Genomic DNA, 57,671 nt, shown 5'->3' with positions numbered 1-57,671 from the left:
GGCCATGCCCTCGAAGAGTTGCAGCCGGCTGCCCGGGTCCGGCCCGGTGCCGGTGCCGCTGCCGAGGAGGCGGTCCACGGCCGGGTGCGCCGCGAAGGCGGGGGCGAACCGGTCGTCGGCGGCCAGGACGCCGAGGATCTCCGTGAACGGCAGGTACGGCAGGCCCACGTCGCCCAGGTCCACACAGTGGCCGGTGAGGACCGTCATGCCGGTGGCCGCGGCCTGGGTGGCGGCCTCCGCCAGCGTGCGGGTCTTGCCGACGCCGGCGTCGCCCCCGACCAGGACGGCGCGGGGGTCGCCGGCCCGGGCCCGCTCCAGCACGCCGGTGAGCCGGGCGAGTTCGTCCTCCCGGCCGATGAACGGCGTACCGAATATCTGTGCCACGGGGCCATCCTGGCATGCGGGACTGACCGGGTGGGCTTGTCCGTTGGCTGCGGGTGGGTGGGGGCTGGTCCAAAAGATTGCGCAGTTCCCCGCGCCCCTGAAAGGGGCGCGGGGAACTGCGCAATCTTTTAGCGGGGTTCTGGGGGCGCAGCCCCCCTCAGACGAGGGACTCCGCGCCTTCCGGGGCCTCGGCCTCGTGGACGTGCACCTTGCGGAGCGTCGCCGTGGCCAGGGCCGCCGCGCCCAGCAACAGAATCACGCCCGCGACGGCCGCGGCCTGCATGCCGCTGGTGAACGCCTCCCGCGCGGCCGTCGCCAGCGCCTGACCCGCGTCGCCCGGCAGCTGCTGCGCGACGGCCAGGGCGCCGCCGAGGGTCTCGTGGGCCGCGGCCGGGGCGCCGGACGGGATGTCGTGGCGGTAGACCGCGGTGCCGATGGAGCCGAGGACGGCCATGCCCAGGGCGCCGCCGAACTCCGCGCCCGTCTCCAGCAGGGAGGAGGCGGCGCCCGCGTTGCCGACGGGAACGGTGCCCAGCGCCAGGTCCATCATCTGGGACATCACGGTGACGATTCCCGAGGCGAGGACGCCCGCGCCGGCCAGGACGAGCCATATCGAGTCGGTGCCGGCGAGCGCCAGCAGCCCGTAGCCGCACGCGGCGGTGACGAAGCCGCCGGAGACCACGTGGGCGCGGTGCACGCCCTTCTGTACGAGCTGCGCGGCGACGGGAGCGGCCACGCCGACCAGCACGGTGGGGAGCAGCGCCCACAGCGCGGCCTCCATGGAGCTCTTGCCGAGCACGGACTGGAGGTACTGGGTGGTGAAGTACGCCGAACCCAGCATCCCGAAGGAAGCGATGAGGTTGAGGACGACGGCAGGGGCGAAGCCGTGGCCGCGGAACAGGGCCGGGGAGATCAGCGGGGACTTCGCGGTGCGCTGGCGGTGGACGAAGAGGACGGCGAAGACCAGGCCGACGGTGATCGAGACGACGTACCGGACGTTCCAGCCCTCGGAGGGGATCTCCTTGATGCCGTAGATGACGGGCAGGACCGCGGCCATCGACAGCGGAACGCTCAGCAGGTCGAAGCGGCCGGGCTCCGGGTTCTTGGACTCGGGCAGCAGGATCGGGCCGAGGACCAGCAGCAGCACCATCGCGGGCAGGTTGACCAGGAAGACCGAGCCCCACCAGAAGTACTCGACGAGGACACCGCTCATCACCGAACCGAGCGCGATACCACCGGTCATGACGCCGGACCACATACCGATCGCCTTCGCGCGCTGACCGGGGTCCGTGAACATCGTCCGGATGATCGCCATCGTCGACGGCATCAGGGTCGCGCCGCCGATGCCGAGGAGCGCGCGGGCCGCGATGAGTGTCTCGGCGCTGTTGGCGTACGCCGCTATCACCGAGGCGGTGCCGAAGGCGGCGGCGCCGAAGAGGAGGAGCTTGCGGCGGCCGATGCGGTCGCCGAGCGAACCCATCGTCATCAGCAGACCGGCGAGCACGAACGCGTAGATGTCGAAGATCCAGAGCTGCTGGGTGCCGCTCGGCTCCAGGTCCGCGCTGATCGCGGGGATCGCGAAGTAGAGGACCGAGACGTCCATCGAGACCAGGAGCAGCGGAAGCATCAGGACGCCGAGGGCGGTCCATTCGCGGCGGCCGGCGAGGGTGCCGGGGGCGGGGGTGGAGCTCGTCGGGTTCGTCGAGTTCTTCGTCATGGCAGGGACTGTACGGGCGTCTTAAACGCTTGTCTAGTACGGATGTGTAAGACAGTTGATTAGGACGTGGGTCTGGGACGGTTGTATGGATCGAGGGGTACGCTGGCTCGCATGGGACACCGTGAGGATCTGCTCGAAGGCGCCAAGCGCTGCCTGCTGGAAAAGGGGTTCGTGCGCACGACGGCGCGCGACATCGTGAAGGAGTCCAAGACGAACCTGGCGTCCATCGGCTACCACTACGGATCGAAGGACGCGCTGCTCGCGGAGGCGTACGTCGATCTGATCTCGAACGTCGGCGACACGTTCGACGGCTTCGGCGGGGGCGCGGCGGCAGGGGAGCCGGGCTCTCTCGAACGCTTCCAGGAGGTCTGGCAGAACGTCACCAAGTCCTTCGTGGAGGCTCGCCCGATCTGGATGCTCACCTTCGAGGTGATCACCAATGCCGACCGCCTGCCCACGGTCCGCGAGCACCTGGTGAAGGCCTCGGACGAGGGGCGCCGGGGCATCATCCCCCTGCTCATGGGCGGATCCGAGGCCGACGTCGACGACGAGACGCTGCGCTCGCTCGGCGGCTTCTACCAGACGCTGCTCAACGGGCTCTGCGTGCAATGGCTCTTCGACGCGGAGTCGGCGACGAACGCGGACCAGTTGACCGAGGGGCTGCGGCGAGTGATCGACGCGGCGGCGAAGCCGGGCGGCTGAGGCGTCAGGCCGGTACGAGTCCGCCCTCGCGCGTCTCGATCGCGCGGTCCCCGAAGTGGCGTACGGCGGTCAATGATTCTCCCTCGGGCTGCCCGCCCGCCGGTCCCGGCAGGCCGGGACCAGTGCCACCAGCATCAGTACGGCCGTGACGGCGAACGCCGACGGATAGCCCGTCCACCCGGCGAGCGCGCCGAAGCCGACCGCGCCGACGCCCATGCCGCCGTCGTACGCGAGGTTCCACAGGGCGCTGACGGTGCCGTATCCGGAGGCCGGGACCCGTGCGTACATCAGGGTCAGCGTGGCGTTCTGGGCGGTGCCGAAGCCGATGCCGAAGACGGTCACTCCGGCGAGGACGGCGACCGGGCTGGAGGTCAGCGCCGTGATCAGCATGCCGAGGGAGGAGAGGACCAGGGCGGGCAGCACGAGACGCGCGGAGCCGTGCCGGTCGCTGTGACGGCCCGCCAGCCAGCGGGCCGCGGTCGACGCGGCGGGCTGGACGAAGAGGGCCACGGCGACGACTCCCGTGTGCGCGGCGGGGACGGCGAGCGGCAGGAAGGTGACGACGATCCCGGTCGCGAGCGCGGTGGTCGCGAAGACGACGGCAGGGCGGACCAGACCTCCGGTGCGCAGGCCGGCCACCACGCCCACCGGCTTGCCCGACGTCGACTCCCGGTCCGGCAGGCCCGGTACGGAGACGATCGCGGCCAGCGCGGCGACGCCCGCGGTCACGGCGACGGCCGTGTACCCCACGTGCGCGGCGAGCCACACGCCCAGCGGCAGGGCGATCAGCGACGGCACGCCGGAGACGACGCCCACCAGTGCCAGGCCCTCGCCGCGGCGCTCGGCCGGGATCAGCGACGCGGTGAGCGCGCCGCCCGCCACGAGCGTGAGCGCGAAGCCCAGGCCGCGGACCAGACAGACCGCCGCGACCCACACCAGGTCGTGGGAGACGGTCAGGACGAGCGCGGGTGCGCCGAGCAGGGAGAGCCCGGCGACCAGCGCGACGCGGTAGCCATAGCGGGCGACGAAGCGGGGAGCGGCCAGTTCGCCGAGGACCGTGGAGAGCATCAGGGTGCCGGTGGCCAGGCCCGCGCCCGACCCCGTCGCGTAGCGGGGGACGACCGACAGGAGCAGGAAGAAGCTCACCAAGGAGCCGACCATGCTCACGAAACGGAGCATCAACGGGCGGGTGAGGAGCGGCGGTCGGGCGGCGGGTGCCGGCGCGGTCGGCGCGGTCCCTGGGGGCGTCGGAGGTGTCGGGGGCTGCGGCGGAGTCGTCATGGGAACGACGCTAGGCAGTGGGCGGACCGCCGGTAAGCTCCAATTCCATGCCTCCGCAGTGGGCCGGTCTGTCGCCCGAACTGCTCCTGTCCGTCGACCGGGGCAGCGGTGAGCAGCTGCGCGCGCAGCTCGAACGGCAGGTGCGCGACGCGATCCGCACCGGTCGGCTGGGCGCCGGCGAACGTCTCCCGTCCTCCCGTGAACTCGCCCGCGAGCTCGGCCTGTCGAGGGGCCTGGTCCAGGACTGCTACGCCCAACTCCAGGCGGAGGGCTACCTCGTGACGCGCGTCGGCTCCGCCACCCGGGTCGCGGCAGGCGCCCATGTGCCTCCCGCGCCCCCCTCCGCGCACCCGGCGGCCCCGCGCCTGATCGCCGACTTCCGGCACGGCGTACCGGACTTGGGCGGCTTCCCGCTCGCCGACTGGCTCTGGGCGCTGCGCGAGGCGGGCCGCGCCATGCCGACGACAGAGCTCGACTACGGCGATCCGCGCGGCAGTTCGGCCCTGCGCGAGGTCATCGCCGGGTATCTGCGCCGGGTGCGTGCCGCCGCGGCCGACCCCGAGCGGATCGTGGTCTGTTCCGGCTACGCGCAGGGCCTCGGGCTCGCGTTGCGCAGCCTGGCGCGGAGCGGTGTGCGGGTCGTGGCGTACGAGGACCCCGGCGGGCCCGCCACCGCGACGGCCGCCGCGGAGGCTGTCGGACTCACGGCGGTGCCCGTCCCGGTCGACGACGACGGCATCGACGTACGGGCGCTCGACGCGACCGGAGCACGGGCCGTGATCGTCACGCCCGCGCACCAATGGCCCACCGGAGTCGTCCTCGCCCCCGACCGCCGGCTCGCTCTCATCGAGTGGGCCATGCGACGGGACGCGTACGTCATCGAGGACGACTACGACGCCGAGTTCCGCTACGACCGCGAGCCCGTGGGCGCGCTCCAGGGGCTCGCCGCGGACCGGGTCATCTCCCTCGGCACCGTCAGCAAGTCCCTCGCCCCGGCCCTGCGCATCGGCTGGGTGCTCTGCCCGCCCGTGCTCACCGCCCCGCTCACGGAGGCCAAGCGCCTCACCGACCGCGGCTCCCCGGCCCTCGACCAGCTCGCCCTCGCGCAGCTGATCGAGTCCGGCCGCTACGACCGCCATCTGCGCCGCATGCGCACGCGCTACGCGACCCGGCGTACGGCTCTGGTCTCCGCCCTCGCCGCCCACGCCCCCGAGGTCCGGCTCACCGGCCTCGCCGCGGGGTTCCACGCCGTCGCCCACCTCGCGGCCTCCGCCGACGAACAGGCCGTTGTCATCGCGGCACGGGAACGGTCCGTCGGCCTCTACGGCATGAGCCCGTGCCGCTCCACGCACGCGACCACACCGGTCCAACTCGTGCTGGGCTTCGGCGACGTGGGGGAGCGGGCGATCGCGGAGGGCATCGCGGCGATCGGCGATCTGCTCGGCGGACCCGGAACTCCGGCGGTGCGCCGCGCGTCGTGAAGACCGTGAGGGTGATCGAGATGGACGGCACGCCGCTGGACGATCTCGTCCGGTCCTGGGACGAGATCAGGGTGAGCTACCGGCTCTCCCGCAACAGCGCGTACGACCGGGCGGTCCTCGACTGTGCCGCCCGGCTCGCCGCCGACCCGGGCGGCGAGTCCGCGTACGTATGGACGTTCGGGCTGGCGGTGATGGCGCCCTATGCCGCCTGGCGGCCGGGCGACGGCGTCGTGCGGGAGGCCGTGGCGGCACTGGAGGCAGCCGACCGGGCGCTGCGTGAGCGGCCCTGCGACCACGACTCCCACCCGTACGAGAACCACCGCGCCGAAGAGGACAAGTACCTCGCCCGGCAACTGCCCCCACTCGCCGACGAGACGGCCGAGTGGGCCTACGGCGACCGGCCCCGCGACGAGTGGCGCTGCCCGCGCAACGCGGCCGGATTCGCCCGGATCGCCATGGACGTCGTCGATCCGGGCTCGGTCCCGGACATCCCGCCGCGCCTGTCGGTCAGGGACCGGGCCGCCCTCGACGAGCTGGCGGCGCTGCTGCACGGCTACCCGAAGCCGTGGACCGACGTCGAGGACGAGATCAGCTCGCAGGCCTGGAACCTCTCCGACGCGGATCCCGCGGACCGCGCCGGACGCCTCCAGGCCGTCAGGGCGGTGACCTGGTACGCCGTCTCCGGCCTGGTGACGAGGAAGTCGGTCCTCGACGAACTGGTCGAGGCCCTGGAGGAGACCCTGCCGCACTTCGCCGGCGCCTCCTGCACCCACGACCGGCACGCGCCCCTGCCCGACAACGGCCCGGACGCCGCCGAACTCGGCGTCATGCTCAGCAGCTCCGCGGGGCGCCGCGTCCACGAGAAGAACCGCGTCGCGTGGGGGCAGGGCGATCCGCTGGAGAACGTGGCGTGCCCGGTGCTCATGGCGGAGATCGCCGCGGAGTCACTGACGCTGCTGCGCGAGGGACGCGCACGGCTCTTCGGCCCTCGCGACACCTCCCACGCCGACGCCGCATACCTGCGCCCGGACGGCCGGCTGGAGATCGAGAAGATCGCGGAGCGGCTCGACGACCAGAGCCGGAACGAGCCGTACGCCGACGATCTCGGCCTGTGGGCCGCACGCCGCCACACCCGCTCCGACGCCCGCGAACGGGCCGTGCTGCTGCTCACCGCCCACCAGGCCATGCGGATCTCGTACCCGTGCCCGCCGCGCCCGGTCGTCGAGGGCGTCCTCGCGACGATGCGCGCCGTCGCCGACGCGCCCCGGCCCGAGGCATGCGCACACGACGACAGCCATCCGACGCTGGAGCGGGCCGAGTTCCGGCACGGCCTGCCCCACTTCTACGCCCCGGAGGAGTTCCCGCCGGCCGAGGAGTACCGCAGCCCGGAGTCGTGGACCTGCCCACGGTTCGCCGGAGAGGTCGCCGAGGCGTGCGTCAGTGAACTGGAGGACCTGTACGAGGACGACGAGGAGGACGAGGGCGACTAGAGCGAGGAGGGCGATGAGGGCGACGACGAGGGCTGACGTCCTTAGAGCCGCGCCCCCTTCAACGCCATGTGCAGCAGCAGCCGGTCCTCCCCGTCGTCCAGGTCCAGGCCGGTGAGCTGTTCGACGCGGGAGAGGCGGTAGTAGAGCGTCTGGCGGTGGATGCCCAACTCGGCTGCCGTGCGCCCCGCTTGGCCCGCGCGGTCGAGGAACACCTCGGCGGTGCGGGCGAGTTCGCGGTGGGCGGGGGTCAACAGGGTCCGTACGGCGGGGTCGTGGGCGGCCTCCGGGGGCAGGGACGTCAGGAGCCGGAAGGGCCCGATGGACGCCCACTCGGCGACCGGACCGAGGCGCGGCTCGGCCAGCACCGCGCGCGCGGCGGCGGACGCCTCCTGCCAGGCGGCGCCCAGCTCGGCCAGGCCGACGCGGGCCTCGGCGACCCCGGCCGCCGGCTTCGTTCCCGCGCCGGCCCCTTCCGCCTCCCGTACAAACCGCGAAGCCGCCGTCAGCGCCGGAGTCAGTACGTCCGCCGAGCGGAGCCGTACGAGCAGCGCGAGGCTCTGCCCGGCGGCACCCCACGGCACCGTGCACAGCGCCGTCGCCCCCGGCACCGTACGGGCGGAAGGGGCGTCGTCCGGGTCGGCCGAGGGCCAGGGGGCGACGCAGACGACGGTGTGCAGGCCGTCGCCGCGCGGGCCGAGCGCCGTGCGCAGTTCGGCGACCGCCATCTCGCGCTGCCAGCCACGCTCGGCGGTGAGGACGGCGCGCAGCTCGCGGGTGAGGTCCGCGCCGGCCTGGGCCTCGTCGGCGAGCAGGGCGCCGATGCGGGAGGCGACCTCCATGGCGGCGGTCAGCTGGGTGTCGGTGGGCCCGGGGTCGTCGTCGAGCAGCCAGACGTAGCCGAGGACGACACCCCGATGGCGTACGGGGAGACAGATCCGTCCCCGGTACACCCCCGCCTCCGGGGTCGGCGGGATACGGACCGGGCCGGAGGCGCGGGTGATGCCGAAGCCCTCGAACCAGGTGCGGACCGCCGTGGTGGAGCGGCGGGTGAGGATCGAGCGGGTGCGCACGGGGTCGAGGTCCGAGGGGTCGAGCTCCCCCTCGCTGTCGTACGCGCCGAAGGCGATGAGCTCGAAGTCCCGGTTCTCCAGGGTCGCGGGCGCGCCGAGCAGCGCCGAGATCTCATCGACCAGCTCTTGGTAGTCGCCTCTGTATTCGCCGCTCACCCGGGCATTCTCCCTCATTTCCGCAAGGCCTTCATACATATGTCTGAGATCCAGGGCACGGATGCGTGACAGCTGTCGATGGCCGAGGATCGGAGGGATCCTTAGGTTTCACGGTGGTTCTCCGTGCCGTACCCGAATCGTCGGGATTCGGCCTCCTACTGGCTTTGTTGTGGAGGTGCCCCGTGCTGGGTCCCGTGATTCTCGCCGCGTCGCGCAGCGACAGGATGCGCCGCTTTGTGTCGGCGGCCCCCGGCACCAAGCAGGTGGTCGCCCGCTTCATCGCCGGTGAGACCGTCGACCAGGTCATCCCGATCGTCCAGGACGCCGTCGACAAGGGGCTCGAAGTCACCCTCGACGTCGTCGGCGAGGACATCACCACCCGCGAGCAGGCCTTCGCCGCCCGGGACGCCTACCTGGAGCTCATCGAGCACCTCAAGGAGCTGGACCTCGGCACGAAGGCCGAGATGTCCATCAAGCTGTCCATGTTCGGACAGGCGCTGGAGGGCGGCCACGAGCTCGCCCTCGCCAATGTCCGCCCGGTCGTCGAGGCCGCCGCCGCCATCGGTACGACGGTCACGCTGGACGCCGAGGACCACACCACCCTCGACTCGATGTTCGCCATCCACGAGGAGCTGCGGAAGGACTTCCCGCAGACCGGCTGCGTCATCCAGGCCTACCTGTTCCGCACCGAGGCCGACGCCCGCCGCCTCGCCGACAGCGGCAGCCGCGTACGCCTGGTGAAGGGCGCCTACAAGGAGCCCGCCGAGGTCGCCTACCAGCAGAAGGCCGAGACCGACAAGGCGTACGTCCGCATCCTGAAGATCCTGATGGAGGGCGAGGGCTACCCGATGATCGGGTCCCACGACCCGCGCCTCATCTCCATCGCACAGGAGCTCGCCCGCAAGGCCGGGCGCAAGCTGGACGAGTACGAGTTCCAGATGCTCTACGGCATCCGCGGCGAGGAGCACCTGCGGCTCGCCGCCGAGGGCCACCGCATGCGCGTGTACACCGCGTACGGCACCGACTGGTACGGCTACTTCATGCGCCGCCTCGCGGAGAAGCCGGCCAACCTCCTCTTCTTCGCCCGCTCGATCCTCACCAAGGGCTGAGTCCGAACCACCCGCTCATAAAGGAGTACGGATCCCATGGACGCTGTGACCCAGGTCCCCACCCCCGTCAACGAGCCGGTGCACGGCTACGCCCCCGGCTCTCCCGAGCGCGCCCGTCTGGAGGCCAAGCTCAGGGAGCTGGCCGAGAACCCGATCGACCTGCCGATGACCATCGGCGGCGAGCGGCGGATGGGCGGCGGCGAGCGTGTCGACGTCGTGCAGCCGCACAACCACAAGGCGCGCATCGGCACGTACGCGAACGCCACGCAGGCCGACGCCCAGGACGCCGTCGACGCCGCCCTGGCCGCCGCCCCGGCCTGGCGCGCGATGGCGTTCGACGACCGCGCCGCGATCATCCTGCGCGCCGCCGAGCTGCTGGCCGGACCCTGGCGCGAGACCCTCGCCGCGTCCACCATGCTCGGCCAGTCGAAGACCGCCCAGCAGGCCGAGATCGACACCCCGTGCGAGCTCGTCGACTTCTGGCGCTTCAACGTCAAGTACGCCCGTGACCTGCTCGCCGAGCAGCCCCCGGCCAACTCGCCGGGCGTCTGGAACCGCCTCGACCACCGCCCGCTCGAAGGCTTCGTCTACGCGATCACCCCGTTCAACTTCACGGCGATCGCGGGCAACCTGCCGACCGCGCCCGCGCTGATGGGCAACGTCGTCGTGTGGAAGCCGTCCCCGACGCAGACCCACGCCGCCGTGCTGCTGATGCAGCTCCTGGAGGAGGCGGGGCTGCCCAAGGGCGTCATCAACCTCGTCACCGGTGACGGCATCGAGGTGTCCAAGGTGGCCCTGGAGCACCGGGACCTCGCGGGCATCCACTTCACCGGTTCGACCAAGACCTTCCAGTACCTGTGGAAGACGGTCGGCACCAACATCGAGAAGTACCGCTCGTACCCGCGCCTGGTGGGCGAGACCGGCGGCAAGGACTTCCTGGTGGCCCACCCGTCGGCCGACCGCGCGGTCCTGAAGACGGCGCTCACCCGCGGTTCCTTCGAGTACCAGGGCCAGAAGTGCTCCGCGACCTCGCGCGCGTACATCCCGGCCTCCATCTGGAACTCCGGTTTCAAGGAGGAGTTCGCGGCCGAGGTCGACTACCTGACCATGGGTGACGTCACCGACCTGTCGAACTTCGTCGGCGCGGTCATCGACGAGCGCGCGTTCGCCAAGAACAAGGCGGCCATCGACCGCGCCAAGGCGGACGAGACCTGCACGATCGTCGCGGGCGGCTCGTACGACGACTCCGTCGGCTACTTCGTGCGCCCGACCGTCGTCGAGTGCTCGGACCCGGAGAACGAGATCTTCAAGACCGAGTACTTCGGTCCGTTCCTCGCCGTGCACGTCTACGAGGACGACCAGTACGACGAGATGCTGACCCAGATGGAGTCGGCCTCGGACTACGCGCTGACGGGCGCGGTCATCTCGAACGACCGCGCGGCGGCGGCGTACACGATGGACAAGCTCCGCTACGCGGCCGGCAACTTCTACATCAACGACAAGTCGACCGGCGCCGTCGTCGGCCAGCAGCCCTTCGGCGGCGGCCGTGCCTCGGGCACCAACGACAAGGCGGGCGCCCCGCAGAACCTGATGCGCTGGACGCTGACCCGCGCCATCAAGGAGACGCTGGTCCCGCCGACCGACTACGGCTACCCGCACATGGGCTGACACGCCCCCGCACACCCGGGCCGGGAAGCCTGACCCCCCGAGCAGGCTTCCCGGCCCGTTTCCATGCCGACGTCACTGGTACGTCACTGGTACGGGGACGTGGCGTCACCCGGGGAACTCCGTCCGCTCCCACCACTCGTACACGAGCAGCCTGCCCGCGCGCGTGTCCGCGTGGCGTGGGGTCGCCCTGAAGTGTTCGTATCCGCCGCGAAACTCGATCTTCACATCCGTTCCGGAGGGCGGGATCGGGACGATCCGTTCGGGCAGATCACCCGGGCCGCCTTCGAGGAATGCCTTGGTCCTGTCGCTCATGACCTCCTCGTTCCCCCTGCCGGAGCCCGATGCCGCATACCGCGCGGATGATCAGTCGTGTGGGCGATCCGCCGCTCAGCCGTGGTCCGTCGTCAGGTGCCGGTCGAGGAAGTCCCGCATGAGCCGTGCGATCTGGTCGGCGTGTGTCTCCAGGGCGAAGTGGCCCGTGGGCAGGAGATGGATCTCCGCCCCCGGGAGGTCGCGCCGGAAGGCGAGCGCGCCCGCCGGGACGAAGATCTCGTCGTGGCCGCCCCAGACCGCCAGCAGCGGGACCTGACTGGTGCGGAAGTACTCCTGGAAGGCCGGGTAGAGGGCGAAGTTGGAGCCGTAGTCGGAGATCAGGTCGAGCTGGATCTCGGGCTGGCCGGGGCGGGCCATCAGGGCCGCGTCGTGCTCGTACGCGTCGGGGCTGACGAGCGTCGGGTCCGCGACGCCGTGCAGGTACTGCCACTTGATGCCGTCGGGGCTGCTGATCTCGCGGACGGGTGCCTCGGTCTCGGGCGTGCGCCCGGCGATCAGCGCGAGGACCGGTGCCCAGGCCTCGGCGCCCAGCCCCTCCTCGTACGCGTTGCCGTTCTGTGTGATGACCGCCGTCACCCGCTCCGGGTGCGCGAGCGCGAGGCGCAGGCCGATCGGGGCGCCGTAGTCCTGGATGTAGAGCGCGTACTCCTTCAGGCCGAGCAGCTCGGTGAACTCGCCGGTGATCTCGGCCAGTTGGTCGAAGGTGTACGGGAACGCGGTGGCCGCGGGGGCCGCCGAGCGGCCGAATCCCAGGTGGTCGGGGGCGATCAGGCGGATGGGGGTCCCCCCGCTCGAGCGAAGCCGAGAGTGGGGGAGGTCGGAGAGCAGGGGGATCAGGTCGCGGAACATGTGCGAGCTGGTGGGGAAGCCGTGCAGCAGGAGCAGTACGGGGGCGTCCGCGGGGCCCGCCTCCCGGTAGTGGATCTCGTGGCCGCGGACGGTGGTGGTGCGGTGGTGGATCCCGTGGGTGGTCATGAGCGGCTCCCCTAACCTCTTAAAATCTTTTTAGTGGTTAGGTTCAGTTCAGCATGTCTGCCTGTAACCGGTCAAGTGGCATTGAAGGGTTAGTGGTGCCAGTTTGGGGTGGGGGCTGTTGCCGCCGCGAGCCGTGTGAATACTGGGCCGATGGCCATCCGACTGCGTACAGCCCACACGGCGGACCTCGCCCCCGCCGACCTTCGTGCCGTCCGCGACCTCCTGGACGACGCCTTCGACGGGGGCTTCAGTGACGAGGACTGGGACCACGGGCTCGGCGGCATCCATGTGCTCGTGCATGACGAGCGGGGTCTCGCGGCCCACGGTTCGGTGATCCAGCGGCGTGTCCTGCATCGCGGCCGCTCGTTGCGCGTCGGATACGTGGAGGCCGTCGGGGTACGTGCCGACGCGCGCCGTACGGGGCTCGGCGGGCGCGTGCTGGCAGAGCTGGAGCGGATCGTCGAGGAGGCGTACGCGTTCGGGGCGCTCTCCGCGAGCGAGGACGGGGCCGGCCTGTACGCGGCTCGGGGCTGGCAGGTCTGGCCGGGCCGGATCTGCGCGCTCGGCCCCGACGGCGTCGTGCGGCTGGCGGAGGAGGAGGGCACCACGTTCGTGCGCCCCGCCTCGGCCGGTCACCTCGACCCGGCGCACGAACTGGTCTTCGACTGGCGCGACGGTGATGTGCTCTGACCGGTCAGCCCGAGGGACGGCCGGTAGCTCCTGAGGATGGCCGGTCGGCTAGAGGGACGCGTTCCTGACGATCATCTTGCCGGTGTTGCCGCCGCGCAGCATCGACAGGAACGCGTCCACGATCCGCTCGAACCCGTCGACGACCGTCTCGTCGAGCGCGAGCCGGCCACTGAGCAGATGCGGTACGGCGAACGCGTCCAACTCCTCTTGTACGTCACGGTAGTCGCGCACCAGGAACCCCTCGATCCGCAGGCTCTTCTCCACGACGTCGGCATGGTTGAAGAGGACCGGCGGCGCGTCCGGGATGTTGTACTGGCCGACCGTGCCGACCCGCACCACCCGCCCGCGCTCACGCAACGCGCCGATGGCTGCGCCGAGCTGGCCGCCGCCGACATTGTCGACGAAGACGTCGATGCCGTCCGGGGCGGCCTTGGCCAGCAGGTCGGCCACGGGCCCCGAGCGATAGTCGAAGGCCTCGTCGTAACCGACGTGTTCCTTCAGATACGCCGCCTTCGCCGGGCTGCCCGCGCTGCCGACCAGCCGTCCGGCACCCAGCAGCCGCGCGAACCGTCCGGTCGCCGTACCGACCCCGCCCGCGGCCCCCGAGACGAACAGGTCGTCCCCTTCCCGCAGTCGGGCGATCCGCGTGAGACCGACGTACGCGGTCAGACCGGTGCCGCCGAGCACGCTCAGATACGCGGACAGCGGTACGCCGTCGTAGTGCGGGAGGCGTCTGGTCTCCGCCGGGCGTACGACGGAGTGGGTACGCCAGCCCGCGCGGTGGAAGACGATCTCCCCCTCGGGGAGCGCCGAGTCCCGGGACTCGATCACGCGGCCGAGGGTGCGGCCCTCCAGCGGGGCGTTCAACTCGAAGTCGCCGTCCATCATTTCGCGGTGGTAGGGGTCGACGGACCAGTAGAGGTTCTCGACGAGAGCCGTGCCGGGGACGGGCTCGGGCACGGGTGACTCGGCGAAACGGAAGTGGTCCGGGGCCGGGAAGCCGGACGGGCGGGCGGTCTGCTGGACGGTGAGCGCGATGGCGTTCGGGGAACTCATGGAACGGGACCGTAGGAAGGAATGCGGCGGTCGGGGAGAGGGTTGGGCTCATGGAACGGCCGCTTCCATGAGCCGTGTTCATAGCAGCAGGTGGGGAGCCCTTCATGGCGACAGCCGGCCTTGCCCCGCGGGAGCCCTGATGACCGCGGCCGACCTCTCCCCGCGAGAGTCCCGATGACCGCGGCCGACCTCTCCCCGCAGGAGCTGCGGACCCTGGTGGCCGTCGCCCGCGAGGGCGGCTTCTCCGCGGCGGCCGTCACGCTCGGCATGACACAGTCCGCGGTCTCGCACGCGGTGCGCGGCATCGAACGCAAGGTGGGCGTCGTGCTGTTCGCACGCGGGCGGCAAGGGGCGCGCCCCACGGCAGCGGGGGAGCGGGCGGTGGCGCACGCACGGCGGGTGCTGCGGATGCTGGACACACTCGTCGCGGAGGCGCGTGGTGCGGGCGCGGGCCCGGACGGCGGCGACACCGTCGCCGGCCCGCTGCGCATCGCCGCCTTCCGCAGCGCGGCGCTGCATCTGCTGCCGCCCGCGCTGGAACGACTGGCGGCCCGGCACCCCGGGATCGAGCCGACCGTGCGCGTCGTACGGGAGGTCGGGCCCGGCACGGCGGGGGAGGTGGCCGAGGGCCGGGCGGACGTAGGGATCGCCACCCTCGGCACGAGCTCGCCGGTGCCGCCGGAACTGATCGGCGACGTACTCCTGGAGGAGCCGTACGCCCTGGTGCACCCGGCCGGCCACCCGGACCCGCGCTCCCTCCCCCTGGTCGACTGGACCGAGAACTGCTCGTCCTACACCCGGACTTGGTGGGCGGCGCAGGACTGGATCCCCTGCGCCACGGTCCGCGCCGAGGACGACGGAGCGGTGCTCTCGATGGTGAGCAGTGGTCTCGGAATGGCCATCATGCCCGCGCTGTCCCTCACGAGCGCACCGCTCACCACCGAGATCACCGATCTCGGTCCGGACCGCCCGACCCGCTCCATCGGCTACGTGACCACGCCGGAACTCGCCACGACGGTCGCGGTGCGGGCGCTGATCAGGGAGTTGCGGGCGCTGCATCCGCGGGTGAAGTGAGCGGCGCTCAACCTTTAGGGTGCTGATGTTTGGTCAGCTCATCAGATCAGGGGATCTGGAGATCAGGCGATCAGTCGATCAGGGGGACGGGGACCGGTGGACAACGCGACTGAGGTGTTCCAGCCACTGCAGGCAGACGATCCGCCCGTGGTGGCCGGCTACCGCCTCGCCGCCCGGCTCGGCGCGGGAGGCATGGGCCGGGTCTACTTGTCGCACATGCAGGGTGGCAGACCGGTGGCCATCAAGGTGGTGCGGCCGGAGCTGGCCGACGACCCGGCCTTCCGGCGGCGGTTCAGCCGGGAGATCAAGGCGGCCCAGCGCGTCCGGGGCGCGTACACCGCCGAGTTGCTCGACGCCGACGCGGACGGCATACCGCCCTGGCTGGCCACGCTGTACGTGCCCGGGCCCTCCCTGGCGGAGGCCGTCGCCCGGCGCGGGCCGCTGCCGGTTCCGGCGGTGCTGTGGCTGATGGCGGGGGTGGCCGAGGCGCTCCAGGCCATCCATGGTGCGGGAATCGTGCACCGGGACCTGAAGCCGTCGAACGTGCTGCTCGCCGCCGACGGACCGCGGGTGATCGACTTCGGCATCTCGCTGGCCTCCGACCTCACCTCGAACACCGCCACGGGCACCGCTGTCGGCACGCCGCAGTTCATGGCTCCCGAGCAGGCGACCGCGGGCGAGGTCACGGCGGCGACCGACGTCTTCGCGCTCGGCCAGACCGCGGCGTACGCGGCGCTGGGCGAGCCGCTGTACGGGGACGGCCCTTCGCCCACCGTGCTGTACCGGATCGTGCACTCGACGCCCGACCTGTCCGTTCTGCCCGCGCAGCTCCGTCCGCTGATCGCCCGGTGCCTCGCCGCCGATCCGGAGGAGCGGGCCACCCCGGCGGAGATCGTCGAGTGGTGCCGGCAGCGGCTGGGCCGGGACGCCGACGCGGGCGCGGGGCCGGCCGTCTGGCGGGAGGTCACCGGGCCGGAGGTGAGGGTTCCGTCTCCGGTCCCCGATCCCACGCAGGTGGCTCCGGGCGCCGATCCCACCCGGGCGCACACGCTGCCGTTGCTCGCGCCGCCGTCGCAGCCGACCCGGCCGGACGAGCCGCGGGCCCGCAGGCGACGCACCGCGCTGATCGCCACCGCCGGTGTGACGGCGGGTGCGCTGCTGCTGACGGGCATGGCGTGGAGGTTCATGGACGCGACGGACCGGCTCCGCCACCGGAACGCTGCCGGCGCCTCGACGCCCGGTCGGACAGGGGCCGCAGGGCCCTCGGCGTCCTCATCGGCCTCCGCGCCGGCCTCTGGGAGCGGTGGCCGGACATCGGCGACATCGAGCCCCTCCCCGACCGCGTCCGAGTCGCCGCGGCCCGTCGCGTACGCCGGACAGTTGCTGGACGCGAAGAACTCACTGTCCTTCGGGGAGCCGACCCAGCGCGAGGACCGCAAGGGGGACATCCGCTTCGACTGCAAGGACGTCGGCTGCGCGCTGGACAGCGACACCAGCGTGTTCGTCCAGATCTTCGGCGATACGGGTACCACGCTCGATATGTGCAGCCTCCTCCTCGCCCACGCCAAGAGCCACCGCCTCCCGCTGGCCGCGGCGGCGGCGGGCACCGAGATCTGCGTCAAGCACTCCTCCGGAGACATCGCCCTGCTCGTGGTCCAGGTGAAGTCGACCGCGGTGCCGAAGCTCGCCTTCACAACCATGGACATGACGGTCTGGCGGGCAGCCTAGCCAGTCACAGGACAGCCTCCCCGGCCCCTCTCACACGTGAGCGTCGCTCACCCCCCGCCGACCCCTTCAGCCACCCGCGCCAAAGCCCCCCGCAGCCACCGATGCGCAGGGTCCGTGTCCAGCCGTACATGCCACGCCTGGCCCGACGCGACCGTCGGCAGGTCGAGCGGGATCTCCAGGACGGCGAGCGGCATCACGCGGGACGCCTCTGTCGCGACCTCCGACGGGACCAGGGCCAGCGCGTCCGTGCGGAGGGCGAAGAAGCAGGCGGCGGCGTAGGTCGGGGCGGTGGCCAGGATGTCGCGGTGCAGGCCGAGTTCGGCGAGGCGTTCGTCGACCACGCTGTGCGTGCGGCCGCGCCGGGTCACCGTGATGTGCGGCAGCCTGGCGAACCGTGCCGCGGTCAGCGGTCCGCGCGCGAACTCGGCGTCGGCCCGCGCGATGGCCACATAGCGGTGCTCGTGCAGCGCGCTGCTGCGCACGTCGTGCGGCAGCGGGTCCGGCAACTCGCCCACATCCAGGTCGACATGGGTGCGCAGGTCCGCCGGGTCCTCATCGCCCTCCGGCAGCAGCCGCAGCCGTACCCCAGGAGCTTCCCGGGCCGCCAGCGCCAGCAGCGGGGCGCCGAGGGACAGGGCGACTCCGTCGTTGGTGCGGATCCTGAACTCCCTTCTCAGGGTGGCGAGTTCCACCTCGCGAGGCGGTCGTAGCGCCGCCACCGCGGCCGCGAGCGCCGCCTGCACCCGGGGCTGCATCTCGTGCGCGCGCGGGGTGAGGGTCAGGCCGCGCCCCGACGGTACGAGGAGGGGGTCGCCGACCACCCGGCGCAGCCGGCCCAGGGTGCGGCTCATCGCCGAGGGGGACACGTTCAGCTCGGCCGCCGCGCCCGCGACACCGCCCGCGCGGAGCAGGGCGTCGAGGGCGGGCAGGAGGTTCATGTCGGGGAGTGGGGGTGCCCCATCGGGCGACTGAGGCGACTGCTGCATGAGACGCAATCCTCCATGAATCAATCGGACCTTGTGTGCAGCAATGATCCACCCCGAACCTGGACCCATGTTGGATTCGCGCCAGCGCGGTACCGCGCTCCTGGTCGCGGGCTGCTTCTTCATGGAGATGCTGGACGGCACGATCGTGTCCACCGCCGCTCCGCGGATAGCCGCAGACCTGCACACGACCCCCGCCTCCGTGGGCCTGATCATCACGGCCTACCTCGTCACCCTCGCCGTCCTCATCCCCCTCTCCGGCTGGCTCACCGCCCGCTTCGGCCCGCGCCGGGTCTTTCTGGCCGCGATCACGGTCTTCACCGTCGCCTCCCTGGCCTGCGCCTTCGTGCCCAACCTCGGCGTGCTGGTCGCGATGCGTGTCGTCCAGGGCGCGGGCGGCGCGATGATGGTGCCGGTCGGCCGGCTCGTCGTCCTCGCCGGCACCGCCAAGCAGGATCTGCCGCGCGCGGTCGCGTACATCGTGTGGCCCGGGCTCGCCGCCCCGGTGCTCGCGCCGCTGCTCGGCGGCGTGATCACCACGTACGCCTCCTGGCACTGGATCTTCCTCCTGAACGTGCCCCTCGGCGCCCTGGCCTTCCTCGTCGCACGCCGCCTGATCACGCCGGGCGCGCCGGGGGAGACACCGCCGCTCGACATCGCCGGCGTCCTGCTCACCTGCACCGGCCTGGCGGCTCTGACCTGGACCGCGCACCTGGTCTCCGAGGCGCGGAGCACTCCGGTGGAGGCGGCGGTGACCGGGGTGATCGCCGTCGTCGTCCTCGCGGTGGCGGTACGGCATCTGCTGCGCACCGAGCACCCGCTGGTGAACCTCCGCACCCTGGACGTCCCGTCCTTCCGGGCCTCGGCGCTCGACGGCTCGCTCTACATGGCGGTCGTCAGCGCCGTCCCCTTCCTTCTGCCCCTGCTCTTCCAGGAGGTCTTCGGGTGGAGCGCGGTGAAGTCGGGCGCGGTCGTGCTCTTCGTCTTCGTGGGCAACATCGGGATCAAGCCCGCGACGACGTATCTGATCAACCGGTTCGGTTTCCGGCCGCTGCTGATCGTCTCCACGCTGGGACTGGCCGTGGCGACCGCGGGCTGCGCGCTGTTCACCGCGGCGACGCCGGTCGCGGTGATCGCGGTCGTCGCGGCGCTCGGCGGTGTCGCCCGCTCGGTCGGCCTCACCGGCTACTCGACGATCGCCTTCAGCGAGACACGGCCGGAGCGGCTGCGCGACGCCAACGCCCTCTTCGCGACCTCCCATCAACTGGCCGCGGGCCTGGGTGTCGCCATCGCCGCGGTCGCACTGCGCGGGGGCGCGGAGCTGACGGACGGCCCGCGCTCGGCGTACGCCGTCGCGTTTGTGGTGCTCGGCGCGCTCTGCCTGCTGCCGACGGCGGGCGCCCTGCGGCTGCATCCCGCGGCGGGTGACGCCGTACGAACTGTCGTCCCAGGTCAGAGGGGTGTGACCCAATCCACCGTCTCAGATAGTAGGAAGTCCGAGTAATTGTGGAGACAGATGCTCGCTCCTCCCTTAGCTTTGTAGGAGCCGAACGTCTCGCTCGACCAAGCGAATGGCGGTCGTGAGTCGGAGCCCCTTGGCAGGTAACCCCTGCGGCACCGCTCCCCGCCCCTTCCGGCGTCTCGTAAATCTCACCCCACTTCCGGCTGCCCTTCCCGGGCTTCTCCGGAGGCAAGGAGTCGATTCATCATGGCCGAGACGACCGTCCGCCGAGTCCGTCACATCTCCCGTTCGAGCGAGTCCGACCGCAAGAACGCCGCTGCCGCGCTCCAGCGCGCCCTCGACCGCAGGGACAACGGCGGCGCGACGGGCCACTGAGGCCCATGGGTCCGCTGACGGGCCCACCCCGTACCGGGAGCCGCACCCGCACGGGGTGCGGCGCGAGGTTCCTGCCCCGCGCCGCACCTCGGAATGCTCACGCCCCGCGCCGCACCTCGAAGTAGTCGATGCGCTTGCCGCTCTGCGCGAGCGCCGACACCTTGAGCCGCGGTGACGTGCCGGCCTCCGCCTCCACCGAGAGGAAGGAGAAGCCGGTGTACCGCACCCGCGACCACTCCACGGTGTCCTTGTTCTGCTGCTGCGACTTCGTCCAGTGGTAGGTGTCCACGGACTCGTGGCGGGTGACCTTCCCCTCGTAGCTGTCCTTGACCCCGGCGGGGAACCTGTACAGGCTCTTGCCCGCGCCGCCCGCCGTGACGTACACGATCCCGTCCCGCGTGGGATCGGTCGACGCGCCGACCGGCACCGGCTTGCCCACCGTGCCGCCCTTGATGGCGTCGGTCCGCTCGTACACGTGGTTGTGCCCGTTGATCACCAGGTCCACCTGGTGCTTGGCGAACAGCGGCAGCCAGGCGTCCCGCACACCCCCGTCGGAGGCGTGCGTCGACGTCGAGTAGGCGCAGTGGTGGAAGAACACCACGACGAAGTCGACCTGCTTACGCAGTTCACCGAGCCGCTTGTCGAGCCAGGCCGTCTGCTTGCCGTCCGTGTAGCCCTTGTTGGCGGGGATCTCGTACGACACGTCGTTCGCGTCCAGCGCCACGATCCCGACATTGCCGTACGTGAACGAGTAGACGCCCGGCGCGTTGCGCGCGTCGAAGCCGTTGTCCGGGAGTGACCAGCGGGCCGACTGGCCGCCGTACCCGTTCGGCGAGTACCAGGCCTCCATGTCGTGGTTGCCGGTCGTCACCATCCACGGAACCGACTTCGCCACCGACTCGGTCTGCTTGAGGAACAGGTCCCAGGCGCCGGGGTCGTAGACGTCCGAGTCCTTGCCCAGGCCGACCACGTCCGCGTAGCAGATGTCGCCCGCGTGCAGATGGAAGGACGGCTGCCGGCCGAGGAGCACCTTGTCGTTGGCGAGCGCGTCCGGGGTGACGCCCTGGTCGCCGAAGGCGGTGAACACGAACTTCTCGGAGCTCGCGGGCGCCGTGCGGAAGGAGCCGACCGTGGAGTGCCGATCCCGGGACGCGGGATCGAATCCCTCGTGGCCGACGCCGTAGTAGTACGTCGTCCCGGGGCGCAGACCGTCGAGCGCCGCGTGGAGGTAGTACTGGTCCAGCGCGAGCCGCTGCCCCGCCAGCCCCGGCGTGTGCAGATCGCGGACCTCGGCCTCGATCTTCCGGCTCAGCCCCCAGGGCTTCAACCCCACCCGTACGTACGGCTTCCTGACCGCGAACGGCACCTGCCAGGAGATCCGCATCTGCGTCTTCGGGTCCGCGCCGAAGGCGAGGTGACGGCCGAAGGGCGTGACGACGGAACCGGGTACGCGGCTCGTGGCGGGGCTCGGCGTCGTGGTGGACGAGGGGGAGGGGCTCTTGGTGCCCGTGGCGCAGCCGGCCAGCAGCCCGCCGCCCGCGAACGCGCCCGCCGTGACCAGCGCGCGCCGCCGCGTGAGCTTCGTCCGCAGATACTCGTACTGCTCCGCCATGCTCATCCGGCGCGCGAGCTGCGGGGGAATGCCGACGTCGGGTGTGTCCATGGTGGTGAACTTCCCAGCACGCCCCAACAGCCGCCATACGTACGGGTGAACGGACGTCGACGGGTAGGCGTGCTCCGATGCCGACGTGTCCGTATGGCGGACATAGCGTGTCATCCCATGGGACAAGGAGTACGGTGCCGTCATGTCTCGCAGCATCAATCTCGCAGTGATCCCCGGTGATGGCATCGGCCAGGAGGTCGTGGCCCAGGGACTCAAGGTCCTCTCCGCCGTCCTCCCGCAGGATGTGAAGCTGGAGACCAAGGAGTTCGACTTCGGCGCCAAGCGGTACCACGCCACCGGTGAGACCCTCACCGAGGCGGACCTGGACGCCCTGAAGCAGCACGACGCGATCCTGCTCGGCGCGATCGGCGACCCCTCGGTTCCGTCCGGCGTCCTGGAGCGCGGCTTCCTGCTGAAACTGCGCTTCGCCTTCGACCACCACGTCAACCTGCGGCCGTCGAAGCTCCTCCCGGGTGTCGCCACCCCGCTGGCAGGGCAGCCCGAGATCGACTTCGTCGTGGTCCGCGAGGGCACCGAGGGCCCGTACACCGGCAACGGCGGCACCATCCGCAAGGGCACCCCGCACGAGGTCGCCACCGAGGTCTCCGTCAACACGGCGTTCGGTGTCGAGCGTGTCGTCCGGGACGCCTTCGCCCGTGCCCAGGCCCGTCCGCGCAAGAAGCTGACGCTGGTTCACAAGAACAACGTGCTGACCTTCGCGGGCCACCTCTGGACGAACATCTTCAACCAGGTGGCCAAGGAGTTCCCCGAGGTCACCACGGACTACATCCACGTGGACGCCGCGACGATCTACCTCGTCACGGACCCCGCGCGCTTCGACGTGATCGTCACCGACAACCTCTTCGGCGACATCATCACCGACCTCGCCGCGGCCGTCTCCGGCGGCATCGGCGTCGCCGCCTCCGGCAACATCAACCCGAGCGGCGAGTTCCCCTCGATGTTCGAGCCCGTCCACGGCTCGGCGCCCGACATCGCGGGCCAGGGCAAGGCCGACCCCAGCGCCACCGTCCTGTCCGTCGCCCTCCTGCTGCGCCACCTCGGCTACGAGCCCGAGGCCGCCCGCATCGAGGACGCCGTCGCCGCCGACCTCGCCGAGCGCGTGGGGCAGCCCGCCCGCTCCACCCAGGAAATCGGCGACGCCCTGGCCGTACGAGTAGCTGGCTGACCCGCCGCCTCCACACATCTGCGTAGAAGCCGCCGGGTCGCTGCCGCACCCGGCGGCTTTTCCTATGCCCTCGCCGGGTGCCACCATCAACCCGTGGGCAATCCCATGGGCCGTAAACACACCGTTTTCGTCCGCAGCCCCATACGCGCGATAATCGAACGCGGAGCCGCGGAATGAGGGAATGCTCGGACGTCCTAGCACTGGGCCTCCCTTGCAGTACCGAGTGCAGTACCGAGCAATGCGGCCCGTCACATACAACCGGTGAAGGACAACCACTCATGACGCAGCCCACGATCGAGCTCAAGCCCTCCGCCAGTCCGCTCTCCGACGCGGAGCGCGAGGCGATCCTGGCCAACCCCGGGTTCGGCCGCCACTTCACCGACCACATGGTGACGATCAAGTGGACGGAGGGCCGTGGCTGGCACGACGGCCAGCTCGTTCCGTACGGTCCGCTCTCCCTCGACCCGGCGAACATGACCCTGCACTACGCGCAGGAGATCTTCGAGGGCCTCAAGGCGTACCGCCAGGCCGACGGCTCCGTCGCCACCTTCCGCCCCGACAAGAACGCCAAGCGCTTTCAGGCCTCCGCCCGCCGCCTCGGCATGCCGGAGCTTCCGGTGGAGACGTTCATCGAGGCGTGCGACGTGCTGGTCCAGCAGGACCGCGACTGGGTCCCGGCGCACGGCGGCGAGGAGTCCCTGTACCTGCGCCCGTTCATGATCGCGACCGAGGTCGGCCTGGGCGTGAAGCCCGCCAACGAGTACCTCTTCCTCGTCATCGCCTCGCCGGCCGGCGCCTACTTCCCGGGCGGCGTCAAGCCCGTCTCCATCTGGGTCTCCGAGGACCACGTCCGCGCCGTGCCCGGCGGCATGGGCGACGCCAAGACCGGCGGCAACTACGCCGCGTCCCTGCTCGCCCAGGCCGAGGCGGCCGCCGAGGGCTGCGCCCAGGTCTGCTACCTGGACGCCGTCGAGCGCAAGTGGATCGAGGAACTCGGCGGTATGAACCTGTACTTCGTGTACGGCGACAAGATCGTCACGCCGACCCTCACCGGCTCCATCCTGGAGGGCGTCACCCGTGACTCCCTCCTCACCCTCGCCCGCGACCTCGGTTACGAGGCCGAGGAGGGGCGCGTCTCCATCGACCAGTGGCAGCGCGACGCGGAGAACGGCACGCTGGCGGAGGTCTTCGCCTGCGGCACCGCCGCCGTCATCACCCCCGTCGGCACCGTCAAGCGCACCGGCGCCGAGTGGCAGCAGGCCGGCGGGGAGCCCGGCAAGGTCACGCTGCGGCTGCGCGAGGCGCTCCTCGACATCCAGCGCGGGGTCAGCGAGGACAAGCACGGCTGGATGCACCCGCTGGCCTGACCGACCTGGACGGATTGCGCAGTTCCCCGCGCCCCTTAAGGGGCGCGGGGAACTGCGCGAGCAACCCCCACCGGCCCGCGGTCAAACAAACAACCTCCACCCACCCGCCGCCGCCGGCCTACCGCCCGCTTTCGGCGGGAGCGAGTTCCTCCCGGGCCTGGAGACCGGCTGACGCCTGCCGGGGCGTGAGCGCGAGGTACACCAGACCGCCGACCACGCCCGACAGCAGGAAGCTGCAGTCCACCCCGCCCGTCACCGACAGCAGCGGACCCTCGTACGAGGGGAGGGACACCGCGAGGAGACCGGTGAACGCGCCGAGGGCCCACGCCACCACGGCCTGGATGTTCCAGCCGCCCCGGTACCAGTAGATGCCGCCCCGCGAGCGGCGGTTGAAGACCTGGAGGGCGTCCGGGTCGTAGACGCCGCGGCAGCGGGCGAAGCCGATGAGGGTGATGACGGCCCAGGGGGTGCCGATCGCCGTGAGCAGGAGCACGAAGGACGTCATCGCGGACTGCGCGTTCCACGCGTAGTGGCCGACGAAGACGCAGACGGTGGCGACGACGGCGACGGTACAGGTGGCCCGGGCACGCGAGGCGCGGGGCAGGATCGCGTCGAGGTCGAGGCCCATGGAGTAGAGCATGAGTCCCGCGTTGCCGACCGAGCCCGCGGAGGCGGCCAGCAGCAGCGGGATCAGGTACCAGGTGGGGGACGCGGCGACCAGCGGGCCGGCGTAGTCGAGGGCCGCGCGGGCCGCGTACGCCGTGAAGGTGCCGAAGAGCTGCGGGACCAGGAGACCGGCGATCAGGCCCAGCCAGGTGGCGTGCAGGACCGTGCGGGAGGAGTGGCGCTTCGGGGAGATGTAGCGGGTGTAGTCGCCGAGCAGGGTGATGAAGGCGATGGGGCCCGACAGGCCCGCCGCCACCGCCGCCAGCAGCCACGTCGGCCAGAAGGAGCCGAGCAGATAGCCGCCGGTCTCCGGGAGCGCTCCGGTGGTGAAGTGCGGGGCGTACGCGATCACGCCGACGACCAGCAGGGCCGTCATGCCGATCGCCAGGACGCGGGACATGGCCAGCAGCACCCGGTAGCCGTACACCGCGCCCGCCACTGTCGCCGCCGCCAGCAGCCCGTAGACGACGGCGTACGACAGTCCGTTGTCCGGCAGCCCGAAGAGCCGGCCGAGCACGCTCACCATCACATCGCCGCCGATCCACACGGTCAGCGCGGTGTAGCCGAGCGCGAGGAGCAGGCCGACGACCGAGCCGACCAGCCGTCCCCGTACGCCGAACTGGGCGCCGGAGGAGGTGGAGAGGTTCGTCGCGGTACGGAGTGACACCAGGGCGAGCGGCGCCGTCAGTGCCGTGCCGATCACCGTGCCCGCCACGATCGAGCTCACCGACGACCACCAGTCGAGCCCGAAGGACGGCGGCAGCCAGCCGAAGATGATCACGCCCAGGCAGAGGTTGGAGCCCAGCAGGATCGACATCAGATCCCGTGGCCCGCTGGTGCGCTCCTCGTCCGGGATGGTGTCGACTCCGCGCTGTTCGATCGGCATGGCTGGTCTCCTTCGACGGCCGCCTGAGAGTGTGAGCGACGCTCTGGGTGTGAGAGCGATGCTCTGAAAGTTAGAGCGACGTTCAATGTGACGTCTTCGAAGGTCGCCCGTCAATGTTTCCGTTTCATGAATCCTCCGTTTAGAGTGATGCTCTAAAGCGAGGAAGGCAAGGAGGTGTCGGGACGTGAGACTGACCCCCACGGAACGTGACCGGCTGCTGCTGTTCTCGGCCGCCGAACTGGCCCGGGCCCGCAAGGCGCGCGGCCTCAGGCTCAATGTGCCGGAGGCGACCGCGCTCATCGCGGACACCGTGTGCGAGGCCGCCCGCGACGGGCGCCGGCTCGCCGAGGCCATCGAGGCGGCCCGCTCCGTGCTCGGCCCCGACGACGTCCTGCCGGGCGTCGCGGACGTCGTCACCGAGGTGCATGTCGAGGCCGTCTTCGACGACGGTTCCCGGCTCGCGGTGGTGAGCGATCCCATCGGCGCGGGCGGCCTGGGGGAGCGGGGCCCGGGTGCGCTGCTGCCGGGGCCGGTGCACACCGAGCCCGGGGCGGTCGTCCGCCTGACGGTGACGAACACCGCGACCGTGCCCGTCTCCGTGACCTCCCACTTCCACTTCTTCGAAGCCAATCCGCGCCTCGACTTCGTACGGGAGACGGCTTACGGGAGGCGGCTCGCCGTGCCCGCCGGGTCGTCCGTGCGCTTCGGGCCGGGGGAGAGCGTCGAGGTCGGGCTCGTGCCGATCGGCGGCGAGCGGATCGCCATCGGGTTCGCCGGTCTGGTCGACGGGCCGCTGGACGCGCCCGGAGCGAAGGAAGAAGCCCTGCGCAGGGCCGCCGCCTGCGGATATCTCGGAGCCGAGCCTCTGGGAGCCGAGCCTCAGGGGGCGGATTCTCAGGGAGCCGATTCTCAGGGAGCAGACCGATGAGCAGCGTCGAACCGATGAGCGGCGGCGTCGATCCCTACGCCTACGCCGCCACCCACGGACCCCGCGCCGGTGACCGCGTCCGCCTCGGCGACTCGGGGCTGACCATCCGCGTCGAGTCCGACGCCCAGAAGTACGGCGACGAGTTCCTCGCCGGCTTCGGCAAGACCGCCCGCGACGGGCTGCACCTCAAGGCCGCCGCCGTCCGCGAGACCTGCGACGTCGTCATCAGCAATGTCGTGGTGATCGACGCGGTCCAGGGGATCCGCAAGGTCTCCATCGGCATTCGCGAGGGGCGGATCTGCGCGATCGGGCGGGCCGGAAACCCCGACACCCTCGACGGGGTGGACGTGGTGGTCGGTACGGGGACCTCGATCGTCTCGGGCGAGGGGCTGATCGCCACCGCCGGAGCCGTCGACACCCACGTCCACCTGCTGTCACCGCGCATCATGGAGGCCTCGCTCGCCTCCGGCGTGACCACGATCATCGGCCAGGAGTTCGGGCCGGTGTGGGGCGTCGGCGTCAACTCCCCCTGGGCACTGCGCCACGCCTTCAGCGCCTTCGACGCCTGGCCGGTCAACATCGGCTTCCTGGGCCGGGGTTCGTCGTCCTCCGACGCACCCTTGGTCGAGGCCCTCGCCGAAGGCGGCGCGAGCGGCTTCAAGGTCCACGAGGACATGGGCGCCCACACCCGCGCGCTCGACACCGCGTTGCGTGTCGCCGAGGAGCACGACGTCCAAGTCGCCCTGCACAGTGACGGGTTGAATGAGTGCCTGTCGGTCGAGGACACGCTGCGGGTCCTCGAAGGGCGGACGATTCACGCCTTCCACATCGAGGGCTGCGGCGGTGGACACGTGCCGAACGTCCTGAAAATGGCGGGCGTTCCGAACGTCATCGGCTCCTCCACCAACCCCACCCTGCCCTTCGGCCGCGACGCGGTCGCCGAGCACTACGGGATGATCGTCTCCGTCCACGACCTGAAGACCGACCTGCCCGGCGACGCGGCCATGGCCCGCGACCGGATCCGGGCCGGCACGATGGGCGCCGAGGACGTGCTGCACGACCTGGGCGCGATCGGCATCACCTCGTCGGACGCGCAGGGCATGGGCCGCGCGGGCGAGACCGTACGCCGCACCTTCGCGATGGCCGGAAAGATGAAGGCCGAGCTCGGCGCCCCCGAGGACCACGACAACGAACGCGTCCTGCGCTACATGGCCAAGCTCACCATCAACCCCGCCATCGCGCACGGCCTGGCCCACGAGGTCGGCTCCATCGAGGTCGGCAAGCTCGCCGACATCGTGCTCTGGCGGCCCGAGTACTTCGGCGCCAAGCCGCAGCTCGTGCTGAAGTCCGGCTTCCCGGCGTACGGAGTCGTCGGCGACCCCAACGCGGCGACCGACACCTGCGAACCTCTCGTCCTGGGACCGCAGTTCGGGGCGCACGGCGCGACACCCGCCGAGATCTCGGTGGCCTTCGTCGCGCAGGCCGCGCTCGACCAGGGCAACGACCGCATGCCGACGCGCCGCCGACGGGTCGCCGTGCGCGGCACCCGCGGGATCGGCCCCGCCGACCTGCGGCTCAACTCCCGTACCGGAGCCGTCGACGTGGACCAGCGCACCGGGCTGGTCACCCTCGACGGCGACCCGTTGCGCTCCGAGCCCGCCGACTCCGTATCCCTCAACCGCCTCTACTTCCTCTGATGTTCACCGCCCCTAAGGACCCCCCGATGTCTGCTGCCGCCGACGGCTTCCGTATGCCCGCCGAGTGGACCCCGCACGAGCGCACCTGGATGGCGTGGCCGGGCCCCAACCCCACCTTCGACAACCCGGACGACCTCGCCGAGTCGCGGGCGGCCTGGGCGGCGGTGGCCCGGACGATCCGCCGCTTCGAACCGGTCACGGTCGTGGTCGGGCCGGGGCAGTCGGCCGACGCGCGGGCGCTGCTCGGCCCGGACATCGACACCGTCGAACGCGAACTCGACGACGCCTGGATGCGCGACATAGGCCCCACCTTCCTCACCAACGGGAAGGGCGAACTCGCCGCCGTGGACTGGACGTTCAACGGCTGGGGCGCCCAGGACTGGGCCCGCTGGGAGCACGACTCCAAGATCGGTGCGTACGTCGCCGACCTCGCCGGAGCGCGTACGTACGCCTCGAAGCTGGTCAACGAGGGCGGCGCGATCCACGTCGACGGCGAGGGCGCGGTGCTGCTCACCGAGACCGTGCAGCTCGGCCCCGAGCGCAACCCCGACTGGACCCGCGAACAGGTCGAGGCGGAGATCCACGCCCAGCTCGGCACCCGCAAGGCGATCTGGCTGCCGCGCGGACTGACCGGCGACTATCCTCCGTACGGCTTCGGCACGCTCGGCCATGTCGACATCGTGGCCGCCTTCGCGCGCCCCGGCGTGGTCGTCGCGCACTCCCAGCAGGACCCGGCGCACCCCGACCACGAGGTCAGCAAGGAGATCATCGGCCTGCTGAAGGCGCAGACCGACGCGCGCGGCCGCCGTCTGGAGGTCGTCGAGGTCCCGGCCCCGACCGTCCTGGAGGCCGACGGCCACTGGGCGGACTACTCCTACATCAACCACTACCTCTGCAACGGCGGCGTCGTGCTCTGCGGCTTCGACGACCCGCGCGACGAGATCGCGGCCGGGATCTTCCGCCGGCTGTTCCCGGAGCGCACGGTGACACTCGTGGACGCACGTACGATCTTCGCGGGCGGCGGAGGCATCCACTGCATCACCCAGCAGCAGCCGAAGATCTAGGGAGTCGGGCGATGGCCGGTGCGCGAAAGAACGCGCCCCCGCGGGAGGACGTGCTCGCCGCCGCCATGGACATGATCGCGGAGCGCGGTCTGGAGAAGCTCACCATGGCGGGGCTCGGCCGCGAGGTCGGCATGAGCAGCGGCCATCTCCTCTACTACTTCCGCTCCAAGGACGAGCTGCTGCTGCAGACCCTGGAGTGGAGCGAGGGCCGCCTCGGCGGGGAGCGCGGCCGACTGCTGGCCGCACGGGGAACCGCCCGCGAACGCCTCGACGCGTACGTCGACCTGTACGTCCCCGACGGCCACCGCGACCCGCACTGGACGCTCTGGCTGGAGGTCTGGAACCGCTCGCAGAACGCCGACGACGACGCCCGCGAGCGACAGGTCGCCATCGAGGGCGCCTGGCACCGCGACCTGGTGGCGCTGATCGCGGAGGGTGTCTCGCGCGGCGAGTTCCGGGCCGTCGACCCGGACCGGTTCGCCGCCCGGCTGCGCGCCCTGCTCGACGGCTTCTCCATCCATGTGGCGATCGGTCTGCGCGGCACCGACCGTGCCCAGATCCTGTCCCACGTAAGGGAGTTCCTGGACGAGTCGCTCGGCTGACAGTGGTGGCTTCCGGGGCTCGCGGACGGTCGATCAGTCGCCCGGGTTGTACGTAATCGAACGCATTGACCCGGGGTGCGTGGTGCGGTTGCATCCGGATGAGCCCCCGGTGCGGGACCGGGGGACGACAGGATTCCCGGGGGAAATCATGTCCACTGCCGCACGTGTGTCCTTAGGTGCCGCCATGGTGCTCGGGCTCGTCGGAGCCGCCGTCCCGACCACCATGGCGGCCCCGCACGCACCACGCGTCGAGCGGATCAGTACCGCCACCGGCGGACTTGAGGGCGACGGCGCGTCCGCCGCGCCCGCGATCAGTGCCAACGGCCGCTATGTGGCGTTCACTTCGGCCGCAGGCAACCTCGTGCCCGGGGACACGAACGGTGTCGCGGACGTGTTCGTACGCGACCTGCGGACCGGCCGCACCCAGCGCGTCGCCGAGGGCCCGGCCGACCACCCCGCGATCAGTGCGGACGGCCGCTACGTCGTCTTCGCCACCACCGCCGCACTCGCGAAGGGCGACGACAACGGCCTCGACGACATCTACCTCCACGACCGCAGAACACACCGAACCCAGCGCATCAGCACCGGCCACCCGGACGCACCGCCCCGCTACAGGCTCAACTACTCGCCCGTGATCAGCGCGAACGGCCGGTTCGTGTCGTACACCACCGCGACCCCGGACGCCGCGCCCGGCGACACCAACGGCCGGGACGACGCGATCGTCCTCGACCGCAGGACCGGCCGCACCGAGCTGATCCAGTACCGCACCGACGGCACCCTCGGCGAAAGCGACTCCGGGGCGACCTCGTTCAGTGCGGACGGCCGGTTCGTCGTCTTCGACACGGCGGACCAGCTGGACCCCTCGCACGACTACACCCACGCCCTGAACGTGTATGTGCGCGACCGCGTGAAGGGCACGACGGAACAGGTGAGCCTGCCCACCCGCTACGTCTACAAGCAGAGTTCGTGGGACGGATCCATCAGCGCGAACGGCCGGCTGGTCGCCTTCAACTCCAATGTGAGCTCCCTTGTCCCCGACGACAAAAACTTCTACACCGACGTGTTCCTCTTCGACCGCAAGCGGCAGAAGACCGTGCGCGTGAGCACCGCCACCGACGGCACCCAGCCCGACGGCCCGAGCCAGGGCGCGGTTCTGAGCGCGGACGGCCACCGCGTCGCCTTCGTCTCCAGCGCCACCAACCTCGTCCCCGGTGACACCAACGGCGTCGCCGACGTCTTCGTCAAGGACCTGCGGACGGGCGCCGTCGAGCGCGTGAGCGTCGCCGCCGACGGCACCCAGGCGGACGGCGCCGCGGGCACGGTATCGCTCAGTCAGAGCCGGGCCGCCTTCTCCTCGGCGGCCACGAACCTCGTCCCCGGCGACGGCAACGGGGTCGACGACATCTTCGTACGGGAACCGGAGGGGCGCCGATGAGACCGTCGCTGTGGAGCGCCGCCGCCTTGGCCGCCGCGCTCACCCTGACCGTGACCCCCGCCCACGCCGCGCCGGCGGGAACCGAGCGGGTGAGCACCGGCACCGGCGGTGTCCAGCTCACGGCCGCGTCGTCCGGCAGCACGGTCAGCTCCGACGGCCGGTACGCCGTCTTCGTCTCGGCGGACCCCACGGGCGGCTACGACACCCGCGTGTACGTGAAGGACCTGCGCACCGGGACGTTGGCCCAGGTGCCCGAGGACATGCTCTACACCACGCACGCGGTGCTCAGCGCGAACGGCCGCCGCGTCGCGTATTCCAACGGCAACCGCTACCCGAAGCCGTACGTCTACGACCGTGTGACCGGGGAGACACAGCAGCTGTGGCCGGCCCAGCTGCCCGACACCGCCTCCTACGAGCTGGGCGAGGCCGCCGCGATCAGCGCCGATGGCCGGCAGGCGGCGTACACGATCGGTAATCGGGCCGGTGACCAGTACGCCCGCGTGCTGTACGTCCGCGACCTGGCCACCGGCACCGACGAGCAGATCTCGCCGCTGCCGCCCGAGGGCATGATCATGGGCGCCTCGCTCAGCGCGGACGGCCGCACCGTCGCGTACGGCCTGCTCGTCCGCACCAGCCAGGGCGCCGTCGTCCAGCTCTACGTCAAGGACCGCGACACGGGCGAGACGCGCCGGGTGGACACGGGGACCGCGGCCGGTCTCGTCCAGCTCTCCTCCGACGGCAGCCGGGTCCTCTTCAACTCCCGGGCACAGGACGGGACGTCGGCTACGTACGTACGCGACCTGCGCACCGACCTTGTCCAGCGGATCGCCGACGGGGTCGCCGACGCGGCCGACAGCACCCTGCGGCACGTCCTGCTGACCGAGGACGACGGGCTGGTGCTGCTCGACCGGCGCACCGGCGAACGCCACACCGTCGGCCCGGCGGGCGCGACCGCCCTTCCGGGCGCGGTCACCCGGCACGGCCGTGCCGTCGTCTTCAGCTCCACGGCCGACGACCTGGTGCCGGGGGACACCAACGGGGCCTCGGACGTGTTCCTCACCGTGCGCTGAACCAACGCGCTGTTCGCATCCTGAGACACCCCGTGAGCACGGGGGCGGTATGTGCCAGACTGCCCCCGTGCTCTCGTTCGCCATGATTATTGGCAGCAGGCGCGCCGGTCCGCAGTGACCGCCACGTACCACCACGTACGGGCGGACACCGTCGTCCTCGACCCGCGCGCAGACCTCTCGCACCCGCGAGAGGTTTTTCGTTTTCCTGGCCCACCTCAAGCCGGGAAGAGAGCGCGAGGGAGTATTGGGGGACGGTGGAGCCGGTCATTCCGGTACAGACCGAGATCCGACATCAGGAGCCGAACACCATGACCGAAACCAGCGAGCTCGACGATTCGTTCCACGTCTTCGACACGACCCTGCGCGACGGCGCGCAGCGTGAGGGCATCAACCTCACCGTGGCGGACAAGCTGGCCATCGCACGGCACCTGGACGACTTCGGGGTGGGCTTCATCGAGGGCGGCTGGCCCGGCGCCAACCCGCGCGACACCGAGTTCTTCGCCCGCGCCCAGCAGGAGATCGACTTCAAGCACGCCCAGCTGGTGGCGTTCGGCTCCACCCGCCGCGCGGGAGCCAAGGCGAGCGAGGACCCGCAGGTCAAGGGGCTGCTGGAGTCCGGAGCCCCGGTGATCACGTTGGTGGCGAAGTCCCATGACCGCCATGTGGAACTCGCCCTGCGGACCACCCTCGAAGAGAACCTGGAGATGGTCCGCGACACGGTCTCCTACCTCCGCTCCCACGGCCGCCGGGTCTTCGTCGACTGCGAGCACTTCTTCGACGGCTACCGCGCGAACCCGGAGTACGCGAAGGCCGTGGTCCGCGCCGCCTCGGAGGCGGGCGCCGACGTGGTCGTACTCTGCGACACCAACGGCGGCATGCTCCCGGCCCAGGTCCAGGCGGTCGTCGCCACGGTCCTCGCGGACACCGGCGCCCGGCTCGGCATCCACGCCCAGGACGACACGGGCTGCGCGGTCGCGAACACCCTGGCCGCGGTGGACGCGGGCGCGACCCACGTGCAGTGCACGGCCAACGGCTACGGCGAGCGGGTCGGCAACTCGAACCTGTTCCCCGTGGTGGCGGCCCTGGAGCTGAAGTACGGCAAGAAGGTGCTCCCCGAAGGCGCCCTGCGCGAGATGACGAGGATCTCGCACGCGATCGCCGAGGTCGTCAACCTCACCCCCGCCACGCACCAGCCGTACGTGGGCGTCTCCGCCTTCGCCCACAAGGGGGGCCTGCACGCCTCCGCGATCAAGGTCGATCCGGCCCTGTACCAGCACATCGAACCCGAGCAGGTCGGCAACACCATGCGGATGCTGGTCTCCGACATGGCGGGCCGCGCCTCCGTCGAGCTCAAGGGCAAAGAGCTCGGCATCGACATCAGCGGCGACCGCGAGCTGGTGGGCCGGGTCGTCGACCGCGTCAAGGAGCGCGAGCTCCAGGGCTACACGTACGAGGCGGCCGACGCGTCCTTCGAGCTCCTGCTCCGCGCGGAGGCCGAGGGCAAGGCCCGGAAGTACTTCGAGGTGGAGTCCTGGCGGGCCATCGTCGAGGACCGCCCCGACGGCACCCACGCCAACGAGGCCACGGTCAAGCTCTTCGCCAAGGGTGAGCGCATCGTCGCCACCGCCGAGGGCAACGGCCCGGTCAACGCCCTCGACCGCGCCCTCCGGGTCGCCCTGGAGAAGATCTACCCCCAGCTCGCCAAGCTGGAGCTCGTCGACTACAAGGTCCGCATCCTCGAGGGCAAGCACGGCACCCAGTCCACGACGCGCGTCCTGATCTCCACCTCGGACGGCACCGGCGAGTGGTCCACGGTGGGCGTCGCCGAGAACGTCATCGCCGCGTCCTGGCAGGCCCTGGAGGACGCGTACACGTACGGGCTGCTGCGGGCCGGGGTGGAGCCCGCGGCCTAGGCCCTGACCTAGCGGCCCCGGCGACGCGTCAGCACGAGTCCTCGGCGAGTCTCTCGAACTCGCCGAGGCTCATGGCACGGTCGTCGGCCCAGACCTGGCCAGGCTTGAGCCGGTTCAGGTCGGCGGGCCGGAAGGTGACCGTGCCGGTGTACTCGTAGTTGTACTCGGCCTTCCCGAAGGCGAGTTCGTACGTGTACGCCGGCACCAGCCGCTGCTCCCCGGCCGCGCGGCTGTGCCACTGCCGTGGCGGCGAGAAGAGCGGGAAGTCGGCGTCGGAGCCGTGCCGCTTGCCGGGGACCTTCCAGCCGGAGCGGTTGCGGACGGAATCGGAGCCGGAGTCCGCCGTGTCCGGCACGCCGGTGAGGCCGAGCCCCTGGACGAGGTCGTCGCCGCACGGCCGCAGCAGCGCCCGTGGGGCGCCGGACGCGTCCAGGTAGACCGCGGCCAAGGGGCGCAGCTCGGCCCCGCACCCGCTCAACAGCGCCAGCGCACCCACGGCACTCGCCAATCCGGCCACGCGTCGCCGTATCCGGGTCGTCGGATCGGCCACCGCCGCCTCGCGTCGTCGCATCCATGTCACCGCGCGCCCCCTCAGCACTTGTCGTCGACAAGGTCCTCGAAGGCGTGCCGGCTCATGGCACGGCCGTCGGCCCAGACCTGGCCGGGCTTCAGCCGGTTCAGATCCTCGGTGGTGAAGTAGACCCAGACGTCGTACGGGGACCAGCCGGAGCGGGGGCCGGTGACATCGAGGGCGTAGGTGCGACCGGGCCGCAGCCGCTGAGGCCCGGTCGCCTCCGTCTGCCAGGCGGTGGGTGGCGAGAAGAGAGGGAACGTCGCCGTGGAGACCTCGACCTGCTCGCCGAACTCCGGCTGCCAGCCGGTGTCCTGGGCGTCCGTTTCAGTGGCGCCCGCGTGGCTGGTGGGCCAACTGTGCAGTTCGGCCCGGCTGCCGTGGTCCCCGTCGCACAGCCGCACGGTGGCGACCGGCGTGCCGTCCCCGTTCAGCCAGACGGCCACGAGCGGCAGCTGTGCCGGGCTGCACCCGCCCAGCAGCAGACACCCCGCGACCGCACCCACAACGGCCACCCCCGTACGCCTCATGCCCCCACCCCTCCGCCGACGCGGCTACTGCAAGTGCCACTTCTGGTTGGCGGCCCCGGTGCACGACCAGATCTGTGCCCGTGCCCCGTTCGCCGACGAGTTGTCGGTCACGTCGAGGCACTTGTTCGCCGCTGTGTTCACCACATCACCGGCGGCGGAGTTGTACGACCACTGCTGTGCACCGGTTCCATTGCAGTCGTACAACTGGACCTTCGCGCCGTCGGCGGTCGAAGCCGACGTCACGTCAAGGCACTTGCCGAGCGCCCGCACCGTCCCGTCGGTCTGCACCGTCCACTGCTGCGCGGTCGACCCGTTGCAGTCGTAGAGCTGCACGGCCGTCCCGTTGGTGCTCGAACCCCCAGCCACATCAAGGCACTTGCCGGCGAGCCCCACGAACGCCCCGGTCTGGTTGCCGCCCCCGGCCTGTGTCCCCGACCAGGTGAAGGTGGCGGACGTCTTGCCGGGCAGGGAGTAAGTCGCGTGCTGCCCACCCCAGTTGACGGTGACCGTCTTCGCGGTCGAAGCGTCGTTGTACGCGATGAGCGCTTTGCTGCCGTCAGGGTTGCGCCACGCCACGTTCGGCACGGCGGTGGACGCCGTGGAGGCGATCCGCTGGGCACCCGGCCGTACGAACTTCGTCAGATGCCCCATCGTGTAGTACTCGATCGTGTAGTCGACGGTCCCGCTCGCGCCGTCCCCGTTGTGCACGGTGATCAGCCCGGTGCAGGTGCCGCAACCGCCGTTGTGCGGGCCCATGTTCTGGTCCACAGCCAGCGACCACTTCGTGACCGACTTCGCCCAGTTCCGGGTGTAGTCGATGATGTTGTTCATGTCCTCGCGCTGCTGGTTGGCGATCCAGGTGCCGCCCGAGTGCTCGGTGCCGAAGGCGTCCAGCGTGGGGTACTGGTTGTGGACGGTGGTCTGCTTGGTGACGTCACCGCCGTAGCCGTGCCAGGCGATCCCGCCGAAGTTCGGGTGCGAGCGGACCGCCGCGTCGTCGACGGTCGAGGCCGCGTAGGAGTCGTACACGTCCCAGTTCCAGTCGTGGGCAAGGACCTTGGTGGACAGCCCCGCCGCCTGGAGCTTCGGCAGCAGCTCGCTCTTCGTGAAGTACGCCAGTCCCGAGGCGTTCCAGCTCATCGACGGATAGCCGGAGCAGCACGTCGGCTCGTTCTGGACGGTCACGTACGACACCGGAACGCCCTGATCCTTGTACGCCTGAAGGTACTTGACGAAGTAGGTGGCGTACGCCCCGTAGTCCTCGGACTTCAGCCAGCCCCCGTTGAGCGACCCGCTGTCCTTCATCCAGGCCGGCGCGGTCCAGGGCGAGGCCATCACGGTCAGGGAGGGGTTCAGCTGGAGCGCCTGCTTGGTCAGCGGCACCACGTCGGCCAGGTCGTGCGCGATCGAGAACGACGTCAGGTTCGGGTCCGTCTGCCCGGCCGCTACGTCGTCGTACGAGTACCCGTACCGCGCCAGGTCCGACGCGCCCATCGGATTGCGCAGGAACGACAGCCCGATCCCGTCCGTCGGCGAGAACAGCTTCTGCATGGTCGCGTTCCGGGTCGCCGCCGACAGTGCTCCGCTGCTGTTCATCAGCCAGGCCGCGGTGTCCGTGAAGGACGCGCCGCCGCCGGTGAAGGTCTGATAGCGGGTGTTCTCGTCGACGGTGATGTTCTCGCCGCTGCCGCCGCTGCCGGACTGGAAGGCGAACGGTGTCTGGGCCTGGAGCCCGCGGACGACATGCCGTCCGCCGGTGTCGTCGGTGGTGGTGAGCCAGGCGGTCACCTGTTCACCGGCCGCGTGCGCGGGGGGTACGGCCGCGGTGAGGCCGGCCACGGAGAGCAGTCCGGCCAGTAACAGCCGGGCCGTGCGGGGGGTTCTCCTGGACATGAAAGCGTCGCCCTTCCTGACGAGACGTCTTGACGGGTCTGCGGGCCGTTAGTTAACTCACGGCGTGATCTAAGTCATGAGTGAACTGTGCGAACCAGAGTGAACCAGAGCCCCAGAGCCGAGGGAAGGTCCATGCCAAGAACCGCCCTGCTCGTCTCCACCGCCCTGTTGGCCGCGCTGCTGTCACCGGCCGTGTCACAGGCGGCCGATGACCCCGCCCCTGTCCCCGTCGACCGTTTCGAAGGCGAGGTGCCCTTCGCGAGCCAGCCCGCCGAGGGCATCTTCACCTGGGGCAGCGACAACGACGACCCGCCCCAACTCGCCCTGACCGCACGGTCGGACGCCCCCGAGGGCGCCAATGTCCTCACCGGCACCTACGACATCAGCGGCTACGGCGGCTTCACCCACGACTTCGCCGCCGGCCAGCCCGCCCACGACTGGTCCGCGCACAAGGGCATCCGGTTCTGGTGGGACGGCCAGAACACCGGCAAGAAGACCGCGTTCGAGATCAAGGACGGCGGTGCGAACGGCGAGGCCTCCGAGCTGTGGACGACGTCCTTCACGGACGACTTCACCGGCTGGAAGCAGATCGAGATCCCCTTCACGGACTTTGTCTACCGCACGGACTACCAGCCCGTCGGCGGCATCGACCAGGTCCTCGGTCTCACCGGGATGTGGGGGTACGCGGTCACTCTCCCGGTCGGCGTCAAGGGCCAGTTCGCCATGGACGACGTCGAGTTGTACGGCAAGGCGGACCAGTCCCTGCGGGCGAGCGTCCGCACGGACTCCGCCGTCTATCCGGTGAAGGAGGGCGGCACGGCCACGGTGCGGGTGTCCGTCGCCACCACCGGTTCCGCCCCGATCGACGAGCCCGTGACCGTCGCGTACGAGAGCGCGGGCGGCACCGCCGAGTCCGGCAAGGACTACACACCGGTCAAGGGCGAGATCACCTTCCCGGCGGGCACGGCGTCCGGCGCCTCGCGCACGGTCCAGGTGTCCACGCTGAAGGACAAGTCCGCCGAAGCGGCCGAGACGATCCCCCTCAAGCTCACGGTCACCGGCGCGAAGGCCCCCGCCGAGACCCCGCAGGTCGTCATCGACGCCCACGGACTGCCGTACCTGGACGCGAAGCTGCCGCTCAGGAAGCGGGTCGCCGACCTCGTGTCGCGGATGTCACTGGAGGAGAAGGCCGGGCAGATGACCCAGGCCGAGCGCGGCGCGCTGACGGCGCAAGGCGACATCGCGACGTACGACCTCGGCTCGCTCCTCTCCGGCGGCGGTTCCACTCCCACCCCCAACACCCCCGCGGCCTGGGCGAAGATGATCGACGCCTTCCAACTCCGGGCGCAGGCAACGCGGTTCCAGATCCCGCTGATCTACGGCGTGGACGCGGTACACGGCCACAACAACCTCACCGGCGCGACGATCATGCCGCACAACATCGGCATCGGCGCGACCCGCGACCCCCGGCTCGCCGAGCGGACCGGCGCGGTGACGGCATCGGAAGTCCGCGCCACCGGCATCCCGTGGGACTTCGCCCCCTGCCTCTGTGTGACCCGCGACGAACGGTGGGGCCGCTCGTACGAGTCCTTCGGTGAGGACCCGGCGCTCGTCAAGTCCATGGAGACGATCATCCAAGGCCTCCAAGGCGCCCGCAGCGGCAAGGACTTGAAAGACGACGACAAGGTGCTCGCCACCGCCAAACACTTCGCCGGCGACGGCGGCACGGAGTACGGCTCGTCCACGACGGGCTCGTACACCATCGACCAGGGCATCACGAAGGTCACGCGCGAGGAGCTGGAGGCCATCCATCTCTCGCCCTACCAGACGGCGGTCGACCGCGGCATCGGCTCGGTCATGCCGTCCTACTCCTCGCTGGACATCCTCGGCGACGGCCAGGGCCCGGTGAAGATGCACGCCCGCGCGGACATGATCAACGGCGTGCTCAAGGACCGCATGGGCTTCGACGGCTTCGTCATCAGCGACTGGGCGGCCATCGACCAGATCCCCGGCGACTACGCGTCCGACGTCCGTACGTCCGTCAACGCCGGCCTCGACATGATCATGGTCCCGTACGCGTACAAGGACTTCCGTACGACACTGATCGACGAGGTGAAGGCGGGCAGGATCAGCGAGAGCCGGGTCAATGACGCCGTCTCGCGGATCCTCACCCAGAAGTTCAAGCTGGGCCTCTTCGAAAAGCCGTACGCCGACACGAGCGGCGCGGCGGCAATCGGTTCACCCGCGCACCGGGCGGTGGCCCGCGAGGCGGCGGCCGAGTCCCAGGTCCTGCTGAAGAACTCGGCCGGCGTCCTGCCGCTGAAGAAGTCCCAGAAGGTGTACGTCGCCGGATCGAACGCCGACGACATCGGCAACCAGACCGGCGGCTGGACCGTCACCTGGCAGGGCGCGTCGGGTCCCGTCACCCAGGGCACGACGATCCTGGAGGGCATGCGACGCGCGGGCGGTGACGTCACGTACTCGAAGGACGCCTCGGCACCTACGTCCGGCTATGACGTGGGCGTGGTGGTCGTCGGCGAGACCCCGTACGCCGAGGGCGTGGGCGACGTGGGCAACGGCAACGACCTGGAACTGACCGCGGCCGACGAAGCGGCCGTCGACAAGGTGTGCGCGGCCATGAAGTGTGCGGTGCTGATCGTTTCGGGCCGCCCGCAACTGATCGGCGACCGTCTCGCCGGCATCGACGCGCTGGTCGCCTCCTGGCTGCCGGGAACGGAGGGCGACGGAGTGGCGGACGTGCTGTACGGCACGCGGGCGTTCACCGGTCAACTCCCGGTCACTTGGCCGAAGTCGGAGTCCCAGCTCCCGATCAACGTCGGTGACACGTCGTACGATCCGCAGTTCCCGTACGGCTGGGGCCTGACGACCCTGACCAAGGTGCCCGCAGGCGGCGCGGTGACCCTGAAGGCCCTCGCCCGGGCCGCCGAGGCCGCAGACCGCACCGGCTCCGCCGAAGCCGGCCGAGCCGCCGTGACCCAGGCCCGCCTCCTGGTCCAGCAGAAACTCGGCCAGACCCTCACCCCCACCACCACCAAACCCTTCGCCAACGCCGACCACCTCCTTCTGACCGGCCACTACGCCTCGGCGATAGCGAGCCTGACGGAGGCATACAGAGCCGCCTAGAACCGTTCCCCGCGCCCCTAAAAGGGGCGCGGGGAACTGCGCAATCTTTTAGGGGGGTCTGGGGGCGCAGCCCCCAGGTACGGATGGGACGGGTAGGGGCGGCGGGGGCGAAATACCAGCCCCGATGTCCAGATTTGCGCACCTTCGGGTAGCTTCGAAGACATGAAGGCCGTACTCGCCCGAGGACTCCCAGGCCTGCTGATCGCACTGATGCTGGCCGCCCTGACGGCGCTCGCAACCCCCGCCCCCACCGCCCACGCGTCCACCGACATCTCCACCATCGCAGCGGCCCTCAGAAAGAGCCCGGTCTACGTAGACCCCGCCGCCGCAGCCCAGCTCTCCACCACGGACGCGGACTCCCTGGCCAAGAAGATCGAGCACGCGGACAAGCCCATCCTCATAGCAGTCCTCCCCGCCGGCTTCCCCACCCAGAACCTCTTCCAGAACCTCCGCACCTCCACCGGCATCACAGGCCTGTACGCCATTAGACTCGGCACCCGCTTCGACGCCCGCGCCGACTCCGCCGTGATGCCCCGCACCGCCGTACAGAACCTGGTCACCAGCGTCCAGGGCGAGAACAACACGAACACCCAGCTGAACGACTTCACGGACCGCGCGCTCAGCAACATCGGCGGCTCGGCCCCGGCGAGCTGGAGCGGCGACGGCGACAAGGGAAGCGGCGTCTCCACGGGCGCCCTGATCGTGCTCGGTGCTGTGGTCGTCGCGGGCGGCGCGGGCGCGTACACCCTCGTACGCCGCGACCGCCGCCGTAAGGCACGGGAACAACAGGAAGCACTGGACAAACTCCGCGTCGTGGTCGACGAGGACATCACGGCCTTCGGCGAGGAACTCGACCGTCTCGACTTCCACCCGGCCGAAGCGGGCGCCGACGACGCGATGCGGGCGGACTACGAGCGCGCGCTGGACGCGTACGAGCAGGCGAAGGCGTATATGGCCGCGGCAACGCGCCCCGAGGACGTACGAGCGGTCACGCAATCCCTGGAGGACGGCCGTTTCTCGCTCGCGGTGCTCGCCGCGCGCCGCGAGAGCCGCCCGATCCCCGAGCGCCGCGCCCCCTGCTTCTTCGACCCGCGCCATGGTCCCTCCGTCGCCGACGCGACCTGGACCCCCGCGGAAGGCGCGTCCCGCGAGGTCCCGGTCTGCGCGGCGGACCGGGCCCGCCTCGCCGACGGCGCCGACCCGGCGATCCGCGAGGTCGAGACGGACTACGGTCGCCGCCCGTACTGGGACGCGGGCCCGGCGTACGGCCCCTGGGCGGGCGGCTACTTCGGCGGCGGCGTACTGCCCGGCCTCCTCATCGGCACGATGCTGGGCAGCATGATGTCCAGCCCCTCGTACGCGGCCGACTACGGCTCCGGGTACGGCGACTTCGGCGCCGGCGGCTACGACGGCGGCGATGTCTCGGGCTCCGACTTCGACCCCGGCGACTTCGGCGGCGGCTTCGGGGACGGCGGAGGCGGCGACTTCGGCGGGGGAGGGGACTTCGGCGGAGGCTTCTGAGGGAGAGCGCCGACGCAGCCCCTTCAGGACCAGAGGAAGTCCCGTATTGGGACGCGCAGTTCAATTACCGGGAGACCGGTAGTCCAGTTTCGGGACCGGTGGTTCAGTTACCGGGACCCGTGGTTCGGTCGGCTTCGGATACCTCGGCGTCCGCGAGCCGGTCCATCAGCGCACCCGCGAGCCGCAGCACCTCGCGCTCGGTCTCGCTCAGCGTGCCGAGCGCCGCGGCCAGCCAGACGTCTCGCTCGGCCATGTCCCGCTCCAGCGCGCGGCGCCCCTCCGCGGTGAGCGTGAGCACGGACTGGCGCCGGTCGGCGGTGCCGGGCTCCCGGGCGATCAGCCCGTCCGCCTCCAGCTCGGCGAAGACCCGGGTCAGCGACTGCGGCCGCTGCCGCTCGGCCGCCGCGACCTCGCCGGGTGTCGCGGGCCCGTGCCGCCGCAGATGCCCGAGCACCCCCAGCTGATTCGGGGTGAGCGCACCGTCGCCCCGCTCCTGCCGCAGCCGGCGGTTGAGCCGCATGATGCCGCGGCGGATATGGGCGGCGCGGGAGAGCTGGTCCATGGGTGGATCGTACGCGACTGCGTACTGTTGCGCATCTATTGCGGCCTATCTTGACCGCTCTCGCCTGGCGTACCATCTGCACGGTGACCGTCAAACTCATACGCAACGCTTACGAAGCTTCGCTGACCATGACGGCCGTGCTGCTCTGCTGGGCCGCCGCCCTGTGGCTGGAGGGTGCCGTCGGACTGCACGCCGACGTCCTCGTCCTCGCGGTCGCCCTGACCCTCCCCCTGGCGAGCGTCCAGCGGACCGCGGACACCCGCGGACGGCTCATGTCCTTCGTGCTGCTGCCCGCCGTGGCCGGAGTCTCGATCCTGCTCGGCCACCTCGTGGCGGATCACTACGCGGCCGGCGCCGCCGTCTTCACCCTCGCTATCTCCCTGCCGATCTGGATCCGCCGCTTCGGCCCGGCCGCGACGAAGGCGGGGACCCTGATGACGCTGCCGCTCATCGCCCTGCTCGTGATGCCGGGCCCCACGCTGCCGCCCAAGGCCCAGTCCGCGCTGGTGAGTTGGGGCTGGGCGGCGCTGATCGGGGTGCTGGCGTGCGGCTGCGTCCGGCTGGTCCAGGCGCTGGCCGACCGCCTTGGCCCCTGGCGGCCCGAACCCGCGCCGGACCGCCCCCGGCGCCCCACCCGGCTGCGCCCCCGCCCGAGCACACGCATGGCCGTGCAGATGGCGGCCGCCGTCGCCGGGGCCTTCGCCCTCGGACGGCTGCTCTTCGACCAGCACTGGCCGTGGGTGGTCCTCACGGCGTATGTGGCGGCGAGTGGCAACCGAGGCCGAAACGACGTGGCACGCAAGGGAGTCGAACGCTTCGTAGGGGCCTGCGCGGGAACGGTACTGGCCACCGGGGTGGCCATGGCCGGGATCACCGGCCGGACGTCCGTCGTCCTGATGTTCGTCGTCCTGGCCCTCGCCCTGTGGCTGCGCCCGCTGAACTACGCGTACTGGGCGGCGGGCATGACCACCGCCCTCTCCCTCCTCCTCGGCTACTACGGCCAGGACGCACAGAGCCTCCTCCTGACCCGCCTCGAAGCGATCGCGCTGGGCGCGGCACTGGCGGTGGCGTCGGCATGGTGGCTCCTCCCGGTACCGGCACCAAGACGCCATGGTCCCGACGGGTCATCCCCACGCCTCCAGGACACCGGCCACCGGCACGCGTGACGCTCACCGGCGGCATGCCACCAGCCGGGCGGCGAGGGCCGGCTGTCCCGACGGTGTAGACGCCCCCCTCCTTACCGCTTTACCGCGTCACGTCTGATCGCGCGGAGCCAGGTGGCGGGCCAGCACCTCCAGCGCGTCGGCGACCTCCTTGCGCTGCTCGGGCGTGCTGTCGCCCAGGGCCGCGTCGAGGGCGTCGTCGATGGTGGTGGCCCTGACCTCGGCGACGCGGGCGGAGGCCTGCGGGGCCTGGCGGACGAGGAGGCGGCGGCGGTCGGCCGGGTCGGGTGCGGTGATGACGGCACCGGTGTCCTTGAGGCGGGCGACGGCGGTGGAGACCTGGCTCTGCGGCAGGCCCGTACGGGCGGCGATCTCGCCCACGGCGGTGTCGGGGTGGGTGGCCACGTCACTGGCCACGATGAGGACGGACCGCACGCTGCCGCCGTGGCGCCCGGCGCCGCCTTCGGGCTCCGGCATCGCGGCTTCGCCGATCTTCATCAGGGCGCGTCCGAGGAGGAACAGCTCGACTCCGTTCATGCCCCCAGATTACATCAGGATCGATGCATCGATGTTGGATGCATCGAGACTAGATGCATCACTCTTGATGCATCTAAAAAGATGGATTACTGTTCTGGCAGGCACCCGGACACCGCCGGGCGGACGGAAGGGGCACGATCATGCGGAAGTGGCGAGCGAACCCGTGGGCGGTTCTGGTGACGCTCTCGCTGGGGTTCTTCATGACCCTGCTGGATCTGACGATCGTGAACATCGCGATCCCGGACCTGATGAGCGACCTCGGCACCTCGCTCGACCGGACCCTGTGGGTGGTCAGCGGCTACGCCCTGGCGCTGTCGGTGCTGATCATCACGGCCGGCCGGCTCGGTGATCTGCGCGGGCCGCGGACGCTGTTCGCGGCGGGCCTGGTGGTGTTCACGCTCGCCAGCGTCGCCTGCGGGCTCGCCCCCACCGCGACGGCTCTGATCGTCGCCCGGGTCGTGCAGGGTCTGGGCGCGGCGCTGCTCACCCCGCAGACCATGACCCTCATCGTCGCCGTCTTCCCGGCCGAGCGCCGCGGCACCGCCATGGGCGTCTGGGGCATGGTCGCCGGGCTGGCCACCCTGTCCGGGCCCACCCTGGGCGGTGTGCTGGTCTCCGCCGTGAGCTGGCGCTGGATCTTCCTGGTCAACGTGCCGATCGGGGTGGCCGCGTTCGTCCTGACGTTCCTGGTGGTTCCCGACATCCGGCCGGCGCGGGCCCACCGCCTCGACCTGACCGGCGTCCTGCTGTCCACGGCCGCCCTGTTCTGTCTGGCCTTCGGCCTCCAGGAAGGCGCGAACTACCAGTGGGGAGCGGGGATTTGGACGCTGCTCTCCGCCGGGGCCGCGCTGGGCGCCGGCTTCGTCCTGCACCAGCGGCGCCGCCAGGACCGCGAACCGCTCGTCCCGTTCGCGCTGTTCCGGGACCGCAACTTCACCGCGATGACCGCCCTGGTCGGCCTGGTCTCCGTCGCCATGCTCGGCATGGTCCTGCCGTTCAACCTCTATCTGCAGTCCGTGCTGCACCTCAGCCCCGTCAAGGCCGGTCTGGTGCTCGCCCCCTCGTCGCTGGTGTCGATGACCGTCGGCCCCTTCGCCGGCCGGCTGGCGGACCGTATCGGCGGCAAGTACGTCCTGCTCACCGGGCTCGTCTGCTACGGCGCCGGGATCCTCGCCCTCACCCTGACCGCCGCGCCCAGCACCGCCTGGTACGCCTTCGTCCCGGCCACCCTGGTCACCGGTCTCGGCGTCGGCTGCATCATCGCCCCCATGTCCACCGAGGCGATGCGGCACATTCCGCGCCACCTCGCCGGGGCCGCCTCCGGCGTCAACAACACCGTCCGCCAGATCGGTTCCGTGGCCGGTGCCGCCGCCGTCGGCGCCCTGGTCCAGAGCCGCCTCGCCGCCGAACTCGCCACCGGCAAGACCTACGCCGCCGCCTTCACCGCCACCTTGCACACCACCGCCGTCCTGCCGCTGGCCGTGCTGGCCGTCGGAATCCTGGCCTGCCTGCTGCTGCGCCGCGACACCGCCGGGCTGCCGGCTGCGGAGAGCGTCCCGGCCGGCGGTCGGCCGCAGCCCGCAGGGTGCCGCTGAGACGAGTCCCGCACATCCCGTACACCCCGCAAGTTCCACACGTCCCACAACACCGCGACGCCGAGCCCCGGATGTGCGGGGGCTCGGCGTCGTTTTCGGCGGCGTCCGTTGCAGACGGGAAGGCGGGAAGACAGGAACGGACGTCGCGTCGAGGGGGCGGGAGGCTACTTCCCGGCGCGCTTCTTGTGGCCCGTCACCTTGGCGATCCAGGTGAGGAAGTCGGCCGGGTCGATGTTCGACCCGTGACCCTCGTCCCAGTAGTAGAGGTGGTTGACGTCGTCGCCGAGGTTGTCGGCGGCGGCCGCGATGTTGGCGGAGACCGTCAGCGAGGTGTCGGAGTCCTTGGTGCCGAGGCGGATCCACCAGTGCTTCGAGCGGCCCGGGTTCTTCTTGGCGAACTGGTACATCGGGTTCATCAGGTCGAGCTTCTCGGGGATGTCGCTCGCGACCCGCTTGGTGGTCAGGCCCGTGGTGTCGTTCTTCGCGCCGTACGCCGTGAAGTGGCGGGTCTCGGTCGTGCCCGCGCCGAACTCGTTGTTCTCGCCCGCGGACAGGTCGAAGGCGTCGAAGGCCGGCGTGGTCTTCTTGCGCGCGCCCACGTGGGTGAGGAAGTCGGCCCAGGTGAAGGTGGCCTTCTCGCCGTCCCAGTCGATGAACGTGTTGGCGGCGAGGTAGGTCGTGCGGTCCGCGTCCGACAGGTCCGCCAGGTACGTGGTGGCCGACGGCTCCAGGTACTGCTTGACCATGTACTCGTCGTAGTTGCGGGCGTTGAGCTGACCGAAACCGTTCAGACCGCGCAGCTTGAGGGACGCCTGGTACTCGGCGAACTGCGACTGCAGGTCCTTCGAGACGGTCTGGTCGACGACCTTGCCGGTGCTCGCGGTGACGTTGGTGCCCCAGTTCCACTCGTAGGCGCCGTCGGCGTGCTCCAGGTCGGTGATCGGGCACCAGGCGCCGGTCGCGAAGATCGCGTCGGACGCGTCGGCGGCGCCGAGCTCCTTGAGGTAGGAGTCGTAGATCGGGCTGTCGCCGGACGCGCCGAGCAGGGAGGACAGCGCGCCGCCGGCGCTGGTGCCCGTGGACACGATCCGGTCGGTGTCGCCGGGGATGACGCCCTTGTTGGCACGGACGTAGCGGACCGCGGCCTTGAGGTCGACGATCGCGGCGGGCGCGGTGCCGTAGTAGGTGCCGTCGCTGTCCTTGAGGGTACGACCGCGCGCACCCGGCTCCACGACGACGTAACCCGCCGCGAGGCCCAGCTTGCCGAGGTTGACCATGCCGCCCTGGGCGTTCACCATCGCGTTGCCGCCGGACTGGACCTCACCCGTGCCGCTGCTGGCGGATGCCGAGGCGCTGGGGGAGGCGCTGGTACCGGTGCCGCCCGTGGGGCCGCCGCTCATGCTCGCGCCGCCCACGCCGGTGGCGTCCGCGACGGACGACGGCATGTAGCCGCCCACCGAGTTGGCGAAGACGATGGGAGCGTTGGTGGCGTCGACCGCGGTGCCGTCGATCTTGACGGGGACGCTGACGTTCAGGCTCTGGTACGCCTCGTCGACCGGGTTGGTGACGTAGGTGATGGCCTTCCAGAAGTGGTAGACCACCTCGTGGTCGGTGCCGCCGGCGTCCGTGATGGTCGTCGTCAGCTCGGTGTAGGCGTCCTTGTCGAAGGCGAGGGCGTCCGAGGTCTTCGATCCGGACTTGCTCGATGCGTTCGCGCTCAAGGCGAAGCCGCCGGCTGCCACGACTCCGACGGTCGCGCCCATACCCATGACGACGGTCCTGCGCTTCACTGCCCTGTGCTTCACTGAGGTCTCTCCCCTTCGCGGCATGTCCGAACTGCCGTCGAGTCGAAGTGATACGCGCCGGACGCCCACGCAGTGGATGCAGGCCAGTGCGGTCAACGCGCTGACGGTCGGGGCCTTGGCCGGGACCGCAGCGCCGGTGCGGGTTCGTTGCCTACACGTGGCGCCCTACTCGATCTTGTGTTGCGAACGTAATTTGCCGCGCCAATTATTGTCAACAATTCTGTTGATTTCATTGTGAACACTCAAGATCTCATGGCGGGCCCACAGGATTCGCCCAGGGTTTCTGAGAGCGGCTGAGAATGTCCGGGGATTCTTCAAGGCGGAAATTGACCTGGAGGGGCGTTCGGGCATGCCGGAGCGCCCGCCCTCCTCGTACGGGGGAGTTGGAAGGCGGGCGCGCTCAGGGGTGCCGGGTGCCGGCGAAAGGGAAGGGTCAGCCGGCGTTCTTGATCGCCGAGATGTCGAAGACCAGCTTGATCTTGTCCGAGACGAGGACGCCACCGGTCTCCAGCGCCGCGTTCCAGGTGAGGCCCCACTCGGAGCGCAGGATCTCGGACTTGCCCTCGAAGCCGACGCGCTCGTTGCCGAACGGGTCCTTCGCGGCGCCGTTGAACTCCAGGTCGATGGAGAGCGGCTTGGTGGTGCCCATGATCGACAGCTCACCGGTGATCCGGTAGTCGTCGCCGCCCAGCGCCTCCGCCTTGGTGGAGCGGAACGTCATCGTCGGAAACTCGTCGGTCTTGAAGAAGTCGGAGCTCTTCAGGTGACCGTCACGGTCGGCGGAACCGGTCTCGACGCTGTCCATCTTGACGTCGAGCGAGGCGGTGGACTTGGACGGGTCCGAGCCGTCCAGGTGCAGCGTGCCGTCGAACTCCTGGAAGCCGCCCTTGACGTTCGTCACCATCGCGTGACGCGCTACGAAGCCGATCGTCGAGTGCGAGGGGTCGATCGTGTAGTCGCCGCTCAGCGCGGCCAGGTCGGGGCTGACGGCTGCGGCCCCGGCGGTCGTGGCCGTGGCGTCGGCGGCGTCGCTCTTGCGGCTGAAGATACCCATGACGTTGCTCCTAAGGGACGGGTCGCGGATTCGTCCGGAAGCCGCGGCGTTGAGGATGTTGAATCTTCAACGAGGTCAACATGAAGCACCGTAGACCTATTCCATTCAAGTTTCAACATCATCCGCAGCGTGTTCACGACGTTACTTCGAGTTGCTTCCGCCCGCCCTCCGGCGGACGCGGGTACCCTCGCCGTGCACCGTGCGCACCCCCTCCGTGGGGGTCGCACCGACGCCTGGTCCGGGAGGCCGGCCGAGGGTCCGTATCACCCAGGGGATGGCATGTGCCACTCATCAATGTGAGGTGGCTCTCAGGTGATTGCTTTGTGAGACCTCTACAACCCAGAGGCCCTCTGAGCAGTCAGATCGCCTGCATGTAGTCGTGGTTCTGTTCAGGGGTACCAGGAAAACGGGCCGGAGACTGTACGGAGTCGACGGCTCGCTTTCCTTGGTGGACTTCGTAAGGTCACTACATGACCGTTTTGGACGAGGCCGGATCCGCAAGCCCCACAAGTTCCGCTGGCGAACCCACCGACGCGCGCGGACGTGTGGCCGAACTGCACGCGATCCGTGCCGAGGCGCTGCGGGGCCCCAGCGAGAAGGCGACCGAGGCGCAGCACGCCAAGGGCAAGCTGACCGCCCGGGAGCGCATCGAGCTGCTGCTGGACGCGGGCTCGTTCCAGGAGGTCGAGCAGCTGCGCCGGCACCGGGCGACCGGATTCGGCCTGGAGGCCAAGAAGCCGTACACCGACGGTGTCATCACCGGCTGGGGCACGGTGGAGGGCCGTACGGTCTTCGTGTACGCGCACGACTTCCGCATCTTCGGCGGCGCCCTGGGCGAGGCCCACGCCACGAAGATCCACAAGATCATGGACATGGCCATCGCGGCCGGTGCGCCGCTGGTGTCCCTGAACGACGGCGCCGGCGCCCGTATCCAGGAGGGCGTCTCCGCCCTCGCCGGCTACGGCGGCATCTTCCAGCGCAACACCAAGGCGTCCGGCGTCATCCCGCAGATCTCGGTCATGCTCGGCCCGTGCGCCGGCGGCGCGGCCTACTCGCCCGCCCTCACGGACTTCGTGTTCATGGTCCGCGAGACCTCGCAGATGTTCATCACCGGCCCGGACGTGGTCAAGGCGGTGACGGGCGAGGAGATCACCCAGAACGGCCTGGGCGGCGCCGACGTCCACGCGGAGACGAGCGGCGTCTGCCACTTCGCGTACGACGACGAGGAGACCTGCATCGCCGAGGTGCGCTACCTCCTGTCGATGCTCCCGCAGAACAACCGCGAGAACCCGCCGCAGGTCGCGTCCGAGGACCCGGCGGACCGCCGCTCGGACATCCTGCTGGACCTGGTCCCCGCGGACGGCAACCGCCCGTACGACATGGCGAAGGTCATCGAGGAGCTTGTCGACGACGGCGACTACCTGGAGGTCCACGAGCGCTGGGCCCGCAACATCATCTGCGCGCTGGCCCGCCTGGACGGCCAAGTCGTCGGCATCGTCGCCAACCAGCCGCAGACGCTGGCCGGTGTCCTGGACATCGAAGCGAGTGAAAAAGCTGCGCGCTTTGTCCAGATGTGTGACGCTTTTAACATTCCGATCATCACCCTCCTGGATGTCCCCGGATTCCTCCCGGGCGTCGACCAGGAGCACGGCGGGATCATCCGTCACGGCGCGAAGCTGCTCTACGCCTACTGCAACGCGACCGTGCCGAGGATCTCGCTCATCCTGCGCAAGGCGTACGGAGGTGCCTACATCGTCATGGACAGCCAGTCCATCGGGGCCGACCTCACCTACGCCTGGCCGACGAACGAGATCGCCGTGATGGGCGCGGAAGGTGCCGCCAACGTCATCTTCCGCCGTCAGATCGCCGAGGCAGCCGATCCCGAGGCGATGCGGGTGCGCATGGTCAAGGAGTACAAGGCCGAGCTGATGCACCCGTACTACGCGGCGGAGCGTGGCCTGGTCGACGACGTCATCGACCCGGCGGAAACCCGCGAGGTCCTGATCAAGTCGCTCGCGATGCTGCACACCAAGCACGCGGACCTGCCCTCGCGCAAGCACGGCAACCCCCCGCAGTAACCCTGCGGATCCTCCGCGGCAGCCCCGCGGAAACCTCTCTCACGGAGACTGAACCTATGAACACCCCTGACATCCGCGTCGAGAAGGGCCACGCCGAGCCCGAGGAAGTCGCCGCCATCACGGCGATCCTCCTGGCCCGTGCCGCCGCCGCCCCCACTGATGCTCCGGCCCACCGCGGCCGCCACAAGGCCGGCTGGCGCCGGCTGGAGCGCGAGCCCGGGTTCCGGGCGCCGCACAGCTGGCACTGAGGGTTTTTGACGCCTACAGCCCCGTTCTCCTGGTGGAGGGCGGGGCTGTGGTGTGGGGGTCAGTGGACGGTGACGCGTACGCCAAGGGCGCCGAGGGCGTGGGGGTCGTCGGGCAGAAGGCAGCCGCGCAGAGTGAGCTGCTTCACCTTGGGCGGAAGAAACTCCGGCGTCCTCAGCCAGGCGGCGACGTCGAAGAGCTGGAGAGTCAGGTGCAGCCCGGGCAGTGCGGACGGCGCGTGCAGGTTCTTGGGCAGGCAGACCTGGTGGGCGGCCAGCTTCACCTCCTTGAGACCGGAGCAGTGGCTGAGAGCGGCCAGGTCGGTGGTGGCGCTCACGTCCCAGAGCGAGAGGTGGGTGGTCGCCGGCCCCAGGCGCAGCCCGTCGAGGCTCGGCGTTCCGTTGAGGTCCAGCTGCAAGAACTTCAGGTGTCGCAGTTCGGCCGGTGCGTCGAGACCCTTCACCGCTATGTCGCCGAAGAGGGCGGCATGGGTCAGGCTGGGCTGGCTCCGGAGTGCGGAGAGGTCGGCCTCGCCGCGGAGATGGAAGGCGGACAGACTCGTCAGTCGTGGCAGCTCCCCGAAGGCTTCGAGGTCTGTGAAGGGATACATGATCCATACGTTGGTGATGGACCTCAGCCGGGTCGCGATACGCCACTGACCGGAGTGCGTGAGTTTCACGGTCCGGCCCGCCAGCGGCAGCCGCGACAGAACCTGGTCGGCGTAGGCCTCCGCGTCGAAGTAGCGCCAGGCGCCGATGAGTTCGTCGACCACGGTGGGCCGCTCGTCCCCCACGTACCCCGCCAGCAGCCGCAGCGCCTCCGCACCCCCGATCAACGCCACTGTCCGCACCGTCTGCACGGCGGCCTTCTCCGTCAGCTCGCCCAGCGATCGCGGCATCCGGCGCAGCAGGCTCGGCCCCACCGCCGCCAGGGCGGGCGGATCAGTCACCCGACGGGCCGGGAGCAGCTGCGTCACCGCCTCCTCCAGGCGCCCCGCGAGCCCCTCCGGCATGGTGGGCAGCGTCTCCTGACGGGAAGCCGCCAGCAGCCGCAGCGTCCGCGCGTACCGGGGTTCGCGCTCGGCCCGGTCGAGGATGCCGCCCAGCAGCTCCTCCCGCTGACGGCTGTTGGCATGCCCGGCCGTCATGATGATCGTCTCGCGCCACAGGTCGAGGTGGGCCCGCTCGACCAAGTTGCCGATGTGGTCCTCCTCCGCGGCCTCCTCGGCGGCGAGGTACTCCTGGAAGGTCCGGTGTACGAAGTCCAGACGATCCTCGGCGGGGGAGCGGAGCAACCCGGAGCGGTCCCTCAACTGCTCAAGGACCTGCGTGCCGTCCATGACCTCCAGATGCCGCATCGCCGTCAGCTTGGCCCCGACATAGCCGGCGGCCCGCTCCAGAGCGATCTCGCTCCGGTTGTTGTTGGACAACCGCCACGCCAGATCCCGCAGCACGACGAGCTTGTCGCCCAGGCTCAGTTTGCTGGCAACCGCGCTGGGCACGTTCCGGTCCGCGTCCCGGTCGTGGACCAGCGTATGGAGCGCGCTGCGATACAACTCCATACGGTCGCGCGGAAGTTGGCTGCCCCGGTTGAGGTGCATGGCGCACAGCATCGCCGCCAGCAGGGGAGTGCCCGCCAGGGACTGGAGATGCGCCCGGTCCTTGAGACTGGTCAGCAGGGACTGCTCGTACCCCGGAAGGTCGTCCACCGCACAGGGAAGCTCGTCCCCCAACTCCCGTACCGCCTGATGCCACTGCCGCACGAACGCCGCCAGGTCCGGAGGTGTCATCCGGTCCAGATTCAAGGTGGCGAAGTCCTCCCGGCGCAGCCAGTCCGCTCCGGCCGCCGCGGGACGCGAGGTGACGACCACGCGGACATCGCCGTACGTCCGCAGCAGCGTGCGCAGCCAGTCCCGTACCGCACGCCGCTCGCGGTCGAGCAGCTCGTCCACGCCGTCGATGAGCAGCAGTGCCTTGCCACTGTCGAGCTGCCGCTCCACCCACCCCCTCGGCATGATGCCCGTGAGAGGAGCGGCAACCCCATCGAGCATCGCCTCCGGCGTCGGCAGGGGGCGGTCGCTGTACTCGCGCAGCTTCACGAAGACCGGGGTAAGGCCGTTCCAGTCCGCCAGCTCTCCGGTGAAGGCCCCTCGGGCAGCCGTGACGGCCAGCCAGCGCAGCAGAGTCGTCTTTCCCGAGCCCGCCTCACCCCGCAGCAGGACCCGTGCGGCTCCGCCCAGCGCGGCCTCGACCCGCATCCCGGAGCCCTCGCCGCCCGCCTCCTCCCAGTCGCTCATGTCGGCCCGCAACTGTGGCAGGGAGCGGGCGGTCCGGCGGCGGTGCGTGCCGTCGTCGCCCGTGGCCCGCAGGCTCACATACGCCACCGACAGCCGTACCTGCGCCGCCGCCCGGTCCGAGGCCCGGCGGAACAGCTCCACCTCGTCGAGGTCCTCGCTGACGAGTTCCAGGTAACGGCGGCGGAAGGCCGTGTCCTGGTCCATGCCGTCCGGCGCGAAGAGCGAGCGGTCCGGCAGCCGCTCCAGAATCCGCGCGACTTCGCCGCCCAGGGTGGCCGTCCGGGCCAGCAGTTCGGCCAGTGCCCGTTCCTCGAAGACCGGAAGGCTCCGCACGATGCGGACGTAGTACTCGACGCACTCGGCGAACAGCCGCTCGTAGAGGCGGGTTTCCGGCTCGCTCAGACCGACCGGTGCCCGCACCGTTCCCGTGATCCGGCGGATCAGTTCAGCCGGCTGGGCATCCGCGGCCAACAGCGCCTCGTCCGACAGATCCGCCCGCTCGAAGGTGTCGCACACCGCGTCGATCACGGCCGTGCGGCCCGACTCGTCCAGTGCCCGGAACTCGTGCTCCAGGAACGGCTCCACGCGGTCGAACACCGCGTCGGCGATCTGCTCGAACTGCCGCTTCACACTCCGCTGGAACTTCACCCCGGGAACCCTCACCCGGGCCAGCTCCTCGATCGGCAACCGGCGCTCCTGCTCCCGCCGTCTGCCCCCCAGCCACAGCTGCGCCGCCGTGTTCGCCACGGTCGTCCCCAGCCGTAACGCCGCCGTCTCCGCGAGCATGCAGTCCCCTCCCCAGGCGATGCGAACCCACGCATTGTGGCCCACGGACAACGGCCCCCGCTTCTCCTGTGGAGAAACGAGGGCCGCTGCCTCGGAAGTGCGGTACCGCTAGCGCAGGCGCGCCATCAGCGCGTGCTCGACCAGCGTGATCAGCGCTGACTTCGCGTCCGCGCGGTGGCGGGCGTCCGTCGTGATGATCGGGGTGTCCGGGCCGATCTGGAGTGCCTCGCGGACCTCGTCCGGGTTGTAAGGCTGGTTGCCGTCGAAGCCGTTCAGGCCGATCACGAAGGGGAGGCCGCTGTTCTCGAAGTAGTCGACCGCGGGGAAGCAGTCGGCGAGCCGGCGGGTGTCCACGAGGACGATGGCGCCGATGGCGCCGCGGACCAGGTCGTCCCACATGAACCAGAAACGGTCCTGACCGGGGGTGCCGAACAGGTAGAGGATCAGGTCCTGGTCCAGGGTGATGCGGCCGAAGTCCATGGCGACGGTGGTCGTCGTCTTGTCTCCGGTGTGCGTGAGGTCGTCGATGCCCGCGGAAGCGGACGTCATGACGGCCTCGGTGCGCAGCGGGTTGATCTCCGAGACGGCGCCGACGAACGTGGTCTTGCCCACGCCGAAGCCGCCCGCCACCACGATCTTCGCGGACGTGGTGGAGCGGGAAGGCCCTCCGCTAGAGCTTGCGAAGTCCACTGAGCACCCTTTCGAGCAAAGTCACGGCTGGCTGGCCGCCGGCGCTCTCGTCGCCGCCCGGCTGATGAATGGCGACCAGGCCCGCCTCCGCCAAGTCGGCGACGAGGATCCTGGCCACGCCGAGGGGGATCGTGAGCAGCGCCGAGATTTCGGCGACCGACTTGATCTCTCGGCAGAGGTTGCAGATCCGCTGATGCTCGGGCAGCTGGCCCTGCATCTGGTGCGGCTGCGCGGTGGTGTGCACCAGCGCCTCGATGGCGAGCTGGTAGCGGGGCCTGGTGCGGCCGCCCGTCATGGCATACGGGCGCACCAGGGGATTGTTCGACGATCCCGCGGGCGACGGCTCGGGTGAGCGTCGCTGCGGCTGCACAGGCTGGATGCGCGGTGCCGGCGGCTGGTCGTACGGCGACGGACCGGGACCCTGGGGGCCCTGGGGCGCGTACGGCTGCTGCCGGTGGCTGGGCGCGGAGGGGAAGTTGTACCGGTTCGGGTTCTGCGAACCGTCACCCTGGCCGCCCTGCCCCTGGCCGGGGCCGTACGACCAGTTGCCCGAAGACGAACCGCCTGGGGGTGTTGCCACTTTCTCCTCCTCCGACTGTGCCGGGCACCCATCACTGAGGGACCGCGTCCCGAAACCTTACGGCCCCGGGACGCCAAAACGCACCGTGTGTCTGCTAGTTGAGAAGGCTTCCCTGGAGCTCTGCTCGAAGGTCCGGGGTCAGGACCGTACCCGCACGGTCCACCAGAAGTGCCATCTCATACCCAATGAGACCGATGTCCGCCTCCGGGTGTGCGAGGACGGCGAGCGACGAACCATCGGAAACGGACATGATGAAGAGGAATCCTCGCTCCATCTCCACAACCGTCTGGTTCACACTGCCTCCCTCGAAGATGCGGGAGGCTCCCGCGGTCAGCGAGGTCAGACCGGACGCGACGGCCGCCAACTGGTCGGCGCGGTCACGGGGAAAGCCTTCGGACATCGCCAGAAGGAGTCCGTCGGCGGAGACCACCACCGTGTGGGACACCCCAGGGGTGTTGTCCACGAAGTTGGTGATCAACCAGTTCAGGTTCTGCGCCGCCTGGCTCATCGGGCTCACACTAACGCTCCTGGTTGTAGGTGCTGTCAGGGCCGAAGCCCTGGCCGTTCGTGTCACTACCTGCGTTGCGTCCCTGCTGGACACCGCGGCGCAGGTTGCTCAGCCTGCCCCGGATGTCCTCGGGAGCGCGGGAGACCGAGGGGCCGCCCTGCGGGGTCTGCTCGGCGGTTCCCTCGACCAGGTTGGCCTTGGGCACCCGCCGCGGCAGACCGGACGAGGTGACCCCGCCCGCCTTGGGCTTCTTGAGCTGCTCGGCGCGCTGCCAGCGGTCGTCGTTGTTCGAACGCCAGTCGTCGGTGCCGTTGCTCGCGGTGGCCGCGGACGGTGCCTGTACCCCCTGGCCGCCCTGGATGAGGGGGCGCTGGCCGCTGCCGTTGGCGTTGCCGCCGGCGGTGGATCCGCGGCGGGGCAGCCCGGCGTCGGTCAACGCGTGGGCGGCGGAGGCAGCCGGTCCCGGACGGGTGAAGCCTACGCGGTCCTGCTCACTGACGTCAGCGGCCTGCGAGGATTCCGCTTCCGGAGCGTACCCGGACCGATACCCGCCCTGATACGTGTCCTGCTTCGGCCAGTCGTCCTGGTGGGACGGCTCTTCGAAGGCTGAGAACGTCTCCGAGGCGGCGCCCCGGGCTCCCGAGTGCTCCTCCTGGGCCGGCTCCGCATAAGCGGGCTCAGGGTAGCCGCCGCCGGACGGGAAGTACGTCTCGTCGTACGACTGCTGCTGCGGCTCGTCGTACGCCGTCTGCTGGTCGTACGACACCTGCTGCTCCTGGTACGCACCCTGCCCGTTGTCGTACGCGGGGCCACCCTCGTAGGAGGGCCGGCCGTTGTCGTACGCGGGCTGCTGGGCGTCGAAGTCGTCCTGGTAGCCCTGGGGGCCCTCGATGGCCTCCAGGCCGTGCGTCTGGGCCTCCAGGGCCGCACGGCGCTCCTCACGCATCAGCGAGCGGCCCACGGGGTCCAGCTCGCGGATGTCGTCCGGGACGTCGTAGCGGCTGTCGTCGAAGCCGAGCTCCGCGGCCGTACGCAGCGGCTGCTGGCCCCCGAAGTCCTCGCCCTGGAACGACTGCTGCTGTTGCTGCTGCTGGGGGATGATCTGCGAGACGGTGAACTCGTCGCGCTGGAGCTGCTGCTCGCCGCCGCTGCCACCGTGGGTGATCGCGTCGGGAAGCATGACCAGGGACGTCGTACCGGCCTGCTCGCCCGAGGGGCGCAGCTGGACGCGGATGCCGTGCCGGTCGGACAGTCGGCCGACCACGAACAGGCCCATGCGCTGCGAGATCGCGGCGTCCACGGTCGGCGGGTTGGCCAGCTTGTGGTTGATGTCCGCGAAGTCCTCGGCGGTGAGGCCGATGCCCTTGTCGTGGATCTCGACCATGATGCGGCCGTCGGGCAGCCGGGTCGCTGTGACGCGGACCTTCGTCTGGGGAGACGAGAACGTCGTCGCGTTCTCAAGGAGCTCGGCCAGCAGGTGCACGAGGTCGGTGACCGCGCGGCCGTGGATCTCGGCCTCTGGGACGCCGGAGAGCTCGATGCGCTCGTACTGCTCCACCTCGGAGGAGGCGGCGCGCAGCACGTCGACCAGCGGGACCGGCTGGTCCCAGCGGCGGCCGGGCTCCTCGCCGGCGAGGACCAGGAGGTTCTCGCCGTTGCGGCGCATACGGGTCGCGAGGTGGTCCAGGCGGAAGAGGTTCTCCAGCTGGTCCGGGTCGGCCTCGTTGTTCTCCAGGTCGGTGATCAGGGTCAGCTGGCCCTCGATCAGCGACTGGTTGCGGCGCGAGAGGTTGGTGAAGATCGCGTTGATGTTGCCTCGCAGGAGGGCCTGCTCGGCGGCGAGTCGTACGGCCTCGCGGTGGACCTGGTCGAAGGCGCGGGCGACTTCGCCGATCTCGTCC

General features: G+C 70.6%; 47 protein-coding genes (2 of these 47 running past the window's edge). 25 read left to right on the top strand and 22 right to left on the bottom strand.

Going from position 1 to position 57,671, the window contains the following annotated elements; genetic code table 11:
• Both OIC96_RS14225 and OIC96_RS14220 read right to left on the bottom strand, forming a co-directional pair.
• On the bottom strand, positions 1 to 384 hold the 5' end (the start) of the coding sequence (locus OIC96_RS14225) for a helix-turn-helix transcriptional regulator (protein ID WP_330307484.1). Its footprint begins 2,583 nt before the window's first position; 384 of the gene's 2,967 nt are visible here — the first part of the coding sequence; the start codon lies at positions 382 to 384; its stop codon lies beyond the left edge, outside the window.
• Positions 385 to 541: 157 nt separating this feature from the next.
• Complete coding sequence (locus tag OIC96_RS14220; protein WP_330307485.1) at positions 542 to 2,101, bottom strand: MFS transporter; 1,560 nt, start codon at positions 2,099 to 2,101, stop codon at positions 542 to 544.
• Positions 2,102 to 2,212: 111 nt separating this feature from the next.
• On the opposite strand from OIC96_RS14220, the gene OIC96_RS14215 reads away from it, so the two are divergent.
• Positions 2,213 to 2,803, top strand: coding sequence for a TetR/AcrR family transcriptional regulator (locus OIC96_RS14215; protein WP_330307486.1), 591 nt, complete (start codon positions 2,213 to 2,215; stop codon positions 2,801 to 2,803).
• Positions 2,804 to 2,872: 69 nt separating this feature from the next.
• Here OIC96_RS14215 and OIC96_RS14210 read toward each other — a convergent pair whose 3' ends face one another.
• Positions 2,873 to 4,084: an MFS transporter gene (locus tag OIC96_RS14210; RefSeq protein WP_330307487.1), complete on the bottom strand. Its 1,212-nt coding sequence runs from the start codon at positions 4,082 to 4,084 to the stop codon at positions 2,873 to 2,875.
• Between the two features lie 47 nt (positions 4,085 to 4,131).
• Here OIC96_RS14210 and pdxR point away from each other — a divergent pair, with 47 nt between their 5' ends.
• Entirely contained in the window at positions 4,132 to 5,565 is a 1,434-nt protein-coding gene (gene pdxR, locus OIC96_RS14205; RefSeq protein ID WP_330307488.1) for a MocR-like pyridoxine biosynthesis transcription factor PdxR, read from the top strand.
• Complete coding sequence (locus tag OIC96_RS14200; protein ID WP_330307489.1) at positions 5,562 to 7,055, top strand: hypothetical protein; 1,494 nt, start codon at positions 5,562 to 5,564, stop codon at positions 7,053 to 7,055. Before pdxR ends, OIC96_RS14200 begins: the two co-directional genes overlap by 4 nt.
• A gap of 41 nt (positions 7,056 to 7,096) precedes the next feature.
• On the opposite strand, the gene OIC96_RS14195 is transcribed toward OIC96_RS14200, so the two are convergent.
• Positions 7,097 to 8,299, bottom strand: a complete 1,203-nt coding sequence (locus tag OIC96_RS14195) for a PucR family transcriptional regulator (protein ID WP_330307490.1) — start codon at positions 8,297 to 8,299, stop codon at positions 7,097 to 7,099.
• Between the two features lie 164 nt (positions 8,300 to 8,463).
• Between OIC96_RS14195 and OIC96_RS14190 the strand changes: the two genes are divergently transcribed.
• Positions 8,464 to 9,390, top strand: coding sequence for a proline dehydrogenase family protein (locus OIC96_RS14190; protein WP_330307491.1), 927 nt, complete (start codon positions 8,464 to 8,466; stop codon positions 9,388 to 9,390).
• A gap of 36 nt (positions 9,391 to 9,426) precedes the next feature.
• The gene (gene pruA / locus OIC96_RS14185; protein ID WP_330307492.1) at positions 9,427 to 11,058 is read left to right on the top strand and encodes an L-glutamate gamma-semialdehyde dehydrogenase; all 1,632 of its coding nucleotides are present in this window, start codon (positions 9,427 to 9,429) and stop codon (positions 11,056 to 11,058) included.
• Between the two features lie 105 nt (positions 11,059 to 11,163).
• On the opposite strand, the gene OIC96_RS14180 is transcribed toward pruA, so the two are convergent.
• Positions 11,164 to 11,370, bottom strand: coding sequence for a DUF5988 family protein (locus OIC96_RS14180; protein WP_330307493.1), 207 nt, complete (start codon positions 11,368 to 11,370; stop codon positions 11,164 to 11,166).
• Positions 11,371 to 11,445: 75 nt separating this feature from the next.
• Positions 11,446 to 12,366, bottom strand: a complete 921-nt coding sequence (locus tag OIC96_RS14175; protein ID WP_330307494.1) for an alpha/beta fold hydrolase — start codon at positions 12,364 to 12,366, stop codon at positions 11,446 to 11,448.
• A gap of 150 nt (positions 12,367 to 12,516) precedes the next feature.
• Between OIC96_RS14175 and OIC96_RS14170 the strand changes: the two genes are divergently transcribed.
• Complete coding sequence (locus OIC96_RS14170) at positions 12,517 to 13,056, top strand: GNAT family N-acetyltransferase (protein WP_330307495.1); 540 nt, start codon at positions 12,517 to 12,519, stop codon at positions 13,054 to 13,056.
• A 48-nt stretch (positions 13,057 to 13,104) separates the two neighbouring features.
• Here the strand turns inward: OIC96_RS14170 and OIC96_RS14165 are convergent, their stop codons facing one another.
• A complete protein-coding gene (locus tag OIC96_RS14165; RefSeq protein ID WP_330307496.1) occupies positions 13,105 to 14,112 on the bottom strand; it encodes an NADP-dependent oxidoreductase in 1,008 nt (335 codons plus the stop codon).
• Positions 14,113 to 14,286: 174 nt separating this feature from the next.
• On the opposite strand from OIC96_RS14165, the gene OIC96_RS14160 reads away from it, so the two are divergent.
• On the top strand, positions 14,287 to 15,186 hold the full coding sequence (locus OIC96_RS14160) for a LysR family transcriptional regulator (RefSeq protein WP_330307497.1): 900 nt from the start codon (positions 14,287 to 14,289) through the stop codon (positions 15,184 to 15,186).
• Between the two features lie 96 nt (positions 15,187 to 15,282).
• Entirely contained in the window at positions 15,283 to 16,914 is a 1,632-nt protein-coding gene (locus tag OIC96_RS14155; RefSeq protein ID WP_330307498.1) for a serine/threonine-protein kinase, read from the top strand.
• Between the two features lie 47 nt (positions 16,915 to 16,961).
• Here the strand turns inward: OIC96_RS14155 and OIC96_RS14150 are convergent, their stop codons facing one another.
• A complete protein-coding gene (locus OIC96_RS14150; protein ID WP_330307499.1) occupies positions 16,962 to 17,900 on the bottom strand; it encodes a LysR family transcriptional regulator in 939 nt (312 codons plus the stop codon).
• Between the two features lie 67 nt (positions 17,901 to 17,967).
• Here OIC96_RS14150 and OIC96_RS14145 point away from each other — a divergent pair, with 67 nt between their 5' ends.
• Both OIC96_RS14145 and OIC96_RS14140 read left to right on the top strand, forming a co-directional pair.
• Positions 17,968 to 19,401, top strand: coding sequence for an MFS transporter (locus OIC96_RS14145; RefSeq protein ID WP_330307500.1), 1,434 nt, complete (start codon positions 17,968 to 17,970; stop codon positions 19,399 to 19,401).
• 204 nt (positions 19,402 to 19,605) lie between these two features.
• Entirely contained in the window at positions 19,606 to 19,734 is a 129-nt protein-coding gene (locus tag OIC96_RS14140; protein ID WP_268240522.1) for a hypothetical protein, read from the top strand.
• Between the two features lie 97 nt (positions 19,735 to 19,831).
• Here OIC96_RS14140 and OIC96_RS14135 read toward each other — a convergent pair whose 3' ends face one another.
• Positions 19,832 to 21,397 carry a purple acid phosphatase family protein gene (locus OIC96_RS14135; RefSeq protein WP_330310298.1) on the bottom strand — a complete coding sequence of 522 codons (1,566 nt, stop codon included), beginning with the start codon at positions 21,395 to 21,397 and terminating at the stop codon, positions 19,832 to 19,834.
• 142 nt (positions 21,398 to 21,539) lie between these two features.
• On the opposite strand from OIC96_RS14135, the gene OIC96_RS14130 reads away from it, so the two are divergent.
• Together OIC96_RS14130 and OIC96_RS14125 are read left to right on the top strand one after the other, a co-directional pair.
• Positions 21,540 to 22,583: a 3-isopropylmalate dehydrogenase gene (locus tag OIC96_RS14130; protein ID WP_327431956.1), complete on the top strand. Its 1,044-nt coding sequence runs from the start codon at positions 21,540 to 21,542 to the stop codon at positions 22,581 to 22,583.
• Between the two features lie 278 nt (positions 22,584 to 22,861).
• A complete protein-coding gene (locus tag OIC96_RS14125) occupies positions 22,862 to 23,950 on the top strand; it encodes a branched-chain amino acid aminotransferase (protein WP_330307501.1) in 1,089 nt (362 codons plus the stop codon).
• A gap of 118 nt (positions 23,951 to 24,068) precedes the next feature.
• Here OIC96_RS14125 and OIC96_RS14120 read toward each other — a convergent pair whose 3' ends face one another.
• Positions 24,069 to 25,502, bottom strand: a complete 1,434-nt coding sequence (locus tag OIC96_RS14120) for a cytosine permease (RefSeq protein WP_330307502.1) — start codon at positions 25,500 to 25,502, stop codon at positions 24,069 to 24,071.
• 184 nt (positions 25,503 to 25,686) lie between these two features.
• On the opposite strand from OIC96_RS14120, the gene ureA reads away from it, so the two are divergent.
• The 7 genes from ureA (at position 25,687) to cimA (ending at position 34,211) form a co-directional block, all read left to right on the top strand.
• Positions 25,687 to 26,430 (top strand): urease subunit gamma, encoded by a 744-nt coding sequence (gene ureA / locus OIC96_RS14115; protein WP_330307503.1) that lies wholly within the window; start codon positions 25,687 to 25,689, stop codon positions 26,428 to 26,430.
• Entirely contained in the window at positions 26,427 to 28,127 is a 1,701-nt protein-coding gene (locus OIC96_RS14110; RefSeq protein WP_330307504.1) for an urease subunit alpha, read from the top strand. Before ureA ends, OIC96_RS14110 begins: the two co-directional genes overlap by 4 nt.
• A 26-nt stretch (positions 28,128 to 28,153) precedes the next feature.
• Entirely contained in the window at positions 28,154 to 29,191 is a 1,038-nt protein-coding gene (locus OIC96_RS14105; protein ID WP_330307505.1) for an agmatine deiminase family protein, read from the top strand.
• Positions 29,192 to 29,202: 11 nt separating this feature from the next.
• Positions 29,203 to 29,793 (top strand): TetR/AcrR family transcriptional regulator, encoded by a 591-nt coding sequence (locus OIC96_RS14100; RefSeq protein WP_330307506.1) that lies wholly within the window; start codon positions 29,203 to 29,205, stop codon positions 29,791 to 29,793.
• A 184-nt stretch (positions 29,794 to 29,977) separates the two neighbouring features.
• The gene (locus tag OIC96_RS14095; RefSeq protein ID WP_330307507.1) at positions 29,978 to 31,228 is read left to right on the top strand and encodes a TolB family protein; all 1,251 of its coding nucleotides are present in this window, start codon (positions 29,978 to 29,980) and stop codon (positions 31,226 to 31,228) included.
• The gene (locus OIC96_RS14090; RefSeq protein ID WP_330307508.1) at positions 31,225 to 32,298 is read left to right on the top strand and encodes a hypothetical protein; all 1,074 of its coding nucleotides are present in this window, start codon (positions 31,225 to 31,227) and stop codon (positions 32,296 to 32,298) included. The genes OIC96_RS14095 and OIC96_RS14090 overlap by 4 nt, the downstream gene beginning before the upstream one ends.
• Positions 32,299 to 32,606: 308 nt before the next feature.
• A complete protein-coding gene (cimA, locus tag OIC96_RS14085) occupies positions 32,607 to 34,211 on the top strand; it encodes a citramalate synthase (protein WP_330307509.1) in 1,605 nt (534 codons plus the stop codon).
• A 28-nt stretch (positions 34,212 to 34,239) separates the two neighbouring features.
• On the opposite strand, the gene OIC96_RS14080 is transcribed toward cimA, so the two are convergent.
• The 3 genes from OIC96_RS14080 to OIC96_RS14070 are packed head-to-tail and all read right to left on the bottom strand — an operon-like array spanning position 34,240 to position 37,205.
• Complete coding sequence (locus tag OIC96_RS14080) at positions 34,240 to 34,782, bottom strand: hypothetical protein (RefSeq protein WP_330307510.1); 543 nt, start codon at positions 34,780 to 34,782, stop codon at positions 34,240 to 34,242.
• Between the two features lie 20 nt (positions 34,783 to 34,802).
• Entirely contained in the window at positions 34,803 to 35,312 is a 510-nt protein-coding gene (locus OIC96_RS14075; RefSeq protein ID WP_330307511.1) for a hypothetical protein, read from the bottom strand.
• A gap of 24 nt (positions 35,313 to 35,336) precedes the next feature.
• Entirely contained in the window at positions 35,337 to 37,205 is a 1,869-nt protein-coding gene (locus OIC96_RS14070; RefSeq protein ID WP_330307512.1) for a ricin-type beta-trefoil lectin domain protein, read from the bottom strand.
• A 132-nt stretch (positions 37,206 to 37,337) separates the two neighbouring features.
• Here OIC96_RS14070 and OIC96_RS14065 point away from each other — a divergent pair, with 132 nt between their 5' ends.
• Together OIC96_RS14065 and OIC96_RS14060 are read left to right on the top strand one after the other, a co-directional pair.
• Entirely contained in the window at positions 37,338 to 40,349 is a 3,012-nt protein-coding gene (locus OIC96_RS14065; RefSeq protein WP_330307513.1) for a glycoside hydrolase family 3 protein, read from the top strand.
• 162 nt (positions 40,350 to 40,511) lie between these two features.
• Positions 40,512 to 41,870, top strand: a complete 1,359-nt coding sequence (locus OIC96_RS14060) for a hypothetical protein (protein ID WP_330307514.1) — start codon at positions 40,512 to 40,514, stop codon at positions 41,868 to 41,870.
• A 103-nt stretch (positions 41,871 to 41,973) separates the two neighbouring features.
• Here OIC96_RS14060 and OIC96_RS14055 read toward each other — a convergent pair whose 3' ends face one another.
• Positions 41,974 to 42,432, bottom strand: a complete 459-nt coding sequence (locus OIC96_RS14055) for a MarR family winged helix-turn-helix transcriptional regulator (protein ID WP_330307515.1) — start codon at positions 42,430 to 42,432, stop codon at positions 41,974 to 41,976.
• Between the two features lie 83 nt (positions 42,433 to 42,515).
• On the opposite strand from OIC96_RS14055, the gene OIC96_RS14050 reads away from it, so the two are divergent.
• Positions 42,516 to 43,598 carry an FUSC family protein gene (locus tag OIC96_RS14050; protein ID WP_330307516.1) on the top strand — a complete coding sequence of 361 codons (1,083 nt, stop codon included), beginning with the start codon at positions 42,516 to 42,518 and terminating at the stop codon, positions 43,596 to 43,598.
• Between the two features lie 87 nt (positions 43,599 to 43,685).
• Here the strand turns inward: OIC96_RS14050 and OIC96_RS14045 are convergent, their stop codons facing one another.
• The gene (locus OIC96_RS14045; RefSeq protein WP_330307517.1) at positions 43,686 to 44,132 is read right to left on the bottom strand and encodes a MarR family winged helix-turn-helix transcriptional regulator; all 447 of its coding nucleotides are present in this window, start codon (positions 44,130 to 44,132) and stop codon (positions 43,686 to 43,688) included.
• A 140-nt stretch (positions 44,133 to 44,272) separates the two neighbouring features.
• Between OIC96_RS14045 and OIC96_RS14040 the strand changes: the two genes are divergently transcribed.
• A complete protein-coding gene (locus OIC96_RS14040; protein WP_330307518.1) occupies positions 44,273 to 45,727 on the top strand; it encodes a DHA2 family efflux MFS transporter permease subunit in 1,455 nt (484 codons plus the stop codon).
• Between the two features lie 164 nt (positions 45,728 to 45,891).
• Here the strand turns inward: OIC96_RS14040 and OIC96_RS14035 are convergent, their stop codons facing one another.
• Entirely contained in the window at positions 45,892 to 47,496 is a 1,605-nt protein-coding gene (locus tag OIC96_RS14035) for a subtype B tannase (protein ID WP_330310299.1), read from the bottom strand.
• Positions 47,497 to 47,965: 469 nt separating this feature from the next.
• On the bottom strand, positions 47,966 to 48,586 hold the full coding sequence (locus OIC96_RS14030) for a YceI family protein (RefSeq protein WP_330307519.1): 621 nt from the start codon (positions 48,584 to 48,586) through the stop codon (positions 47,966 to 47,968).
• Positions 48,587 to 49,056: 470 nt separating this feature from the next.
• Between OIC96_RS14030 and OIC96_RS14025 the strand changes: the two genes are divergently transcribed.
• Both OIC96_RS14025 and OIC96_RS14020 read left to right on the top strand, forming a co-directional pair.
• A complete protein-coding gene (locus OIC96_RS14025; protein ID WP_330307520.1) occupies positions 49,057 to 50,664 on the top strand; it encodes an acyl-CoA carboxylase subunit beta in 1,608 nt (535 codons plus the stop codon).
• A 56-nt stretch (positions 50,665 to 50,720) separates the two neighbouring features.
• Positions 50,721 to 50,912, top strand: coding sequence for an acyl-CoA carboxylase subunit epsilon (locus OIC96_RS14020; protein ID WP_330307521.1), 192 nt, complete (start codon positions 50,721 to 50,723; stop codon positions 50,910 to 50,912).
• A gap of 59 nt (positions 50,913 to 50,971) precedes the next feature.
• Here OIC96_RS14020 and OIC96_RS14015 read toward each other — a convergent pair whose 3' ends face one another.
• From OIC96_RS14015 to OIC96_RS13995, 5 genes are all read right to left on the bottom strand, one after another.
• The gene (locus OIC96_RS14015; RefSeq protein WP_330307522.1) at positions 50,972 to 53,992 is read right to left on the bottom strand and encodes an NACHT domain-containing protein; all 3,021 of its coding nucleotides are present in this window, start codon (positions 53,990 to 53,992) and stop codon (positions 50,972 to 50,974) included.
• Positions 53,993 to 54,100: 108 nt separating this feature from the next.
• On the bottom strand, positions 54,101 to 54,682 hold the full coding sequence (locus OIC96_RS14010; protein WP_330307523.1) for a GTP-binding protein: 582 nt from the start codon (positions 54,680 to 54,682) through the stop codon (positions 54,101 to 54,103).
• Entirely contained in the window at positions 54,663 to 55,262 is a 600-nt protein-coding gene (locus OIC96_RS14005) for a DUF742 domain-containing protein (protein ID WP_330307524.1), read from the bottom strand. The genes OIC96_RS14010 and OIC96_RS14005 overlap by 20 nt, the downstream gene beginning before the upstream one ends.
• A gap of 94 nt (positions 55,263 to 55,356) precedes the next feature.
• Positions 55,357 to 55,770 (bottom strand): roadblock/LC7 domain-containing protein, encoded by a 414-nt coding sequence (locus OIC96_RS14000; RefSeq protein WP_005479603.1) that lies wholly within the window; start codon positions 55,768 to 55,770, stop codon positions 55,357 to 55,359.
• A gap of 10 nt (positions 55,771 to 55,780) precedes the next feature.
• Positions 55,781 to 57,671, bottom strand: the 3' portion of a protein-coding gene (locus OIC96_RS13995) for a sensor histidine kinase (protein ID WP_330307525.1). The gene runs 1,361 nt beyond the window's last position; only the last 1,891 of its 3,252 coding nucleotides appear in the window; its start codon lies off the right edge, out of view; its stop codon occupies positions 55,781 to 55,783.

Source organism: Streptomyces sp. NBC_00775 (assembly GCF_036347135.1).
Classification (GTDB): domain Bacteria; phylum Actinomycetota; class Actinomycetes; order Streptomycetales; family Streptomycetaceae; genus Streptomyces; species Streptomyces lutosisoli.
The sequence above is the reverse complement of the archived record's forward strand: the minus strand, read 5'-3'. Positions and strand labels throughout refer to the sequence as shown.

Coding starts and splice junctions, on each gene's coding strand:
- OIC96_RS14220 (WP_330307485.1), bottom strand. CDS start 2,101: ATGACGAAGAACTCGACGAACCCGACGAGCTCCACCCCCGCCCCCGGC.
- OIC96_RS14215 (WP_330307486.1), top strand. CDS start 2,213: ATGGGACACCGTGAGGATCTGCTCGAAGGCGCCAAGCGCTGCCTGCTG.
- OIC96_RS14210 (WP_330307487.1), bottom strand. CDS start 4,084: ATGACGACTCCGCCGCAGCCCCCGACACCTCCGACGCCCCCAGGGACC.
- pdxR (WP_330307488.1), top strand. CDS start 4,132: ATGCCTCCGCAGTGGGCCGGTCTGTCGCCCGAACTGCTCCTGTCCGTC.
- OIC96_RS14195 (WP_330307490.1), bottom strand. CDS start 8,299: ATGAGGGAGAATGCCCGGGTGAGCGGCGAATACAGAGGCGACTACCAA.
- pruA (WP_330307492.1), top strand. CDS start 9,427: ATGGACGCTGTGACCCAGGTCCCCACCCCCGTCAACGAGCCGGTGCAC.
- OIC96_RS14180 (WP_330307493.1), bottom strand. CDS start 11,370: ATGAGCGACAGGACCAAGGCATTCCTCGAAGGCGGCCCGGGTGATCTG.
- OIC96_RS14175 (WP_330307494.1), bottom strand. CDS start 12,366: ATGACCACCCACGGGATCCACCACCGCACCACCACCGTCCGCGGCCAC.
- OIC96_RS14170 (WP_330307495.1), top strand. CDS start 12,517: ATGGCCATCCGACTGCGTACAGCCCACACGGCGGACCTCGCCCCCGCC.
- OIC96_RS14165 (WP_330307496.1), bottom strand. CDS start 14,112: ATGAGTTCCCCGAACGCCATCGCGCTCACCGTCCAGCAGACCGCCCGC.
- OIC96_RS14160 (WP_330307497.1), top strand. CDS start 14,287: ATGACCGCGGCCGACCTCTCCCCGCAGGAGCTGCGGACCCTGGTGGCC.
- OIC96_RS14150 (WP_330307499.1), bottom strand. CDS start 17,900: ATGCAGCAGTCGCCTCAGTCGCCCGATGGGGCACCCCCACTCCCCGAC.
- OIC96_RS14145 (WP_330307500.1), top strand. CDS start 17,968: ATGTTGGATTCGCGCCAGCGCGGTACCGCGCTCCTGGTCGCGGGCTGC.
- OIC96_RS14140 (WP_268240522.1), top strand. CDS start 19,606: ATGGCCGAGACGACCGTCCGCCGAGTCCGTCACATCTCCCGTTCGAGC.
- OIC96_RS14135 (WP_330310298.1), bottom strand. CDS start 21,397: ATGGACACACCCGACGTCGGCATTCCCCCGCAGCTCGCGCGCCGGATG.
- OIC96_RS14130 (WP_327431956.1), top strand. CDS start 21,540: ATGTCTCGCAGCATCAATCTCGCAGTGATCCCCGGTGATGGCATCGGC.
- OIC96_RS14125 (WP_330307501.1), top strand. CDS start 22,862: ATGACGCAGCCCACGATCGAGCTCAAGCCCTCCGCCAGTCCGCTCTCC.
- OIC96_RS14120 (WP_330307502.1), bottom strand. CDS start 25,502: ATGCCGATCGAACAGCGCGGAGTCGACACCATCCCGGACGAGGAGCGC.
- OIC96_RS14110 (WP_330307504.1), top strand. CDS start 26,427: ATGAGCAGCGTCGAACCGATGAGCGGCGGCGTCGATCCCTACGCCTAC.
- OIC96_RS14105 (WP_330307505.1), top strand. CDS start 28,154: ATGTCTGCTGCCGCCGACGGCTTCCGTATGCCCGCCGAGTGGACCCCG.
- OIC96_RS14100 (WP_330307506.1), top strand. CDS start 29,203: ATGGCCGGTGCGCGAAAGAACGCGCCCCCGCGGGAGGACGTGCTCGCC.
- OIC96_RS14095 (WP_330307507.1), top strand. CDS start 29,978: ATGGTGCTCGGGCTCGTCGGAGCCGCCGTCCCGACCACCATGGCGGCC.
- OIC96_RS14090 (WP_330307508.1), top strand. CDS start 31,225: ATGAGACCGTCGCTGTGGAGCGCCGCCGCCTTGGCCGCCGCGCTCACC.
- cimA (WP_330307509.1), top strand. CDS start 32,607: ATGACCGAAACCAGCGAGCTCGACGATTCGTTCCACGTCTTCGACACG.
- OIC96_RS14080 (WP_330307510.1), bottom strand. CDS start 34,782: ATGCGACGACGCGAGGCGGCGGTGGCCGATCCGACGACCCGGATACGG.
- OIC96_RS14075 (WP_330307511.1), bottom strand. CDS start 35,312: ATGAGGCGTACGGGGGTGGCCGTTGTGGGTGCGGTCGCGGGGTGTCTG.
- OIC96_RS14070 (WP_330307512.1), bottom strand. CDS start 37,205: ATGTCCAGGAGAACCCCCCGCACGGCCCGGCTGTTACTGGCCGGACTG.
- OIC96_RS14065 (WP_330307513.1), top strand. CDS start 37,338: ATGCCAAGAACCGCCCTGCTCGTCTCCACCGCCCTGTTGGCCGCGCTG.
- OIC96_RS14060 (WP_330307514.1), top strand. CDS start 40,512: ATGAAGGCCGTACTCGCCCGAGGACTCCCAGGCCTGCTGATCGCACTG.
- OIC96_RS14055 (WP_330307515.1), bottom strand. CDS start 42,432: ATGGACCAGCTCTCCCGCGCCGCCCATATCCGCCGCGGCATCATGCGG.
- OIC96_RS14045 (WP_330307517.1), bottom strand. CDS start 44,132: ATGAACGGAGTCGAGCTGTTCCTCCTCGGACGCGCCCTGATGAAGATC.
- OIC96_RS14040 (WP_330307518.1), top strand. CDS start 44,273: ATGCGGAAGTGGCGAGCGAACCCGTGGGCGGTTCTGGTGACGCTCTCG.
- OIC96_RS14035 (WP_330310299.1), bottom strand. CDS start 47,496: ATGGGTATGGGCGCGACCGTCGGAGTCGTGGCAGCCGGCGGCTTCGCC.
- OIC96_RS14030 (WP_330307519.1), bottom strand. CDS start 48,586: ATGGGTATCTTCAGCCGCAAGAGCGACGCCGCCGACGCCACGGCCACG.
- OIC96_RS14025 (WP_330307520.1), top strand. CDS start 49,057: ATGACCGTTTTGGACGAGGCCGGATCCGCAAGCCCCACAAGTTCCGCT.
- OIC96_RS14020 (WP_330307521.1), top strand. CDS start 50,721: ATGAACACCCCTGACATCCGCGTCGAGAAGGGCCACGCCGAGCCCGAG.
- OIC96_RS14015 (WP_330307522.1), bottom strand. CDS start 53,992: ATGCTCGCGGAGACGGCGGCGTTACGGCTGGGGACGACCGTGGCGAAC.
- OIC96_RS14000 (WP_005479603.1), bottom strand. CDS start 55,770: ATGAGCCAGGCGGCGCAGAACCTGAACTGGTTGATCACCAACTTCGTG.